Genomic DNA, 55,367 nt, shown 5'->3' with positions numbered 1-55,367 from the left:
CGGTTGGCGGTGATGCCGATCATGCCGCCCCACTGGTAGTCCAGGCGCACCTCGGCCAGTTGCGGGAACACCTTGAGCACCTTGGGCCGCATGTAGGCGCCGATGTCCTTGGGGTCGCGCCCGGAGTAGTGACAGGCGCCGCCAAACAGCAGGCGGCGATCGGCAGTCAGCCGGTAGTAGTCCAGCCCCACCTTCTGGTCGCACAGCGCCATGTTCCTTGGGATCAGCGTACGCGCCAGGGCCTCGGGCAAGGGCTCGGTGGCCACCACGTAGCTGCCGGCCGGCAGCACCTTGCCGCACAGGCGCGGTTCCAGTTCGTCGAGATGGGCGTTGCAACCCAGGATCAGGCTCTGGGCGCGCACCTTGCCCCGGGCAGTGTGCAGCGTCACCGTTCGGCCATGCTCGATGCGCAGCACCGGGCTTTGCTCGAAGATCCGTACGCCAAGGCCGAGGGCGGCGCGGGCCTCGCCCTGGACCAGGTCGAGCGGGTGCAGGTGGCCCGAGCCCATGTCCACCAGGCCGCCGGCGTACAGGTCGCTGGCGACGATCTCGTGCATGCGTTCGGGATTGACCAGGCGGGTCTCGTGGCGATAGCCCAGTTCAGCCAGGTCGCGCTGCTCGTCTTCGAAGGCGGCGAACTGGGCGGGGGTGTTGGCCAGCTCGCAGAAGCCCCAGCGCAGGTCGCATTCGATACCGTACTGCGCGATGCGATTGGCCACCAGGGCCACCGAATCGATGCCGGCCTGCTTGAGGTAGCGCACGCCGTCCTGGCCGACGTGGCGGGCGAAACCGGAGACGTCATGGCCGATGCCGCGGATCAGTTGGCCGCCGTTGCGCCCGCTGGCGCCCCAGCCGATGCGGCGCGCTTCCAGCAGGATCACCGAGAGGCCGCGCTCGGCCAGTTCCAGGGCGGCGTTGACCCCGGTCAGGCCACCGCCGACCACGCAGACATCGGCCTGCAGGTCCTGGTCGAGCGCCGGGTAGGTGGCCGTCTGGCGTGCCGAGGCGGCGTAGTAGGAGGCGGTGTGTTCGTTCATCTGTGGCATGGGTGGGCTCGGCTCAGCGGTTGGACTTGATCTTGCTCCAGGAGCGGGTCATCTGCCGCAGGATCGCGGGGCTCTGCATGGTCGAGACATACAGGTTGTCCAGCACTTCCTGGGGCGGATAGATCTCGGGGTTGTTCACCAGCGCCGGGTCCATGTCGGCCTTGGCATCCGGGTTGGCGTTGGCATAGCCGACCGTGGCGCTGACCTTGGCGATCACCTTGGGGTCGAGCAGGTAGTTGATGAAGGCCAGGGCCTGCTCGGGGTTCTTGGCGTCCTTGGGGATGGCCAGCAGGTCGAACCACAGGTTGCTGCCTTCCTTGGGAATGCTGTAGGCAACCTTGACGCCATTGCCGGCCTCTTCGGCGCGGTGGGCGGCCTGCAGCACGTCGCCGGAATAGCCGAAGGCGATGCAGACATCACCATTGGCCAGGTCCGAGACGTACTTGGAGGAGTGGAAGTAGGTGATATAGGGGCGTAGCTCCAGCAGGCGGGCCTCGGCCTTGCGGTAGTCGTCGGCCTTCTCGCTGCGCGGGTTCATGCCCAGGTAGTTGAGCATGGCCGGGAACAGTTCGTCCGGCGAGTCCATGAACGCCACGCCGCACTGCTTGAGCTTTTTCAGGTTCTCGGCTTCGAACAGCACCGCCCAGGAATCGATCTTGTCGATGCCCAGCACCGCCTTGACCTTGTCGACGTTATAGCCGATGCCGTTTGTGCCCCAGAGGTACGGTACGGCGTACTGGTTGCCCGGGTCGTTCTGCTCCAGCTGCTTGAGCAGCTGCGGGTCCAGGTGTCGCCAGTTCGGCAGCTTGCTGCGGTCCAGCGGCAGGAACGCGCCGGCCTGGGCCTGGCGCGCAAGGAAATGGTTGGAGGGCACGACCACGTCGTAGCCGGTGCGCCCGGCCAGCAGCTTGCCCTCCAGGGTTTCGTTGGAATCGAACACGTCATAGACCACCTTGATCCCGCTGCTGGCCTGGAAATCGGCCAGGGTGGTGTCACCGATGTAGTCGGTCCAGTTGTATACGCTCACCGTCGGCTGGGCCTGGACGGCGGCGCCGAACAGCAGGGCGAAGGTTGCGGGGATCAAAGCTTGCGGATGACGCATGTCGACACCTCGTTGGTCTTGTTCTTCGAATTCGGTGGTGTGGGGGCTGCTTTGCAGCCCATCGCCGGCAAGCCGGCTCCCCCAGCAATGGTGTTGCTGGTGTGGGAGCGGGCTTGTCAGTGAAGGGGGCACGGTACCCCCAAGGCGGATCACACGCTGAGCAGCAGGAACTCCCGCTCCCACGAGCTGATGACGCGCTTGAAGTTCTCATGCTCGGCACGCTTGACCGCGACATAGCCCTGGACGAACTGCTGCCCCAGGTACTGCTGGACCTTTTCGCAGTCTTCCATGTGCTGCAGCGCATCTTCGATGGTGATCGGCAGGCGCAGGTTGCGTCGCTCGTAGGCGCGGCCCTGCACCGGGGCGCTGGGCTCGAGTTTTTCGACCATGCCGATATAGCCGCACAACAGGCTCGCGGCGATGGCCAGGTAGGGGTTGGCGTCGGCGCCCGGCAGGCGGTTCTCCACGCGCATCGCTTCGGGGCTGGAGGTCGGCACGCGCAGTCCGGCGGTGCGGTTTTCCTCGCCCCACTCGACGTTCACCGGCGCCGAGGTGTCGGGCAGGAAGCGGCGGAACGAGTTGACGTTCGGCGCGAACATCGGCAGCAGCTTGGGAATGTATTTTTGCAGGCCGCCGATATGGTGCAGGAACAGCTCGCTCATGCTGCCGTCGTCATTGGCGAAGATCGGCTTGCCGGTGGCGATGTCGACCACGCTCTGGTGCAGGTGCATGGCGCTGCCCGGCTCGTCAGTGATCGGCTTGGCCATGAAGGTGGCGGTGACGTTGTGCTTGAGCGCCGCCTCGCGCATCGTGCGTTTGAACACGGTGATCTGGTCGGCCAGGTCCAGGGCGTCGCCGTGTCGGAAGTTGATCTCCATTTGCGCCGGGCCGTCCTCGTGGATCAGCGTGTCCAGGTCCAGGCCCTGGATTTCGCACCAGTCGTAGACGTCCTCGAACAACGGGTCGAATTCGTTGGCGGCATCGATGGAGAATGACTGGCGGCCACTCTCGGCGCGACCCGAGCGGCCCAGCGGCACCTGCAAGGGCAAGTCCGGGTCTTCGCAGCGCTGGGTCAGGTAGAACTCCATCTCCGGCGCGACGATCGGTTGCCAGCCCTTGTCGGCATACAGCTTGAGGACCTTCTTCAGCACGTTGCGCGGCGACAGCTCGATGGGGTTGCCCTGCTTGTCGAAGGTATCGTGGATGACGATCGCGGTCGGTTCGATGGCCCAGGGGATCTGGTATACCGCCGTGGGGTCGGGGCGGCAGACCATGTCGATGTCGGCGGCGTCGAGCAGGCTGTAGTAGATGTCGTCGTCGACGTAGTCGCCGGTGACGGTCTGCAGCAGCACGCTCTCCGGCAGGCGCATGCCGCGCTCGTGGAGAAACTTGGCGGTCGGGGCGATCTTGCCGCGGGCGATGCCGGTCAGGTCGCTGATCACGCATTCGACTTCGGTGATCCGGTGTTCTTTCAGCCAGGTGGACAGCTGATCGAAGGGGGCGTTCATACAAACCTCTTGGTTGGGTAGTTGTGGTGGGACGCAAGGCGTTCATCGCCGCAGGGCACTTCCCACAGGTGACGCTGAGGACTATCTTGGTCGCAGCCTCCGCGGCGATCTATCCACTTTTTTCGACAAGCAATGCACCAAAAGAGTGCATCTAGGACAGCGCGTGACAACGCCAACCGCCTTGCAGGTCCAGGATTACCGCACCACCGATGTGACCGAACAGACCCGCGCCACCCCGGGCTGGCAGCAGCAATACCGGCAGATGTCCCCCGGGCATTTCAACGGTCAGTTGCGCTGGCTTGGCCTCGATGGCGTGGAGGTGTACGAGGAGCGCCTGAATACCCGGGTCGAGCAGTTCTTTCGCGCGCCCAGCGGCGCCCTGGCGTTCTGCTTCGACCGTAGCGAGAACAGCCTCTATCTACTCAACGAAGACAGTCGCAATATCTGGATCACCCCGGAGAACTACCAGGAGGTGGCGGTGGTGTTCGAGCAGCCGTTTTTGGCCAGCCATGGCCTCGACCTGGAACGCCTGCGCGGCTTGTTCATGGTGCCACTGAGCTGCCAGCAAAATGCTTTGTTCGGCAACTGGCTGAGCGCCACGCTGACCCGCTTGGGCCAGGCCGATTGCCCGCTGGAAGGCGGGGCGTTGGGCGAGCAGTTGCTGGAGGACTGCCTGTTCATCCTCGACAACGCCGGGCAGCATCTGCAGGGGGATGCGTTGGGGCGGCGCGACGAGGAACGGGCGATCATGCGCCGGGTCAGCGAGTGGGCCGCCGACTGCCCCGACGAAACCCTCAATCTGCTGCAGCTGGCCAAGGTTGCCGGTGTTTCCGTGCGTCAGTTGCAGCAAGCCTTCAAGGGTTTCACCAACCTGCCACCGGCGCAGTGGTTGCGCCTGCGTCGTCTGAACGGCGCGCGGCGTGACCTGCTGGTGGGGGACGCGACCGTTGCCGAGGTGGCGATGCGTTGGTCGTTCTGGCACCTGGGGCGGTTTTCCGAAAGCTACCGGCAGCTGTTTCACGAACTGCCCAGTGAGACGCTTCGGCGTGGCAGGGGCTGACCGGCCGGCAGCGCGCTCGCGGTTTCGAAGTTTCTTGCCCCCGCTCGGCAGCGGGGGCAAGCCGCCAGATCAGTTGCGATCCAGCCACACCGTCTGGGCATTGGTGAACTCGCGCACGCCGAAGTGCGACAGCTCGCGGCCAAAGCCACTTTTCTTCACGCCACCGAACGCCACACGGGGGTCGGATGCGCAGTAGCCGTTGATGAACACGCCGCCGGTGTCCAGCGTAGCGGTCATGCGCTCGGCCAAGGCGTAGTCGGCGGTGTAGATGGTCGCGGCCAGGCCGAACTCGCTGTCGTTGGCCAGCGCCACCGCGTGCTCGGCGTCACGAGCGCTTATGATCGCCGCCACCGGGCCGAACAGCTCCTGTTTGAACGCGGTCATGTCCGGGGTGACGTTGGCGAACACGGTCGGCTCGTAGAAGTTGGCCGCGCCTTCGACCTTCTTGCCCCCCAGCAGCAGGGTGGCGCCTTCGGCAAGGGTTGCCTGGACCTGGCCATCGAGTTCATCGCGCAGGTCGTAGCGTGCCATCGGGCCGATGTAGGTGGCGTCGTCCAGCGGATTGCCGATGGTCAGCGCACGGGTGGCCTCGACGAACTTGTGGGTGAACGCCTCGACAATGCTTTCTTCGACGATCAGGCGCTTGGCGGCGGCGCAGACCTGGCCGGTGTTCTGGTAGCGGCCAATCACGGCGGCCTTCACGGCAGCATCGAGGTCGGCATCGGCCAGTACGATGAACGGATCGGAGCCGCCCAGCTCCAGCACGCACTTCTTAAGCGCCGCACCGGCCTGCGCGCCAATGGCCATGCCGGCGCGCACGCTGCCGGTAAGGGTGATGGCGGCGATGCGCGGGTCGTTGATGGCGCGGGTGACGCCTTCGGGGGTGACATTGATCACCTCGAATACGCCTTCAGGCAGGCCGGCGCGCTTGAACAGGTCGGCCAGCAGGTAGGCGCTGCCCATTACGTTGGGCGCGTGCTTGAGCACATAGGTATTGCCCGCCAGCAGCGCCGGTACCGCGCCGCGCAGCACCTGCCAGACCGGGAAGTTCCATGGCATCACGGCGAGGATCGGGCCCAGCGGGCGGTATTCGATGCGGGCTTTTTCGATCTGGGTCGGCTCCGGCGCCAGCATGGCCGGACCGTGCTCGGCGTACCACTGGCACAGGCCGACACATTTGCTGACTTCGCCACGTGCCTGGCTGATCGGCTTGCCGATCTCGCGGGCGATCATCTGGGCGAAGACTTCGGCGTTGGCCTGCAGGGCCCGCCCGAGCTCGACCAGGTACTCGCTGCGCTGACCCAGCGACACGTTGCGCCACTGGTTGTAGCCGGCCTTGGCGCGTTGCAGCGCCGCGTCCAGCGCGGCGTCGGTGTCGAAGGCGTAGTGGCCGATCCGTTCGCCGCTGTAGGGATCGACGGAAATGGCGTGGGTCAGGCTGCTGATCTCGCTCATGGCAGGACTCTCGTTGTTTTGATCGGATGAGCCCAGACTAGGGGTGGCGCGCTTTAATGAAAACTGAATAATAATGAGCGAAACATTCACGTTTGGAGAATGATCGTGGACCTGGTGCAACTCGAGATGTTCAAGGCCGTGGCCGAGCACGGCAGCATCAGCGCCGCCGCCCAGCAGATCCATCGGGTACCGTCGAACCTGACCACCCGCATCAAGCAGTTGGAGGAAGACCTGGGCGTCGAGCTGTTCATTCGCGAGAAAAGCCGCCTGCGCCTGTCGCCGGCCGGCTGGAACTTCCTTGAATACACCCGGCGCATCCTCGACCTGGTGCACGAGGCGCGGTTGACCGTGGCGGGCGAGGATCCCCAGGGCACCTTCGCCCTGGGCTCGCTGGAAAGCACGGCGGCGGTACGCATCCCGGCCTTGCTGGCGGCGTACAACCAGCGCTACCCCAAGGTCGACCTGGACCTCTCCACCGGCCCGTCGGGGACCATGCTCGAAGGCGTGCTGTCCGGGCGCCTGGTGGCGGCCTTCGTCGATGGCCCGGTGCTGCACCCGACGCTCGAGGGCATGCCGGTGTTCGAGGAAGAGATGATGGTCATCGCGCCCCTGAACCACCCGCCGGTCAGCCGCGCCCGTGATGTCAACGGTTCGAGCATCTACGCGTTCCGCGCCAACTGCTCGTACCGCCACCATTTCGAGAGCTGGTTCGTCCACGACCAGGCGGTGCCGGGCAAGATCCACGAAATGGAGTCGTACCACGGCATGCTCGCCTGCGTCAGTGCTGGCGCGGGTCTGGCGATGATGCCGCGCAGCATGCTCGACAACATGCCGGGATGCAGCACGGTCAGCGCCTGGCCGATGGCCGAGGACTTCCGCTACCTGAAGACCTGGCTGGTGTGGCGGCGGGGCACGGTGTCGCGCAGTTTGAGCATGTTCATCAAGCTGCTCGAAGAGCGTCGTGAGCTGCCCACGCCCTGATGGACTAACGGTGCGCGGCGATGTGAACCACGGCCTCGGAAAATCCTCCAAATTGTGTAGACCACCCCAAGTGGGAGGAATGCACCATGCGTACCCATCATTACGGCTGGTGTGCGGCGCTGTTGCTGGTACTGGCCATGCCCTGGAACCTGGCGGCGGCCGCCGACCTGAACGCGCCGATCGATCCCCAGGGCGTGCAGCTGCAACCCCAGGAGCAGAACGGCATCCGCTACCTACAAGGCGGTATTGGCCAGGACGAGGCCAATGCCCTGCGCCGCACGCCCGGCTATGACCTGCATATCGCCCTCTCGACGGGAGCAGACGGCAAGTTCCAGACCGGTGCTGCGCTGGATATCCAGTCGGCCCAGGGGCAATCGGTGCTGGCGCTGCAAGATGTGGGGCCGCTGATCTTCGTGCAGTTGCCTGCGGGGCACTACCGGGTGATCGGTAATGCCGATGGCCGGACCGTGCAGCAGCAGGTGACGGTGGACGGCAAGGCGCCGGCGCGGGTGGATTTGAACTGGCGCTGAGGGCTAGCCCTTTCAAGGTGTTTTGGACGCTAGGCGATTGACCGAGTGAGGGCTACCACGTATCCGCCGTCAGGCTTGCACCGCCTGTGAGATCGAGCGCAGGAGCCTTCGCGGCGAACACGAAGAGGCGCAAAACGAATGAACCCTTGAATGGAACGCAGTGTCCTTAAACAATAGTGGCAAATCACTTTCCACTTTCTGTTCATTCGGACAATAATCGAAGAAGTATTACCACTTGTAACCCGGTTGGATGTGCCGGGTCGCCGGTGCACAACGAGGGGCGCAGCCCCCACTTGCCCGCAGGTACGCGCAAGATCGTGGGCCTGCCCGTGAAGACCATCAGGAGAAGTCATTTAATGAAGACCCGTCTCGCCACAGCGTTGGTTGTCGCCGTATTGGCATGCGCCGGCGCCAACCTGGCCCAGGCCGCCCAAGTATCCGGTGCCGTGGGCGCCACTAGCCAGGGTGACATGACCTACCGTATCGGGTTGTCGTTCGACTGGGACAAGAAATGGCTGGAAAGCAGCACTGGTCACCTGACCGGTTACTGGGACGCGGCCTACACCTACTGGGAAGGCGGGGAGGCCAGCGGCGCCCACTCGCTGTCGTTCAGCCCGGTGTTCGTCTATGAGTTCAGTGGCTTCACCTACACCCCGTTCATCGAGGCCGGGATCGGCCTGGCGGCATTCTCCAAGACGGATGTGGGCGACCAGCGCCTGGGTTCGTCGGTGAACTTCGAGGACCGGATCGGTTTTGGCCTGAAACTGCCGGCAGAGCAGAAGATCGGTATTCGCGCGATGCACTATTCCAACGCCGGGCTGAAACAGCCTAACGATGGGATCGAGTCGTACTCGCTGTTCTACAGCAAAGCCTTCTGAACCGGACAAGCCCGCTCCCGCAGCGAGGGAGCGGGCTTTAGTCGTTAACGCACGGCCTTGATCGCCAGCACATTGCACAGCGGGTGCTCGAGCACATGCGCCGTGGTACCGCCGAGAAACGCCTGCAAGGCATCGTGCCGGTGGTTGCCCATGACGATCACATCCACCCGGTGGGCCGCAATGTACTGGGTAATTGCCGTGACCGCCGGCCCTTCGAGGAAGTGGCGGCGCTCCAGGTCGATCTGGTAGTGGTCGCCCAGGCGGTTGAAGGCCGTCCGTTGTGCCGTGCGCACGCTGGTGTCGAAACCTGGCATGGTCACGGTCCCGGCGCCGAAATCGGCGATATGGGTCCTGGCCGCATCGCATACGTGCAACAGGTGCAGCTCGGCGTTGCACTGCAGGGCCAGGGCATGGGCGCTGCGGATCACCTGGTCGTCCAGGTGCTCGCCGGTGCCATGGCTGTTGAGGTCGACCGCCGCGGCGATCTGCCGGGGCAGGGGCAGGCGGATGTCGCTGACCAGGTGCACCGCCACCGGGCTGTCCTTGAGCAGTTGCCAGTCCAGCGGCGTGACCAGCAGGCGCTTGAGGATGGGTTCGTGCTGCACGTCCTTGACCAGCAGGTCGCAGCCCAGGCGCTCGACCTGTTCCAGCACGCTGCCCAGCGGGTCGCGGGTCAGCAGCAGTTCGGTGGAGACATCCAGGCCGGCATTGCGCAGTTGCTCGGCCTCGTCGGCCAGCCACTGGCGGTTGTCCTCGAGCAGGCGTTCGCGCTCGCGGCCGTCGCTCATCAGGCCGAAGGTGTCGACATCGTCGACGAAGACATTGAGGTCCAGCAGGGCACCGCTGGATTCGGCCAGCGCCGCGGCGCGCTGCAGGGCAGGCGTATGGCGCATCTGCGGGCCGAGCATGACCAACAATCGCTTGAACTGGCTCATCTCACACCTCCACGTGTGGCAGCCCCCTGTTCAGTCTAGACCCGCCGCCGGTGAAATCCCGTGGAGCGACGGCGGGTCGTCTTTCAGTGCGGCGCGCGTGGGATGGTCTTGAGCAGGTCTTCCGGGCTGATGTGTCCAACCACCTGGGCCACTGCGCTGCCCGGGGTCGGCAGGTCGATGATGTGGCTCTTCATCTTGCCGATCACGTGCATCTCGCAAGGCTTGCAGTCGAACTTCAGGGTCAGCACCTCGTCACCCTGGATCAGCTGCATCGGCGCCACCTTGGTGCGCACGCCAGTCACGCCCTTGGCCTGCTTGGGGCACAGGTTGAAGGAGAAACGCAGGCAGTGCTTGGTGATCATCACCGGCACTTCGCCGTGCTCTTCATGGGCCTCGTAGGCGGCGTCGATCAGTTGCACGCCGTGGCGGTGGTAGAAGTCGCGGGCCTTCTGGTTGTAGACGTTGGCCAGGAACGACAGGTGCGACTCGGGATACACCGGCGGTGGCGTGGTCTCGGCCTTGCGTCCGCCACGCGGGTGCGCCTTGACCCGGGCTTCGGTCAGCGCCTCGATGGCTTCGCGGCGCAGGGCCTTGAGCTGCGAGTTGGGGATGAAGTACGCCTGCGGTGCATCGAGGTCGATGGCCGTGGCGTGGTACATCGTGGTCCCCAGCTGGCCGAGCAGGTCGTGCAGTTGGTCCAGGGCCTGCTGTGGCTTGTTGGCTGCACCGAACGGCCCGTCCAGGGCCACCTGCACACTGACACCCTCTTCACTGCTGAGGGTGAGCATCAGGCGCTGTTCGCGCAGTACCGCATGCCACTCGACACCCACCCGACGCTCGGCGGAGGTGCGCTGCAGCGCCTGCTGCCAGTTGTGGTCGAGGTTGCGCGACAGCGGGTGGTTGGGGCGTAGCTTGTACAGGCCCTCGGGCATCTCGTTGGGCTCGACACGGTAGCGGTAGCGCTTCTGGCCGTCTTCCTCGGATTCGCTCTTGAGTTCGGCGATGTTGGCGCGAAAGCCCACGACTTCACGCTTGACCAGCACATTGAGGCCGTCGCCGTTTGTCAGCGGCACATCGGTGGCCACCAGCAGGTCGCGTTTGCCGACTTTCTCCACCACGCCGACCGGCAGGCCGGTGAAGGTCGGCGAGTCGAAGGCGCCGATGTCGATCTTGCGATCACTGACGAAGTAGTCGGTGCTGCCGCGGTGGAAGGTCTTGTCCGGGTCCGGCACGAAGAAGTGTTCGGTACGCCCACTCGAGGCGCGGGCCAGCTCGGGGCGGTCCTCGAGGATGGCGTCGAGCTCCTTGCGGTAGTGGGCGGTGATGTTCTTCACGTAGGCCACGTCCTTGTAGCGGCCCTCGATCTTGAACGAGCGCACGCCGGCATCGACCAGGTCGCGCAGGTTGGCGGTCTGGTTGTTGTCCTTCATCGACAGCAGGTGCTTCTCGAAGGCCACCACGCGGCCCTGGTCGTCCTTGAGGGTATACGGCAGGCGGCAGGCCTGGGAGCAGTCGCCACGGTTGGCGCTGCGACCGGTCTGGGCGTGGGAGATGTTGCACTGGCCGGAGAAGGCCACGCACAGCGCGCCGTGGATGAAGAACTCGATGGCCGCGTCGGTCTCGGCGGCGATGGCGCGGATCTGCTGCAGGTTCAGCTCGCGGGCCAGCACCAGCTGGGAGAAGCCGGCCTGGTCGAGGAATTTGGCCCGTTCCAGGGTGCGGATGTCGGTCTGGGTGCTGGCGTGCAGCTCGATCGGCGGGATATCCAGCTCCATCACCCCCAGGTCCTGCACGATCAGCGCGTCGACACCGGCGTCGTACAGCTGGTGGATCAGCTTGCGGGCAGGTTCGAGCTCGTTGTCGTGGAGGATGGTGTTGATGGTGGTGAATACGCGGGCATGGTAGCGCCGGGCGAACTCCACCAGTTCGGCGATATCACTGACTTCGTTGCAGGCGTTGTGGCGCGCGCCGAAGCTCGGGCCGCCGATGTAGATGGCGTCGGCGCCGTGCAGGATCGCCTCGCGGGCGATGCTCACGTCACGGGCAGGGCTGAGCAGTTCCAGGTGGTGCTTTGGAAGGGACATGTCGTTATAGGTTCGGGCTGTCACGGTAAGGCGGGCATTGTAACGGTGAATCGGGGCGGGGGCATCCATAACTGATGAACTTGCCCAAACGGTGGTAGTGGGCCTGGCATTTTTGTCAGTTATGCGTGCGGCGCGGTGGTGATAGCGTTGGGCCCAAAATCTTTCTGCGAAAGGTTATGCGATGACTTCCAACCGTTTGGCTGTGATCGACCAGCAGCGATCAGTGTTGGGGAGCTCCAGCCTGCCTAGGGCTTACACGCCGTATGGGGCGGTTTCTGATAAGCGTGGAGCAGTTTTGGCCTATTGCGGCCAGGCCCGTGATTCACTGACAGGCCATTACCACCTGGGCAATGGGCATCGGACCTTTAATCCTTTGCTGATGCGGTTTAGCTCGCCCGATCGATTGAGTCCGTTTGCGGTGGGGGGCTTGAATGTCTACGCGTACTGCATGGGTGACCCTATTAACCGGAACGATCCAACGGGGCGTGTCGCGACGTTGAACGTGGCGTTGTACACGGCTGGCGGGTATGCGTCAGGGAAGTTGCATGAGCACTTGCTGACCCTTTGGAACATGTTCAGTTACAACGTGGACAGAGCAAAGGCACTGACGCTAGATCCAGCAGCGGCCAGGGATCTCCCGGCGCTTTCCAAAAGGGATGTAGGACAAGCTGTACTCGGCGCTGTGACCAGTACTGTTGCATTTGCTGTTGCGGCAGGCGGTACGTACAACGAGCTTCAGATGAGTGCCAAGGCTGTCGACATCATTCCAGCTGCTCCTGGCGTATCTGATCCGGTTGGGGAAATCGTTCTACCGGTGCTCAATCTTCTGACCGCTGGTGCCTCCAAAATGAGCGATGCCATGGCTGGGGACTTGAGTGGGAAGTATAAAGAACTTGCTCGCAAGGGGTCAGAGAAAGTCGAGGAGTTGAACGCTAGAAGGGCGTCTATAAGACAACCTGATGGTGCCCCACAAGGAGGACGAGGTAGTCGGGCGAGCGCCCTGACTACTAGTTCGGTTTGAGGGGCGCGCCGCCTGACAAGCAGATGCAGTTGGCAGGCGGCGTAGTGCAAGAAAAGTCGACTTGAGGCGGTCAGCCCTTGGCCGCCATCGCCGTCACCTCCACACGCATCCCTTCGAACGCCAGCGCAGCCACGCCCACCGCCGCGCGCACCGGCCATGGCTTCTTGAAGAACCGCTGGTACACCTCGTTGAACGCCGCCCGGTCGGCCATGTCGGTCAGGTAGATGGTCAGGTGCAGTACCCGGTCCATCGAGCTGCCGGCGCGTTCCAGGGCGACCTTGAGCGCCTGCAGGGTGCATTCGCACTGGGCGGTAATGTCGCCCAGCTCGAGGCTGCCGTCGGCCTGCACGGGGATCTGGGTGCTGACCAGGATGCCGTTGTACTCGGCAACGTCCGAGGAGATCGAGTCGGCGTCCGGGTCGGGGGTGTAGATGATGTCGGTGTTTACCATGGGGTTTCGCCTTGCAACGGAAGGAAACCGCCAAGCCTACGCGAGCGGGTCGGGCAGGTCGAGGCGGGCGGCCGGTCGCGGGCATTTGAAATGCGCGGCGCGGGCGGTCAGAATCGCGCCCCGACCCGGCCACTGGCGCCGGGCCCAGGTTGTCAGAAGAGGCTTGCGTTGAACGAACACACATTGTCCATGCGCCTGGAGCGCGTGGCCGCCCATGTGCCGGCCGGGGCGCGCCTGGCCGATATCGGCTCGGACCATGGCTACCTGCCGGTGGCGCTGGTGCGTCGTGGAGCGATTGTCGCGGCGGTGGCCGGTGAAGTGGCGCTCACGCCTTATGAGGCTGCACGGCGCACCGTGCGCGAGAACGGCCTGGAGGATCGCATCACGGTGCGTCATGCCAGTGGCCTGGCGGCCATCGAGCCGGGCGATGGCATCACCGCGATCAGTATCTGTGGCATGGGCGGCGAGACCATCCGCGATATTCTCGAGGCCGGCAAGCAGCACCTGGGCGGCCATGAGCGCCTGGTCCTGCAACCCAACGGCGGTGAGCCCGCGCTGCGCCAGTGGTTGATGGGCAGCGGCTACCGGATCGTCGGCGAGGAAGTGCTGCGGGAAAACCGCTTCGACTACGAGATCATCGTCGCCGAACGTGCCGAGGCGGTCGCCTACACGGCCGAGCAGCTGTACTTCGGCCCGCTGCTGATGCAGGCACGCAGCCCGGCTTTTCTGTTCAAGTGGCAGCGCATGCTGCGCCAGAAGCAGCAGAGCCTGGACAACTTCGCCCGGGCACGCCAGCCGGTGCCCGAGGACAAGGTGCGCGACATCACCCGCCAGGCCGGTTGGATCCGCGAGCTGCTGGCCTGAGCCCATTCATTTCGGGTTGACCACGCTGGCGGGCACCTTCAGCACGAGCATGCCACCGAGCACGATGGCCACCGCCAGTACCTGCAGGGCCAGGCCCGGGTTGGCGGTGCTGTCGCGCATCCAGCCGATCAGGTAGGGCGCGGCGAACGAGGCGATGCTGCCGAACGAGCTGATCATGGCGATACCGGCGGCCTGGGCGCCACCTGCCAGGAACGCCGGCGGCAGTTGCCAGAACATCGGCAGGGCAGCGCTGGCGCCCATGCCGGCAACCACCAGCCCGGTCATCACCAGCAAGGCATTGCCCGGTGCCGAGCCGGCCAGGGCAATACCGGCGGCGGCCATCAGCAGCGGCACGCACAGGTGCCAGCGGCGTTCGCGCTGGCGGTCCGAGGAGCGCCCGCAACCGAGCATGAACAGGCATCCGGCCAGATAGGGAATGGCGCTGAGCAGGCCGACCTGGCCATCGCTGCCGATGCCGGCGCCATGGATCAGGCTGGGCATCCAGAAGGCCAGGGTGTTGACCGCCAGCATCACCGCGAAATACACCGCCACCAGCAGCCAGACCTGCGCGTTGCCGAGTAGGCCACGCAGCGAGCTGATCGGCTTGTGCCGCTCCTCGCCGGCCATTTCCTCGCGCAGCGCCCGCTTCTGCCCGGCATCGAGCCAGGCGACCTGCTCGAAGCTGTCCGGCAGGCACTTGAGCACTACCAGCCCGAGCAGCACCACTGGCAGACCCTCGATCAGGAACATCCATTGCCAGCCGCGCAGGCCGCCCTGGTCATGGAAGGCCTGGAGAATGCCACCGGACAACGGCCCGCCGACCACGCCGGCCAAAGGCACGGCAATGGCGAACAGCGCGGTGATCTGGGCACGGCGCCGCGCCGGGTACCAGCGGTTGAGCACCACGAGGATGCCGGGGAAGAAGCCCGCTTCGGCCACCCCCAGCAGAAACCGCAGGACATAGAAGCCGGCGGCGTCCTGCACCCACATCATGCCGGTGGACAGCAGCCCCCAGACCACCATCAGGGTGGCGATCCAGCGCCGCGGCCCGACCCGGTCCAGGGCCAGGTTGCTGGGCACGCCGAACAGCGCGTAGGCGATGAAGAACAGGCCGGCGCCCAGGCCGTAGACCGTGTCGGAAAAGCCCAGGTCGGCGCTCATCTGCATCTTGGCAAAGCCGATGTTGATGCGGTCCAGATGGGCGAACAGGTAGCACACCAGCAGCAGCGGCATCAGCCGCCAGCTGATGCGGGCATGGGTGGCGTCGCAGGCGCGCACGGACGTGGCCGTGGAGGTTTCTATCGTATTCATGGTCCGGGACGTTCTTGTTGTTGTCCCGGCAGATCATGCGGCGGTGTCGCGGGCGGGCAAATGCACTTTCAGCAAGATGGCTGGTATTTTTCCCAGGGTTTAGAGCTGCGAGCAATTGCCCATCTGGCGGTAGTCGATTTCACGGGTCTGGCCCTGGTGGTCGACGTAGACCATGTGCGCTGTGCCCACCTGGCAGTCGGCGTCGTTGCTGGCCGGAGTGATCGAGATGACTTTGGCGATGTCCAGCGGCATGCCGTATTCGTAGGTGCTGGCGGTGGTGTCGGCCAATGCGCCAAACGAGGCGAGGGTGGCGCTCAGGGCGAGCAGGGCAATGGAACGTTTCATGACAGGCTCCTCATTCAGTGCGGATGACCTAATGATCCATTCATTTGTGTTTCACAATAAATGGGCTATCCCGTGATAGATTGCTGCCTTTCATGTATGAATGAGGGTGTCGGCCCATGGACATGCTGCATGCGATGCGAACCTTCGCCCGGGTAGTGGAGTGCGGCAGCTTCGCCGCGGCAGCCCAGGCCCTGGACATTTCGGCGGCGCAGGTGTCGCGGATCGTCGCGGAGCTTGAGAATCAGCTGCAGACCCGCCTGCTGCACCGCACCACCCGGCGCTTGCGCATGAGCGAGGCGGGGGAGCGGTTTCTCGAGCGTACCCGCCAGATCATGCTGCTCACCGAGGAGGCGGTGGACGAGGCCCGTGGCGCCCACCTCACGCCTCGCGGCCACCTGCGTTTTCATTGCACCCATGGCCTGGGGTTGCTGATGATGCCGCTGGTGGCGCGCTACAACGCCACTTGCCCGGAAGTGGTGATGGAACTGACCCTGTCGCAGCGCAACCCCGACCCGCTGGCCGAGGGGCATGATGTGGTGATCACCATCGGCCAGGGTTTGCCTGATTCGCAACTGATCGCCATCCCGCTGGGCAGCATCCACAGCATTCTCTGCGCCTCCCCCGAGTACCTGGCCCGCCACGGCGTGCCCGAGCGGCCTGAGGACCTGCATGAGCATGTCTGCCTGCGCACGGTCGACCCGCTGTTCGAGGAGGACTGGTCGTTCGAGGGGCATTCCGACAGCTGTGTGATCGTGCCCCAGGACACCTTCCTCACCAACGTCGCCGACGCCATGCTCAAGGCCACCGAGTTGGGCATGGGGGTGGGGCTGCTGCCTTACTGTTCGGCCAGCCAGGCCATGGAGGAGGGGCGCCTGTGCCGGTTGCTGGCGCCGCACCGGCTGCGCCAACGGGAGATCTACGCGATCTACCCGTCGCGGCATTTTCTGGACGCCAAGGTGCGCACCTGGCTGGATTTTCTCAAGGAACAACTGCCGCTGCTGTTTGCCGAGCACCAGCGGGTGGCGGATGAGCCCCGCTACTGGCGTTGACAGACAGTCGGGTCAACGGCTGTCCTGATCCTCGGCGCTGCCACCCGACGCTCCAGCCCCGGAGCCTGTAGCTTCACCGGTGCTGTTGGAGCCACCGGCAGCGCCGTCGGCAGCATCGGAATCGGTGCCGGTGTCACTGCTGTCGTTGTCCTTGCTGCCACCGGGGCTGTTGACGCTACTGCCGTCACCGGCAGTCTTGCCCTGGTCGGTTGAGTGTTCGGTGTGGCTGCCGCCACCGTTCATGTCGGTTGCCGCAAGGCTCAGGGTGGCGCCGCTGCCAAGCAGCAGGGCCAGCAACAAGGCGAGGGGACGTGGATTGGCCATGATGAATCTCCTTTCGGATGACGTGTCATGGTTGGGTCGCCACAGCCGCGACAAGGTGCCCGTCAAGCGACGGGCGGTCCTTGGTATGAGCGGTCAGTGCGCCTCGGGACGCGGCGCCTGCTGGCCGTGCGTGGTGTCCATCGCCTCCAGCGTCGGGTGCTCCTGGGCCGCGTGCATCAAGTCCTCGGTCACCCGCAGCTCCGCGCCGGTCGGCGAGAAGGTCGCGGTCGGCGCGAACGGCGCCGGGTGCTCCGGGGCCGGGCGCTTGCCGCGGCGCCAGAGGAAGAAACCGACCATGGCCAGGTTGATCGCAGCAAAGGCCCAGAACAGACCGGCCTCGCCGTAGGCGGTCATCATCGGTGAAATGGCCAGCGGCGCCATGGCCGAGCCCAGCGAGTTGATCAGCAGCAGCCCCTGGATCATCGGCACCAGCGCGTCGGCCGGGGCCCGGTCGGCGGCGCTGCTGACGGCCACTGGGTACAGCGCGAACACGCCGCCGCCGAGCAGGAACAGCAGCGCCGGCAACAGCACGGTGTCGGCCGGCAGCAGCACGATCAGCACCGACAGCACGGTGCACAGGGCGGCCAGGGCGATCAGCACGTCCTGGCGGTCCTTGCGGTCCGACCAGCGCCCGACCGGATACTGCAGCAGCATGGCGCCAAGGATCACCCAGGCCATCATGTCACCGACCTTGCCCACATCCAGGCCGATGCGTTGCAGGTACAGCGGCAGCAGGGCATAGATGCCAGCGATGGCGACCCCCGAACCGAAGCAGCCGACCAGCCCGGTCGGCGCCACGCCCAGCAGTTGCCGCGGCTTGAGCGGCTCGACCTGGTCCAGCAGCGGCGATACCCGCGGCAGGATCACGATCGGCAGCACCGACAGCGTGGCGAGCATGCCGGCAACCATGAACGGCGCGGTCTCGCCCCAGCCGGTGACTTCGCCCAGGCCGGCCTGGGCGATCACCCCGGCGCCATAGAAGGCGATCATGTACAGCGCCAGCAGGCGCCCACGGATCTTGGCGTCGCCGGCCAGCAGCAGCCAGCTCTCGATCACCAGGAACACCCCGACCGCGGCCCAACCGTTGATCAGGCGCAGGGCGAACCACCAGGTGGTGTCGTAGAACAGGCCCTGCAGCAGGATGGTCGCGCCGATCAGGGCGGCGAAGCTGCTGTAGGCGCGGATGTGGCCGATGCGCAGGATCAGGCGGTCGTTGAAGATCGCCCCCAGGGTCAGGCCGATGAAGTAGGCCGAGGAGACTACGCCGATGGTGGTCGCCGATTCGCCGGCGGCGCCCAGGCGCAGGGTGGTCAGGGAAGACAGCACGCCATTGCCCAGGGCAATGATGAACAGGCCGAGCAGGGGTGCCAGCGCCATCGCCAGCAAACGCACAGACATAGTTACCTCAAGGTTGAAAAGAGCTCAGATGCGCCTTTTCGGCTGCACGGGCCGGGTCGTGGCGCAGTGCAGTGCGACCTGGGCGGGCTGCGACCTTGGCAAGATTCAACCGCAGACCTGATAGAGGCAGGCCAGGCGGGGGCGGTTGAGCCTGTTGCACATGCGCGATGTGATGAGGCGTGAACGCTGTCTTTGCGGGCGGTTGCCACCGGCTGGGGCGACGGGCGAAAAGGAGGCGGGATTTTAAGGCCTGTGCAGGATTTGCCAAGTAGGATAAGGCTGCGACGAGTAGCCGCAGGGGCGTCAGCCCAGCCGCTGCGCCGTCAACAGCAGGGATTGCGGTACCTGGCTCTGCGGATGCTGCGGTTCCTGCAACTCCAGCAGGCCGAACCCGGCCAGTTCCAGCGCTTTCAGCCAGCTGCCCAAGGTGCGGAAGTACCAGGGCATGGGGCACCAGTCACCGGCGAAACCGGCGAACGACTCCTCGCGCCAGCCATCCTGGTAGTGGCCGGCGGCGGCCGTCCACGGGTGCAGGGTCTGGATCAGCAGCGTGCCGCCGGGCAGCAGCAAGGCCCGCATGGCGCAGAGCAGGGGGATGATGTCCTGTTGCAGGAGGGCGAAATTGGCGCACACCAGGTCATAGCCGTGGCCGATGTCCACCGTGCCTTCGGCCAGTTGCCGGTAGCTGGCCAGGTGAACCTGTGGTGAGCCCGCCGAGTGCGCGGCGGCAACCAGCGTCCCATCGCCATCCACACCGACCGCGTCGATGCCTCTCGCCGCCAGGGCCCGCAGCAACCAGCCCTCGCCGCAGCCGAGGTCGAGCACCCGGGCAGGCTGACGTGCGAGCACGGCGAGCAGTATCGCCTGGTCGGTGACCTCGCGGCGGGAGGCGATGGTGCCGGAGCGTACGGCCTCGATCCAGGCCTGGGCGTTGTGCCGCCAGCTGTCCAGCAGGGGATCGGTGGTGGTGGGCATGGTCAGGTTCGATGAAGGTGGGTGGCTTCAGCATAGGACAGCCTTGTATCCGAGGTCCTTTGCTCTGCACACTGGCGCACCTGCGAAGGAGCATGGCATGGCACTTGCGAAAGCGGATTTCACCACGCGCCTGCTGGTCGATGCCGGTGTCGGCCCTGGCATGCGCGTGCTCGACGTTGGATGCGGCAGCGGCGATGTGAGCTGGCTGCTGGCTCGCCTGGTGGACGGAGATGGTGCGGTGGTCGGCGTTGACCTGGCGGTGGGCGCCCTGGAAATCGCACGCCAGCGCGAGACACCCAAGGGCGCGGTGGTACCTGAGTTCGTGCAGGCTGACCTGCAGGCACTGCCCGAGTCCCTGGGGTTGTTCGACGCCATCGTCGGGCGTCGGGTGTTGATGTACCAGGCGGAGCCGGTCAAGGCCCTGCGCCTGTTGGCCCGGCACCTGCTGCCCGGTGGGCTGATGGTGTTCCAGGAGCATGACGGCAGTCTCACCCCGGCCAGCCTGGAGCCCTTCCCGCTGCATCGCAAGGCCCAGCAATGGCTGCAACGGATGCTGGCCCACGAGGGGGCGGACCTGCATATCGGCTTCAACCTGCATCGGCTGTTCAGCGAGGCGGGGCTGGCGGTCGAGGACCTGCGTGCCGAGTGCCTGGTGCAGACACCCGACAGTGCCTACCCCTTGGCCGATATCGTTCGCGCCTGCCTGCCGCGGATCATCGCCCATGGCGTGGCTACGGCCAGGCAGGTCGGGATCGATACGCTGCACGCGCGACTGGAGGCCGAGCGGCTTCAGTCACGGGGTATCTACATCGGCGACATGGCCTTTGGCATCTGTGCGCGCAAGCGCTGAACAATGTGTTTATTTGATCAAGGAGATATCGGATGGCGCAGTACACCGCACAAGTGACCTGGACCCGTGATGGGCAGGATTTTCTCGGTAACCGCTACAGCCGGCGGCATGTGTGGCGTTTCGATGGTGGGGTGGAAGTGCCGGGCTCTTCCTCGCCCCATGTGGTGCCGTTGCCGATGTCGGATGCCTCGGCGGTGGATCCTGAGGAGGCGTTTGTCGCGGCGTTGTCGAGTTGCCACATGCTGTGGTTCCTGTCCCTGGCGGCCAAGCAGCGGTTTTGTGTCGAGCGGTATGTTGATGATGCCTTGGGGGTAATGGGGATTGATGGGGCTGGGCGCATGGCCATGACCGTGGTGACCTTGCGGCCGGTGGTCGAATTTTCCGGGGAGCGGCGGCCTGGGGTTGAGGAGTTGGAGCGGTTGCATCATATGGCGCATGAGGCGTGCTTTATTGCCAACTCGGTGAAGACTGAGGTTCGGTGTGAGCCGGTGGTTTCTGGGTGAGATAGTGATTGTTGATTGTTTTGAGAGTTGTATGCGCATTCATTTATGATGTCGACGCTTATTCACCTTTCCGCCCTTACGGTGGGTTACTTTGGTCGTGGCCAAAGTAACCAAAGCCGTGGCGCTCCATTCATCCGGCCCTGCGCTTCGCTCCGGGTTCCCTCACTCCGGCCTTGCTCCCGGGAGGACCGCGCTGCAGGGCCCATCCTGGGCCCCAGCGCTTGACGGGCATCCATGCCCGTCACCTCCCTCCGCAATGCCTGCGTTCGGCCTCCTGAAGTCGCGCAAGTTACGGGCGGCGCCTGAACTAACGCAGCTGTCGCTAGTTGAAAGTTTAATTAATCTCTCGAATATCGCCAGTCGCGGTTATATACAGCCCTGTAGGAACGGGCTTGCCCCGCGAAGAGGTTGAAACATTCAAGGAATAACAAACTACAGAACAAATGATCTCTTGCTCTTGCTCTTGCTCTTGCTCTTGCTCTTGCTTCTAAGCGCGCGATAGTTCAGGCAACACCAATTGCGACTTCAGGAGGCCGAGCGCAGGACTTGCGGAGGGAGGTGACGGGCATGGATGCCCGTCAAGCGCTGCGCCCCAGGATGGGGCGTTCAGCGCGGTCCTCCCGGGAGCAAGAACGGAGCGAGGGAACCCCGGAGCGAAGCGCAGGGGCCGGATGAACGGAGCGGAACGGTTTTGCCTACTTTTCCCACGAGAAAAGTAGGCCGCCGTAAAGGCGGAAAGGTGACTAAATGTCGCTATCTTCTATGAATGCGCATAAAAATATCAAAAACAATAATCCCATAACCAGAACAGAACCAGAACCAAACCTTTCAGGCAATAAACTCCGACTCCACAACCTCCCGCCCCTCACCCTCATCCTGCCGAACACTGAGCACCACAGCCCCCCCACACAACCCGACCAACCCTACACTGGCCACCACGATATCCCCCATCCCCATACCAGCAAGCATCAAAAACAGACTGATCCGAAACAGTGCGGTCATGGCCAACTCCAAGGTGGGGTTAACGAACTCCAGAAAACCACCATAAACCTGAAGCCCCCCATCGACACCGCCAGGACAAGCGTTTGGCACTGAATCCCCCCGCTTTGGCAGAAAGCCCGTCACTTGACGCCACCCCCCATCCCTGATTTGATTGAAACCGTTTTCATCAACCCTGCAAAAGCGCAAACAAGAAGGAAACAGGGTGAACAAAGAGCCAGCTCCCGCCCGCGGGCGGGTCACCATCAGCGAGGTCGCCAAGGCCGCCGGCGTTTCCAAGGCAACGGTCTCGCGCTACATGGGCGAAGACAGGCAACTGCTCGCCGAAGCCACCGCGCAACGTATCGAGGCCGTCGTCGAACGCCTCGGCTACCGCCCCAACCGCATGGCCAGCGCCCTCAAGCGCGGCCGCACCGGGCTGATCGGCATGCTCCTGGCGGATATCCGCAACCCCTACTCGGTGGCGGTGATGCACGGCGTCGAGACCGCCTGCCGCCAGCACGGCTACAGCCTGGTGGTGTGCAACACCGACTACGATGACGACCAGGAACGCAATCACCTGCAGGCCCTGCAGTCGTACAACGTCGACGGCCTGATCGTGAACACCCTTGGCCACCGCGCCGATGAATTGGCGAAGCTGGCCCGCGACCTGCCGATGGTGCTGGTCGACCGGCAACTGGCTGGTTTGTCGGTCGACCTGGTAGGGCTGGACAACTCCGACGCCGTCGAACAGGCCCTCGATCACCTGCAGCGTTGCGGTTATCGCGACATCCTCGCCGTGACCGAGCCGCTCGATGGCACCAGCTCCCGCGAGGAGCGGGTCGATGCCTTCCAGGCTTCCATCGCCCGGCGCCCTGGCCTGCGTGGGCAGGTGCTGGAGGTGGGTGTGGACCTGCCGGAGCAACTGGGCAGCTTCATCGCCGGGGCAGGGCACGGCCCGCAGGCGCTGTTCACCTGCAACGGCGTTGCCACCCTGGCAGTGGTAGGCGTGCTGCACGCCCGCGGCGGGACGCTGTTCCAGGATCTGGGCCTGCTGGCGCTGGACGAACTGGACTGGTACCCGCTGGTAGGCAGCGGCATCACCGCCCTGGCCCAGCCCACCGGGCGGATCGGTGCCGCAGCGTTCCAGTGCCTGCTGGAGCGCCTGCAAGGCAGCGGTTCGCCGGCGCGGCGCCTGGATTTGCAAGCCGAACTGATCCCGCGAGGCTCCACCCGATCACAAGCATGACGGCGTCCTTGACGCCGTTGCTGCTGACGAAAAATGAAACCGGTTTCATCTACAAGAACAAGGACCACACACATGCAAACGCCCATTGTCTCCATCAGCTTGTCGAGTTTCGGTGCCGATGCCGTGCGGCGCCTGGGCCAGGCCAGCTATCTGCCGCTGCTGGCCGCCGCCGGTGCGCGACGGGTGGAATGGCGCGAGGAACTGTTCGATGCCGCGCCCGATACCGCTACCCTGGCCAGCCTGGCCGCCGAGCATGGCCTGCAGAGTCTTTACTCCACGCCACTGGAGCTGTGGCGCGAGGATGGCAGCCTGGAGCCGGCCATCGCCCAACGTTTGCAACGGGCAAGCGAGATCGGCGCGGTGGCGCTGAAGGTGTCGCTGGGGCATTACCAGGCGGGTTGCGACCTGCAGGCCCTGGCGCCATTGCTGGGGCACAAGACGGCGCTGTACGTGGAAAACGACCAGACGCCCTACGGCGGACGGCTGCAAACCCTGGAAAGATTCTTCCGCGAAGCGCAGGCACAGGGCGTGGCGCCGGGCATGACCTTCGATATCGGCAACTGGTACTGGCACGACGAATCGCCGCTGCTGGCGGCGCAACTGCTGGGCCGCTGGGTGCGCTACGTACACTGCAAGGCTGTGGCCCGGCGAGCCGACGGGCGCCTGGTCGCGGTCGTGCCCCAGGCGCTCGACCTGGTGCAGTGGCGCGAACTGATGACGCATTTCGCCCCGGACCTGCCGCGGGCCATCGAGTACCCCCTGGCCGGTGACGACCTGTTGGCGCTGACCGCGCGGCAGGTCGCGCAACTGGCGCAGCTGGAAGGGCAGGTGTGCCATGGCTGAGCACGACGTCCTGTGTTTCGGTGAAACCATGGCCATGTTCGTGGCCGCGCAGGCTGGAGAGCTGGCCCACGTCGAGGGGTTCGGCAAGCGCATTGCCGGCGCCGACAGCAACGTGGCCATCGGCCTGGCGCGTCTGGGGCTGGGGGTGCGCTGGCTGAGCCGGGTCGGCAATGATTCGCTCGGTGCCTTCGTGCTCGACACCCTGCGCCAGGAAGGGCTGGACTGCTCGAGCGTCGAGATCGATGACGAGCACCCCACCGGGTTCCAGCTCAAGGAACGCTGCGACGATGGCAGCGATCCGAAAGTCGAGTATTTCCGCCGTGGCTCGGCGGCCAGCCGGCTGTCGCCGACCCAGCTGCAACCGGCGTTGCTGGAGGCCCGGCATCTGCATGCCACCGGAATCCCGCCGGCCCTGTCCGGCAGCTGCCGCGCGCTCTGCCACCAGTTGTTGGACGACATGCGCGCCCATGGCCGCAGCATTTCCTTCGACCCCAACCTGCGCCCTTCGCTGTGGCCGGACCGCCAGACCATGGTGCGCGAGATCAATGCACTTGCGTTCAAGGCCGACTGGGTCCTGCCGGGGCTTGAGGAGGGGCGCCTGCTGAGCGGTCGCCAGTCGCCGCAGGGCATCGCCGAGTTCTACCTGGAGCAGGGCGTGCAATGCGTGGCCATCAAGCTCGGCGCCGAAGGCGCCTACTGGCGCGACGCCAAGGGTGAACATGGGGTGGTCCCGGGTTTTCCGGTGGCCCGGGTGGTCGACACCGTGGGTGCGGGCGACGCCTTCGCCGTCGGCGTGATCAGCGCCTTGCTCGAGGGCCTGCCGCTGCGCCGGGCAGTGGCCCGGGGCAACTGGTGCGGCAGCCGGGCGGTGCAGAGCCGGGGCGACATGGAAGGCCTGCCGCAACGCCACGAACTGGACCTGCACGAAAACGCTTCGATCCAACCACGCTGAATCGCCGGACCGTCCGGCACCTGATGTGACAAGAACAACAAGACCAGGAGAATTCCCCATGCAGCTTGATCGACTCGCTCCCAGACGCTGGTGGTACATCATGCCCATCGTCTTCATCACCTACAGCCTGGCCTACCTCGACCGGGCCAACTACGGCTTTGCCGCGGCCTCGGGCATGGCCGACGACCTGAAGATCACCCCCGCGCTGTCGTCACTGCTTGGCGCGCTGTTCTTCCTCGGCTACTTCTTCTTCCAGGTGCCGGGCGCCCTTTACGCGCAAAAACGCAGCGTGAAGAAGCTGATCTTCGCCAGCCTGATCCTCTGGGGCGGCCTGGCGACCCTGACCGGCGTAGTCCACGACGTCTATCTGCTGATCGTCATCCGCTTCCTGCTGGGTGTGGTGGAGGCGGCGGTGATGCCGGCCATGCTCATCTATCTCTGCCACTGGTTCACCCGCGCCGAGCGCTCACGGGCCAACACCTTCCTGATCCTCGGCAATCCGGTGACCATCTTGTGGATGTCGGTGGTTTCGGGCTACCTGGTGCAGCAGTTCGACTGGCGCTGGATGTTCATCATCGAAGGCGCGCCGGCGATTCTCTGGGCCTTCATCTGGTGGCGCCTGGTGGATGACCGCCCGGAGCAGGCCAAGTGGCTGGACGTCCGCGAGAAGGCGGCGCTGCGCCAGGCGCTGGACGCCGAGCAGCAGGGCATCAAGCCGGTGAAGAACTACCGCGAGGCGTTCCGCTCGCCCACGGTGCTGATCCTGTCGCTGCAGTACTTCTGCTGGAGCATCGGCGTATACGGTTTCGTCCTCTGGCTGCCGTCGATCCTCAAACAGGCGGCGGCGCTGGACATCGTCACCGCCGGCTGGCTGTCGGCGGTGCCGTACCTGGGGGCGGTGGTGGCCATGCTCGGCGTGTCCTGGGCCTCGGACCGCCTGCAGAAGCGCAAGCGATTCGTCTGGCCGCCGCTGCTGATCGCCGCCCTGGCATTCTATGGCTCGTACAGCCTGGGCACTGAACATTTCTGGTGGTCCTACACCTTGCTGGTGATTGCCGGGGCCTGCATGTATGCGCCGTATGGGCCGTTCTTCGCCATCGTGCCCGAGCTGCTGCCGGCCAACGTCGCCGGGGGCGCCATGGCGCTGATCAACAGCATGGGTGCGCTGGGCTCGTTTTCCGGCTCGTGGCTGGTGGGCTACCTCAATGGCGCCACCGGCGGCCCCGGCGCCTCCTACCTGTTCATGTGCGCGGCGCTGCTGCTGGCCGTGGCCCTGACCGCCGTTCTCAATCCCTTGCAACAGACACGCCGGCAAAGCCTGGCGCCCAGCCGATAGGTACCGTGCAATGAAGAAACGCATCGTCCTCTACAAACGCCTGTCCGACGCGCTCATGGCCCGTCTGCAGGCGCACGCCGAGGTCACCCTGGTCGAATCGCCCAGTGCTGACGGCCTCGCCCGGTTGCGTGCGGCGCTGCCGGGCGCCCACGGGCTGCTTGGCGCCAGTTTGCGCCTGGACGCCCCCTTGCTCGACCTGGCGCCGCAGCTGGAGGTGGTCTCCAGCGTCTCGGTCGGCGTCGACAACTACGACATCGACGCTTTCAATCAGCGCGGCGTGCTGCTGACCAACACCCCCGATGTGCTCACCGAAACTACCGCCGACACCGGCTTCGCCCTGATCCTGGCCTGTGCCCGGCGGGTCGTCGAGCTCGACGGCTGGATCCGCGCCGGTCATTGGCAGGCGGGCATCGGGCCGGCGCAGTTCGGTTGCGACGTGCAGGGCAAGACCCTGGGCATCGTCGGCATGGGCCGCATCGGCGAAGCCCTGGCCCGGCGCGCGCATGCCGGTTTTGGCATGCGCGTGCTGTACCACACCCGCCAGCCGCGGCCCGAGGTGGAGGCGCGGTTCGCCGCCGCGCATCGCAGCCTGGAGGCATTGCTGGCCGAGTCCGATTTCGTCTGCCTGTGCCTGCCGTTGACCGCCGCGACCGAGAACCTGATTGGCGCGCCACAGCTGGCGCTGATGAAACCGTCGGCGATCCTGGTGAACATCTCCCGTGGCCGGGTGCTCGACGAGACGGCGTTGCTCCAGGCCCTGGCCGAGCGACGCATTCGCGGCGCCGGCCTGGACGTGTTCGTGCGCGAACCGTTGCCGGCTGATTCACCGTTGCTGCAACTGGACAACCTGGTGGTGACGCCGCACATCGGCTCGGCCACCGAGGAGACCCGCGAGGCCATGGCCCGCTGCGCGGTGGACAACCTGCTGGCCGCCCTGGCCGGCGAGCGGCCGCAGAATCTGGTCAACCCACTTGCCTGGGCGCGGCGAAACCCATGAGCGGGGCGAGCACTGCGCTCGCCCCGTGTTTGCCATAACAACAGCCCTTGCCCGATTCGATATCCCGGGGTCGCGCCGCGGCCCTTTTGGCAAAACAAGGCCGCTTCGCCGAGACAGCGCTGTCTCGGTCTGCGGCCCCGGGAACTTCATCGGTGAAAAGGGCGACGATTTCCGTATGACCTGATCAACAGAGAGACATCCTCATGTCCAAGGACCAACCCGCCTCCGTGCATCCGGCGCGCCGGGCGTTCCTGCGCCAATCCCTGACCCTGATCCCGGTGGCGACTCTCGCCGGCACGGGGCTGGGCGGCGCAGTGCTCGCCGACAGCGCCACCCAGGCACCCGCCGAACCGGCCCGAGCGGCCCCGGCGCGTGCCTACCAGCCGCGCTTCTTCACCCAGGAAGAGTGGGCTTTCGTCAGCGCCGCCGTGGCCGTGCTCATCCCCACCGACGCCCTTGGCCCCGGTGCGGCCGATGCCGGCGTGCCCGAGTTCATCGACCGTCAGCTCAACACCCGCTACGGTAGCGGCGGGCTGTGGTACATGCAGGGGCCATTCCGCCCCGACGCGCCCAGCGAATTGGGCTACCAGCTCAAGCTCAGCCCCCAGGAGATCTACCGGCTGGGCATCGCCGAAACCGACGCCTGGTGCCAGGCACAGTTCGGCAAGGCGTTCGCCCGGCTCGGCCTTGAACAACAGCAGCAGGTGCTCGAGGCCCTGGACGGCGGCAAGCCGGCCTTTGCCTCGGTGCCGGCCCCCACCTTCCTCGGCATGCTCTGGCTCAACACCCGCGAGGGCTTTTTCAGCGACCCCCTGCACGGCGGCAACCAGGGCCTTGCCGGCTGGAAGCTGGTCGGCTTCCCCGGCGCCCGCGCCGATTTCATGGACTGGGTGGAGCGCGACGAGCGCTATCCCTTCCCGTCGGTGTCCATCAGCGGCGAGCGAGGTTGAGCCATGAGCCAAGTGATGAAGAAAGTCGATGTGGTCATCGTCGGGTTCGGCTGGGCCGGTGCGATCATGGCCAAGGAACTGACCGAGGCCGGCCTGCAGGTGCTGGCCCTGGAACGCGGCCCGGCCCGTGACACCTACCCGGACGGCGTCTATCCGCAGACCATGGACGAGTTGACCTACAACTCGCGCAAGAAGCTGTTCATGGACATTTCCCGCGAGACCGTGACCCTGCGCCACAGCGTCAACGACGTGGCCGTGCCGTACCGCCAGTTCGGCGCCTTCCTGCCCGGCACCGGTACCGGCGGAGCGGGGCTGCACTGGTCCGGCGTGCATTTTCGCGTCGACCCGGTGGAACTGCGCCTGCGTAGCCACTATGAGGAGCGCTACGGCAAGCGGTTCATTCCCGAGGGCATGACCATCCAGGATTTCGGCGTCAGCTATGAAGAGCTGGAGCCTTACTTCGATTTTGCCGAGAAGGTGTTCGGGACCTCCGGCACCGCCTGGTCGATCAAAGGTCAGGTGGTGGGCCGCGACAAGGGTGGCAACCCGTTCGCCGCCGACCGCTCCAGCGATTTTCCGCTGGCAGCGCAGAAGAACACTGTGTCGGCGCAGCTGTTCGAGAAGGCCGCCCGCGAGATCGGCTACCACCCCTACAACCTGCCGTCGGCCAACACTTCCGGGCCGTACACCAACCCCTACGGCGCGCAGATGGGGCCGTGCAACTTCTGCGGTTACTGCAGCGGCTATGCCTGCTACATGTACTCCAAGGCCTCGCCCAACGTGAACATCCTCCCGGCCCTGCGCCAGGTGCCGAACTTCGAGCTGCGCAACAACGCCCATGTGCTGCGGGTCAACCTGACCGCCGACAAGCGCCTGGCCACCGGCGTGACCTACGTCGACAGCCAGGGACGCGAGGTGGAACAGCCCGCCGACCTGGTGATCCTCGGCGCGTTCCAGTACAACAACGTGCGCCTGATGCTGCTCTCGGGTATCGGCAAGCCCTACGACCCAGTGAGTAATGAAGGGGTGGTGGGGCGCAACTTCGCCTACCAGAACATCTCCACCGTGACCGCGTTCTTCGACCGCGACAGCCACCACACCAACCCCTTCATCGGCGCCGGCGGCAACGGCGTGGCGGTGGATGACTTCAACGCCGACAACTTTGACCATGGCCCGCACGGCTTCGTCGGCGGTTCTCCGTTCTGGGTCAACCAGGCCGGCGCCAAGCCGATCTCCGGCACCAAGGTGCCGCCGGGCACGCCGAAGTGGGGCAGTGCCTGGAAGGCCGCGGTGGCCGACAGCTACCAGCACATGCTGTCGATGGACGCCCATGGCGCGCACCAGTCCTACCGCGACAACTACCTTGACCTGGACCCGGTGTACAAGGATGCCTACGGCTTGCCTCTGCTGCGCATGACCTTCGACTGGAAGGACAACGACGTGAAGATGAACCGTTTCATGGTCGAACGCATGGGCAAGATCGCCGAGGCGATGGGGCCCAAGGCAATCAGCGCGGGCAAGAAAGCGTTCGGCCAGCACTTCGACGCCTCCACCTACCAGACCACCCACCTCAACGGTGGCGCGATCATGGGCACCGATCCCAAGACCAGCGCGCTCAATCGCTACCTGCAGTGCTGGGACGTGCACAACGTGTTCGTGCCCGGCGCCTCGGCCTTCCCCCAGGGCCTGGGCTACAACCCCACCGGCCTGGTGGCGGCACTGACCTACTGGTCGGCGCGGGCGATCCGCGAGCGCTACCTGAAGAACCCCGGTCCATTGGTGCAGGCATGAGGAAGGCCAACATGAAGACATTGTTCATCGCCATGCTGGGCCTGGGCGCCAGTACCTTGCTGCAGGCCGCCGACGCGGTGGACCCGGCGCAGGTCAGGCAAGGCGAATACCTGGCCCGCGCAGGCGACTGCGTGGCTTGCCACACCGCCAAGGGCGGCAAGCCGTTCGCCGGCGGGTTGCCCATGGAAACGCCCATCGGCACCCTGTACTCGACCAATATCACACCCCACGCCAGCGGTATTGGCCAGTACAGCTACGAGGACTTCGAACGCGCCGTGCGCCAGGGCATCGGCAAGGACGGCAGCACGCTGTACCCGGCCATGCCGTACCCGTCCTACGCCCGGGTCAGCGACCCGGACATGCAGGCGCTCTACGCCTACTTCATGCATGGCGTGCAGCCAGTGGAGCAGCAGAACAAGGGCAGCGACATCCCCTGGCCGCTGAGCATGCGCTGGCCGCTGGCGCTCTGGCGCGGGTTGTTCGCGCCGCCGGTCAAGCCGTTCGAAGCCGCTGGGCGCGATGCGGTGGTGGCGCGCGGCGCCTACCTGGTCGAAGGGCTGGGGCATTGTGGCGCGTGCCACACGCCGCGGGCGCTGACCATGCAGGAAAAAGCCCTGGATGCCGGTGACGGCGCGGCGTTCCTGTCCGGCAGCGCGCCCCTCGAGGGCTGGATCGCCAAGAGCCTGCGCGGTGACCACAAGGATGGCCTGGGCAGTTGGGACGAGGCGCAGATCGTCGCCTTCCTCAAGACCGGGCGCAACGAACGCACCGCGGTGTTCGGCGGCATGAGCGATGTGGTCGAGCACAGCATGCAGTACATGAGCGACGCCGACCTGACCGCCATCGCCCGCTACCTCAAGACCTTGCCGCCGGCGAACCCGGACGACAAACCGTTTCGCGAGGACCGTACCGTCGCCCAGGCGCTGTGGCAGGGCAATGACGGCAAGACCGGCGCGGCGCGCTACGTCGACAACTGCGCCGCTTGCCACCGCACCGACGGCAAGGGCTACGCCCGGGTGTTCCCGGCGCTGGCCGGCAACCCGGTGGTGCAGGGCGAGGACGCCACCTCGCTGATCCACATCGTGCTCGAGGGCGCGACCTTGCCGGCCACTGCAACGGCGCCTTCTACCTTCAGCATGCCAGGCTTCGGCTGGCGGCTGTCGGACCAGCAGGTGGCCGATGTGGTCAACTTCATCCGCAGCAGCTGGGGCAACCAGGCGGCGGGGGTGAGTGCAGGGCAGGTGGCGCAGTTGCGCAAGGCGCCCCCTGTGCCGCTCAAGGCGGAATCGTTAGTGGGTGACACGACGGGCACCGTGGAGCCCTGATGGTCCGACGGGGGACGCCTGGCGTCCCCTTTGGGCTTGACTCATCGAGTTAGCGGGACGCTGGCGCACGACAACACAATCTCGAAATGACATTAACTAGGCCTCACAAACTGGTTTAGTTAATTGATGTAAATAATTGATCTATAAGGTTTTATCTTTTTGCTACAGCATGCTGCACGCACTGCTCGTAGTACGTCTGCTTGATTGCCGTGGGCTTGAGCCGCGACCGGCTGTTGTAGGTCTGCTCGGTAATGCCGAACGCCGTCATGCGCATCCATGGCTTGGCAAATTTGCGCACCTGCAGCTTCTTGCGCGTGGCGTAAAGGGTGACCCCGGATAGCTTGGCCTGCTGCGCCTCGGCGGCAATCTGCGCACCCCAGCCGCACACCTGGCGATCGTTCTGGCTCAATGCCCGGGCCTGGGCGCCGAAGGCGGCGGTGGCCAGCAGGCAGCCGGCCACGGTTGCTAGAATCACTCGCATGTTGCTGTCCTAAGCATCTGAAGGAAAACAAAGTTTGCCTTCGCTCGCGACGCCTGGGGGCCAGCAGTTTGCCGTCAGGCGATGGCCATTTGCAGGCCGTCGTGCTGGCGCGTGCGCAGCGACAGCAGGGCCAGGGCCGCGATCCACAGCACACCGACGCCGTAGTTCAGGCGCTGGTAGAGACCGAACAATTCACCGCTGTGCACAGACTTGGCCATCAATACGACAGTGAGCACCGCCAGCAGCGCGCTCAGCAGCGACCCCCAGGCCAGCCCCGGGGATCGGGCCAGACGCGTGCCCAGGCCGATCCACAGCATGCTGGCGAGGGTCAGCGAGAGGAACATCAGCAGGCCGCCGAGGTTATGCATCTGTTGCGAGAACGATGGCTGCAGCGGCGCACAGCCCTGGTCACAGGCGAACCCGCCGGTCGCCAGGCTGCCCAGGCCATGCAAGAGCACCAGCAAGGCGCTCAGTCGCGCCAGCTTCGAGCGCCGCCAGCGCCGCGCCAGGCCCCAGGCGAACAGCGCGAACAACAGGGCCAGCGGGAAATTGTTGACCCACGGCGACAGCCCGTGGGTGGGCGCGCCGACCGCGCCGAGCTGGCTCATGGCTTGCTGCAGGTGGTCGTAGCCGGGGTAGGCCAGCGCCGTCAGGGTAACGCCCAGCAATAGCCAGAGGGGGATGAGCAAGCCGCTGGCGAGCAGCAGGCGATCGAACGTCTTCATGCAGTGCCTTCCTTGGTGAATGCTGGACGCAGCCTACCGCTTCGCCGTGGCCATTCGCCAGTCTTAGCGGCCGTTGACCAGCATCACCAGCAGCACGCAGGCCAGCAGCGCCAGGTAGGCCCGGGCGTGCACGCTGTCGGAGATGCGCCCGAGCAGGGGCGCGGCCAGGTGCATGCCGAACCAGGCGCCGACAGTCATCACCAGGGCCGCGCGCAGGTCGATGAAACCCAGCAGGCCCGGGCCCAGGTCGGGCTGGCCGGCCGGCAGCAGCGCATAGACCAGCGTGGCCGCCAGGGCCATGGGCAGCGACAGCGGGTTGGCCATGGCCGTGGCGGTGCGCATGCTGGCGCCGCGGCGGCGCATCAGCGGTACGGTCATCACGCTGCCGCCCACTCCGAGCAGCGCTGCCAGGGCGCCGATGGGCACGCCGACCAAGCTGGCGTCGGTCTTGCCCAAGGGCGTCAGGCGATGTTCGCCAGCGCACACGAAACCCGGACGCAGCCAGGCGTCCAGCAGGCTCAGCGTCAGGTAGGCGATGAACAGCCAGCGCAGCCAGGCACTGGTCATGGACAGCGCCGCCCAGGCCCCGAACAGCGCGCCCAGGGCGATAGCCGGCGCCAGGGGCCGAACCAGGTCCCAGCGCAGGCTGCCCGCGCGGTGGTGGCGCCAGGTGGCCAGGGCGCTGCTGAAGATCATCACGGTGGCCGAGGTGGCTACGGCAATCTGCATGGCGTGCTGGGCCACGGCCGTCCCCGCGCCATGGCTGGCCAGCAGCAGGGCATAGAACAGCGGCACGGCGAAGAAGCCGCCGCCAAAGCCGAACAGCAAGGTGGTGATGCCGGCGCACAGGCCGAACAGGCCAAGCAGGGGATAGAGCATGGGGTGGGCCTCGGGCCAGGGTTGAGGCGGTCAGGGTAGGCGGCTGTCTCTTGGCTGGCTTGCGCAACTTGGCCAATAATCGTCGTGTTTCGGCCAGAGCCTCCTTTCATGCGCAATGTTCCCCTGTCCCAGGTCGATGCCATCCCCCGTGCAGTGCTGGCCATTGCCACCGACTATCCGCCCGACACCTTGCTGCCCAGGCATGTCCATCGCCGGGCGCAGTTCCTGTATGGCATGAGCGGACTGATGGAGGTGCTGACCGATGACGGTGCCTGGGTCATTCCGCCCGGCAGCGGGGTGTGGATTCCGCCCGGCAAGCCGCATCAGGTGCGCATGCGCGAGGTGAGTACCCGCAGCCTGTACATCGAGCCAACCGCGCTGCCAAGGCCGGGCAGCGTGTGTGAGGCACTGCGGGTCGGGCCGCTGCTGCACCAGCTGTTGCTGGCCAGCGCCGAGGTGCCGGCCCTGCATGACGAGGCGGGACGCGATGGCCTGCTGCTGCGTCTGGTGCTGCATGAGCTGGGCCAGGCCGAACGTCTGCCGCTGTTCGCGCCGCTGCCGGCCGAGCCACGCCTGGCGGCCCTGTGCCAGGCATTCCTGGCGCAGCCGTCGGTCCACACCCGTGGCGAAACCTGGGCAGCGCAGCTCAACTGGAGCCCGCGTACCTTCAGCCGACGCTTTCGCGAACAGACCGGACTGTCATTCGGTCAGTGGCGCCAGCAGGCCTGTCTGATGGCTGCGGTGACGCGGCTTGCTACCGGCGATGCAGTGACCACCATCGCCTTGGACCTGGGCTATGAAAGCCCCAGCGCGTTTTCCAGCCTGTACCGGCGAGTCATGGGCCAGCCGCCGTCGACGGCACGCCAGGGTCTATGAAAACCCCGTATGACTAGCGGGGGGAGGAAAAAAAGATCGCGGAGACAGGCACAAGCCCGCCGCCCGCTTCCACGGGAGGTGTTCTGGGACCAGCAGAGGGTGACCGGGGAAACGGGGGCGGTATTGCACCGCCCCGCGATCAAAGCTAACGAAGCTTCGGTGGGTCAGGCAGCCTGGTGGTGCTTGACCTGGGACTTGCGGACCTGGGCGCGGCAGGCGTCGCCGAAGGCCTGGAACATCTTGATCGAGTCGGGGTTCTTCGCCGCCTGCCACTCCGGGTGCCACTGCACCGCGAACAGGAAGGGCGAGAGGCTCGGGGCGTGGATCGCCTCGACCAGGCCGTCTTCGGCATGGGCGATCGGCTCGATGCCGGCACCCAGGTTGCGCAGGCCCTGGCCGTGCAGCGAGTTGACGCGGATCTCGTCAGTGCCGAGGGTCTCGCGCAGCCAGCTGCCTGGCTTGATCTTCACGCTGTGCACCGGGGCGTACTGGACTTCGACCGGATCTTCCGGGTTTTCCCGGTGGTCGTTGAAGCCGGGTTCGGCATAGACCTTCTGGTAGATGTCGCCGCCCAGGGCCACGTTGATTTCCTGCATGCCGCGGCAGATGCCGAAGATCGGCAGGCCGCGCTTGATCGCCGCCTTGACCAGCGGCATGTCGAACAGGTCGCGGTCCTTGTCCTGGCCCTTGCCGGGGGTCTGGTTTTCCTGGCCGTAGAGGGTCGGGTCGATGTTGCTGCCGGCACCGGTCAGGTAGACGCCGTCGGCCATGTCCAGGTAGGTCTCGAGGTCTTCGACGCCGCAGCAGGTGGGCACCAGGACCGGGACGCAACCGGCGAACTCGACCAGCGGGGTGATGTATTTATGGGTCATGACCTGATAGTCATGGCCTTTGCGCTCTTGACTGCCCATGGTCATCAGGACGACGGGTTTGCGCAGGGAGGGTTGCTTGTTGCCAATGTTGCTGTTGGACATATGTCACCTTGAGACAGGTCATGCCTGTCGTTGTTGTGCAGGCGCACGGCCGGGGCCTTGAGTGCTGCCTGGAGCCCCGAGCACTGCCGGCTCGCCTTGCAGGCGATGTCGGTCGGGGCCTGACGCATAGCTTGCCAGAGGCGTTCGATATGTCAAACGAGTGGCGGAGCGTTCAGGCGCCGTTTTGCGGGGGCTTGGGGCCGCCGGGGCCTTTGGTGACAAGGGTTTGGCGGGGGTGTTGGTCAATAATATTTAACGACGCAGTTGGGTCTTTGCGTCGGTGCAATGATTGTGTTTGGCTGGGGCGGAGTTTTGGCCTCATGCCGGATCTTGATCTTGCTTCTAAGTGCGCAATAGTTCAGGCGCCGCCAATTGCGGCGTCAGGAGGCCTGCGTTTGGCCTCCTGACGTCGCGAAGTTACGGGCGGCGCCTGGGCTGGCGCAGCTGCCGCTAGCTGCCAATGAGGTTGAACATGCGGCTGCCAAGATCAAGATCCGCATCAGTATGAACGGTGACGCAGCCTTGCAAGAGGGGGCGGACAGGGTGGCGCTTATTGCACCCAGAACCGCGAATCGCTAATGCAGTATCTGCTTCAGGAACGCCTGTGCCCGTGCCGTACTGGGCTGCCCGAAGAACACCTCCGGCGGGCTGTCCTCGATAATTTTCCCGCCCTCGAGGAACAGCACCCGCTCGGCCACTTGCCGGGCGAAACCCATTTCGTGGGTGACGCAGAGCATGGTCATGCCGGTGCCGGCCAATTGCACCAACACATCCAGCACCTCGGCCACCATTTCCGGGTCAAGCGCCGAGGTCGGCTCGTCGAACAGCATGATCCTCGGCTTCATGCACAGCGCCCGGGCGATCGCCACACGCTGCTGCTGGCCGCCGGACAGCTGGCCGGGGTACTTGTGCGCCTGGCTCTCGATGCCGACCTTGCTCAAGTACAACCGCGCCCGCTCCTCGGCCTCCCGGCGCGACAGGCCGCGCACGCTCATCGGCGCCAGCAGGCAGTTGTCGAGCACGCTCATGTGCGGGAACAGGTTGAAGTGCTGGAAGACCATGCCGATCTCGCTGCGCACCTGGTCGGCCTGGCGGCCTTTGCTCGCCAGATCGGTGCCGGCCACGCGGATGCTGCCCTGCTGGGCGATTTCCAGACGGTTGATGCAGCGGATCAGCGTCGACTTGCCCGAGCCTGACGGGCCGCAGAGCACGATGCGTTCGCCCTCGCGTACCGACAGGTCGATGTCGTGCAGCACATGGAAGGCGCCGTAGTGCTTGTTCAGGCCCTCGATGCGGATCAGCTCCGGGCGTGGATCGGGGGCAGGGTGCAGGCTGGCAAGGCTCAGGGGGGCGGTCATCTTGTTGTTCTCCCGCTCAAGGTTCAGTTGAAACGTGCGGCGCTGTAGGGCGCAGGGTCGGTGAAGGGGCGCTCGCCTGTCATCAGCTCGGCCAGCAGGCGGCCGCTGACCGGGCCCAGGGTCAGGCCGTGGTGGGCATGGCCGAAGTTGAACCACAGGTGCTTGTGCAGGGGCGCCGGGCCGATCACCGGGCGCATGTCCGGCAGGCAGGGGCGGCGGCCCAGCCAGGGCTTGTCGTCCAGGCGCTCGCCCAGGGCCGGGAACAGCCGGCGTGCCAGGGCCTCGCAGCGGCGTAGCTGGATCTCGTTGGCGGCCTCGTCGCTCGCCGCGAACTCGATGCCGGTGGTCAGGCGCACGCCACGGGCCATTGGCGCCAGGACGTAGCCGCCCTGGGTGTCGCAGATCGAATGACCCAGCTCGGCGCCGTCGCGGGTGGCGTAGTGCATGTGGTAGCCGCGCTTGATGCCAAGTGGAAAGCGGTAGCCCAGCCGCTCGTAGAGGTCGGCCGACTGCGGGCCGAGACAGGCCACCACGTCGTCGGCGGTCACGCTGCCGCGGCGCGTGTCCAACTGCCAGCCGTTCTCGACCTGGCGCAGGCTACGGGCATCGCCGTGGAGGAACTGCCCGCCGCGCTGGACGAACAGCGCGGCGTAGCCACGGGTCAGGCCTCCCGGGTTGCTCACCGTCTTCGGGTCGAGCCAGTGGATGCCGCCGATCACGCCACCGTCCAGCTGCTGCTCGCGGGCCAGCAGTTGTTCGCGTTCGAGGATCTCGTACCGAAGGCCGTAACGGGCCAGCCCCTTCAGATCGCGTTTGGCCTGTTTGAACAGCGCGGCATCACGGTATACCTCGATCCAGCCCTTGGCCTGTACCAGTCCTTGCAGGCCGGCAGCCTCGATCAGCGCATCGTGCTCCTCAACGCTGCGTTGCACCAGCGGCAGCATGTCGGCGGCGGCCTTGGCCAGTTGCCCAGGCGCCGACTGGCGCCAGTAGCTGAGCAGCCAGGGCGCTGCCTTGGGCAGGTGGGTCAGGCTGTAGCGCACATCGGGCTGGCGGTTCAGGCCGTAGCGCAGCAAGGCACTCCACTGGCGCGGGAAGGCGTAGGGGATCACACTGGAGCGCTCGATCAGCCCGGCGTTGCCATGGCTGGTGCCGCTGCCCGGTTCGTCACGGTCGACGAGGAGCACCTGGCGTCCGCGGGCCTGCAGGTGCAGGGCGGTGCTGACGCCGACGATACCGGCGCCGAGGACGATGGTCTGGCAATGCATGGAAGGATTCCTTCAATCAGTTCAGGTGGCGGCCCAGGCGGGCCTCCAGGTGTTTCAGGGTGCGCCGGACCACCTCGACGATCAGCAGGTAGAGCACCGCCGCCCACAGGTAGATCTGGAAGTCGAAGCTGCGCGAGAAGGCCAGCTTGGTCACCCCCATCAGGTCGTAGATGGTCACCAGCGAGGCGATGGCGCTGGCCTTGATCATCATGATCAGCTCATTGCCCAATGGGCCGATGGCGACCAGCAGCGACTGCGGCAGCACCACCTTGAAGAATGTGGTCGAGCGCTTGAGGTTGAGGGCCTTGGCGGCCTCGTACTGGCCTGGCGCGACAGCCATCAGGCTGGCGCGGAAGATCTCGGCCTGGTACGCGGCGGTGTTGAGGGTGAAGGCGAGCAGGGCGCAGTACCAGGCCTCGCGGAAGAACCACCACAGCCCCAGGTCCTGCCAGAACCCCTTGAGCGAACCAAGCCCGTAGTACAGCAAAAACAGCTGCGCCAGCAGCGGCGAGCCGCGGAAGAAGTACACGTAGCCGGCGGCCAGGCGTTGCAGCACGAGGCTCCGCGACATCCGCGCCAGGGCCAGGAGCATGCCCAGCAGCGCGCCGAGGGTGAAGGAGATCGCCACCAGCTTGGCGGTGACCAGCAGGCCATCGACGAAGCGCGCGCCGTAGCGCTCCAGCAGGTCGGGATCGAGCACGTAGGCCAGCAGTTGCTCCGGGCTCATGGGCGGGCTCCTTGCAGATGGCGGTTGCTGCGCCGCTCCAGCAGGGCGAAGACCCTGCCCGACAGCGCCGAGAACAGCAGGTAGACCAGGCAGGCGACGCCGTAGAACAGCATCGGTTCCTTGGTCACGCTGACCGCCAGGTTGGTCTGGCGCATCAGGTCGATCAGCGAGATGGTCGAGACCAGCGAGGTGTCCTTGAGCAGGCTCAACCAGTTGTTCGACAGGCCCGGCAGGGCGATGCGCGTCAGTTGCGGCAGCACCACCTTGAAGAATCCGGTGCGCTTGCCCAGGCCAAGGGCCGCGCAGGCCTCCAGCTGGCCCTTGGGCAGGGTCTTGAAGGCCATCAGCCAGATTTCGCTGGAGAACGCGGCGAACACCAGGCTGAAGGCAACCATGGCGGCGAGGAAGGTGTTGATCAGCACCTCGCCCTGGTAGCCCATCGCGGCGAGGATCTTCTGCGCGGCGATCTGGCAGCCGTAGTAGATGATCAGCAGGGTGAGCAGTTCGGGCAGGCCGCGGAACACCGTGGAGAACGTGGTGGCCCAGGCCCGCGGCAGGCGTTTGCGCGAGCGCGCGGCCAGCGCCACCAGCAGGCCCAGCGGCAGGCCGATGGGCAGGCAGGCCAGGGCCAGCGACACGGTCACCAGCGCGCCGGCCAGCAGCGCCTGGCCCCAGCCACCGCTGGCGAAGGAGAGCAGGGAAAGTTGATCGAGCATGGATGCATCCTCGAGGTCGGCGGGTCGCATAGCGCCCTGATCGCGATGCAAGGCCGCTCCCAGGGGGATGGCGGCCTGGTGTCGCGAAAGGGCTGCGGGCAGCCCCAGGATTCGTATCAGTTATAGATATCGAAGGCGAAATACTTGCTCGCGATCTTCTGGTAGGTGCCATTGGCCACGATCGCTGCCAGCGCTTCGTTCAGCCGCACGCGCAGGGCTTCGTCATCCTTGCGCACGGCAATCGCCGCGTCGGCCTTGGTGCCGTTGACGTCGCCGAGGATCTTGCAGCAGTCCTTGCCATTCTTGTTCAGCCATTCGTGCAGCGGGAACTTGTCGGCGATCACCCCGTCCAGGCGTCCGGCGGCAAGGTCGGCGTTGGCCTCGTCCAGGGTCGGGTACAGCTTCACATCCGCGCCGGCCTTGCCATACACGTCCTCGGCGTAGATCGCCTGGGTCGAGGCGGACTGGGCGCCGACCGTGTAGCCCTTGAAGTCGGTCTGCGCGTCGCTGATCTTGCTGTCCTTGGCGACCGCCACGGTCAGCGGGGTGCGGTAGTAGCGGTCGGTGAAGGCGATCTTGCGGCGCCGTTCCTCGGTGTCGATCATCGAGGCCACCACGGCATCGTACTTGCGCGCCATCAGCGCCGGGATGATGCCTTCCCAGTCCTGGGCCACCAGGGTGCACTCGACTTTCATCTGCTCGCACAGGGCATGGGTGATGTCGATGTCGAAGCCGTGCAGCTGGTTGTCGGCATCGACGTAGTTGAACGGCGGGTAAGCGCCTTCAGTGGCAAAACGCAGGGTCTCGGCACTGGCGCCGGCCGCCAGCAGCAGGGCGCACGCACCCACCACAGCCATGGTTCCTTTCATCTCGCACCTCGGTAGTTGCACTCTTGCTATTGTTGTTTGCCCGCCGGCCACGAGGTGTAGCCGACGAACTCGTTATGTAGAGCGGCAGTTGCTTCCAAGCGTCTTTCAACATCCGGCCCGAGCTTCTTGCAGACCTCGTTGACCATCAGGTGCACCCACGACAGCATGGTCGCGGTGGATTCCCAGAACAGGTTGAATTCGGTGGGGATGCGGAACACCTCGTCGGCGTTGGCATCGGCCCATTCACAGAAGGTATCGGTGACCAGGGTCACCGGGATGCCCAGCTCGCGGGCCTTGTGGCACAGCTGCAGGGCATGGCGGGAATAGCGGCGCGCCTCGAACACCACCAGCGCGCAGTCCTGGGGGCGCCCCAGCAGCACCTCGGCGAAGTGCCCGGCACTGCCGTCGACCAGTTGCACGCCGTCGCGCAGGTACTGCAGCAGGTGGCTCATGCACATGGCCACGCCGCGTTCGGTCTGAAAGCCGGCGACGAACACCCGCGGTTTTTCCGCCAGGCGCCGGGCGACTTGCTGCCATGCTTCGCCGCGGCTGTATTCGTGTACGCGCACCAGCGCGGCCATTTCCAGCTCCAGGCTGCCCGAGCGCTGGTCGTCCTCGGGTTGCTGGCGGAACGCCTGCAGGCGGTCGCCCACCAGCCAGGGGCCGTCGCCCAGGTCGTTCTGCAGGTCCTGCTTGAGCGCCTTGAGGTGCGCGTAGCCCAGCGAGCGGCAGAAGCGGCCGACGCTCGACTCGCTCACGCCCAGCTTGGCGGCGATGCTGGCCGAGGTCTGGAACGGCAGTTCATGGAGGTTGGCGAGCATGTAGCTGGCGATCTGGCGGCCCGAGGCGGCAGCGGTGTGCAGGCTGCTTTCCAGGCGTTGCTTGATCGATTGGCTCATGGTCGGTTCCGGTTGATTTCTGGCGTGGAAGCCAAAATGGCTGTTTTCTGTCTTCAAGTCAATATTTGACAGATAGCTGTCATTGGCGGGAAAGTCTGTGCAGTTGCGCTGTAGCGAATCCAATTCCAAGAAAGGAGCTCCAGATGTCTTCACCTTCCACCGGCCCTGTCGTGCGCGTGCCTTTTAACGAACTGCGGGCGTTGCTGCAGTCGATCTTCGAGCGTCATGGCTGCAGCGCGGCGGTGGCCGCCGTGCTTGCCCACAACTGCGCCAGTGCCCAGCGCGACGGTGCCCACAGCCATGGGGTGTTCCGTATTCCCGGTTATGTCTCGACCCTGGCCAGCGGCTGGGTCGATGGCCGCGCCGAGCCGCAGGTGAGTGATCTTGCGCCGGCCTATGTGCGAGTCGATGCCAAGGGCGGCTTTGCCCAGCCGGCGCTGGCCGCGGCCCGCCCGCTGCTGGTGGAGAAGGCGCGCACGGCAGGCATCGCGGTGCTGGCGATCCACAACTCGCATCATTTCGCCGCGCTGTGGCCGGATGTCGAGCCGTTCGCCGACGACGGCCTGGTGGCCCTGAGCGTGGTCAACAGCATGAGCTGCGTGGTGCCACACGGTGCGCGCAAGCCGCTGTTCGGCACCAACCCCATTGCTTTTGCCGCGCCTTGCGCCGGGCATGATCCGATCGTCTTCGACATGGCCACCAGCGCCATGGCCCATGGCGACGTGCAGATCGCCGCACGGGCGGGCGAGCAGCTGCCGCCGGGCATGGGCGTGGATGCCGAGGGCCAGCCGACCACCGACCCCAAGGCGATTCTCGAGGGCGGCGCCTTGCTGCCGTTCGGCGGGCACAAGGGCTCGGCGCTGTCGATGATGGTCGAGCTGATGGCGGCGGCGCTGACGGGCGGCAATTTCTCCTGGGAGTTCGATTGGTCGGGCCACCCTGGAGCCAAGACCCCCTGGACCGGGCAGTTGATCATTGTGATCGACCCGCGCAAGGCTGAAGGCGAGCAGTTTGCCCAGCGCAGCCGGGCGTTGGTGGATCAGATGCAGATGGCGGGGTTGACGCGCATGCCAGGGGAGCGGCGCTATCGGGAGCGCGAGGTGGCTGGGCGGGAAGGGGTGAGAATTGGTTGTGAAGAGTTGGGCGGTTTAAAGGCTCTGCTTTAACTCAAGAAGACGTGCGCCCGGTGTATTGGGCGCACGACACGCCGGTTCACCCAGGTACTATTTCAACGACTCGAGGGTGATGGGTTCGATATTAGTATTTTGATAAAGCGTTGATACAACAGCGTCCACCAGTGCTTGGACTTCATTGTGGTTGCCGATTTCAGAAATGCCCTTCCAAAACCGTTTTTGGAAAATGATATCAGGGGCGTGTGCTTTCAGCGGTTCCTTGGCAATTTCCTCGTCTAATGCCTTCAATTTATCTTTGCCCCAGTTTTGAATGTTTGCTTTGGTATGAACAGCTACATTTTTTACAGTAGACATGTTGGGAATTCCCTATTTCTGGATGAGAATTAAAAATATTGTCTATTCGTCAAGGTGAAAACTGTCAAAATTAACAGTTGACGTCGAATCATTGCATTGCTGCCATCTGCGATTTCCGAGAGGGGGGTGTAACCGGCGCCAGCAGGCGGTATTCTCGGTGGATTACTCTTTCGACCAATCCGTACCAAGGAGCTGCACGCTGTGTTCAAACATGTCGATGCCTATGCCGGCGACCCGATCCTCTCGTTGATGGAGACCTTCAAGGCCGACCCGCGCGCCGACAAGGTCAACCTGAGTATCGGCCTGTACTACGACGAAGCCGGCGTGGTGCCGCAGCTGGCGGCGGTGGGCGAGGTGGAGAAGCGCCTGGCCGGCCAGCCCCACGAAGCCTCGCTGTACCTGCCGATGGAAGGCCTGGCTGCCTACCGCCAGGCGATCCAGGCGCTGCTGTTCGGCGCCGATCACCCGGCCGTGAGCGATGGCCGCGTGGCCACCGTGCAGACCGTCGGCGGCTCCGGCGCGCTGAAAGTCGGCGCCGACTTCCTCAAGCGCTACTTCCCGGGTTCCGAGGTATGGGTGAGCAACCCCACCTGGGACAACCACCGGGCGATCTTCGAAGGCGCGGGCTTCAAGGTGCACAGCTATCCGTACTTCGACAGCGCCAGCCGCGGCGTCGACTTCGCCGGCATGCTGGCGACCCTGCAGACCTTGCCGGCCAACAGCATCGTCCTGCTGCACCCGTGCTGCCACAACCCCACCGGCGTCGACCTGGACCAGAACCAGTGGCAGCAGGTGGTCGAAGTGGTCAAGGCGCGCCAGCTGATTCCGTTCCTCGACATCGCCTACCAGGGCTTCGGTGAAGGCCTGGTGGAAGACGCCTACGCCATCCGCGAGATGGCCCGTGCCGGCGTGCCGTGCCTGGTCAGCAACTCGTTCTCGAAGATCTTCTCGCTGTACGGCGAGCGGGTAGGGGGGCTGTCGGTGGTCTGCGACGATGCCGCCACCGCCTCCAGTGTGCTCGGCCAGCTCAAGGCCACCGTGCGCCGCAACTACTCCAGCCCGCCTGCGTTCGGCGCCCAGCTGGTGGCCGGGGTGCTTGGCGATGCCGTGCTCAACGCTCAGTGGGCGGCGGAAGTGGAGGTGATGCGCAAGCGTATCCTCGACATGCGCCAGGGCCTGGTCGACTTGCTCGGTGAGCTGCTGCCGGGCCAGGACTTCCAGTTCTTCCTGCGCCAGCGCGGCATGTTCAGCTACACCGGCTTCAGCGTCGAGCAGGTGCGTCGGCTGCGTGACGAGTTCGGCGTTTACCTGATCGACAGCGGCCGGGTTTGCATGTCCGGCCTGCGTCCGGCCAACCTGCGCCAGGTGGCCGAGGCGTTTGCCGCCGTTCAGCGGTAATCTGCCAAGGGGCTGCCAAGCAGCCCCCTCCAGCACAACCCGCTTGTAAAGACAAGTGCAACCGTCCCTCGGGCGGGGCTTCCCCAAGTGCAACCTTTGCATGCACAATCGCGCCCCTCTTCCCCGGTTGAGTTGGGCGAATCGTCTATTTCGCCATTCTCAGCCTGTTGCAGTCTTGCGAGTGGAGCTTCACCCGGAATGAATGAGCAGGCCCCAAGCGTTGAACAACGCTTTGTAGAATCGCCCCCCGCCACCCTTGGCAGTTGGTCGCGTCAAGACACCACCTGGATGCTGGGCCTATTCGGCACGGCCATCGGCGCCGGAACCCTGTTCCTGCCCATCAACGCCGGCCTTGGCGGTTTCTGGCCGCTGCTGGTACTGGCCTTGCTGGCCTTCCCCATGACCTACTTCGCCCACCGCGGGCTGACCCGCTTCGTGCTTTCCGGCAGCAAGGGCGGCGACATCACCGAGGTGGTAGAGGAGCATTTCGGCATCACCGCCGGCGCGCTGATCACCGTCCTGTACTTCTTCGCCATCTTCCCGATCCTGCTGATCTACAGCGTGGCGCTGACCAACACCGTCAGCAGCTTCATGGAGCACCAGCTGCACATCGCGCCGCCACCGCGGGCTATCCTGTCGTTCGTGCTGATCCTTGGCCTCTTGGCCATCGTGCGCTGCGGCGAGCAGGCCACGGTCAAGGTCATGAGCCTGCTGGTCTACCCGTTCATCGTCGCCCTGGCGCTGCTGGCCCTGTACCTGGTGCCGCACTGGACCGGCGGCATCCTCGACACCGCCACCCAGGTGCCTTCGGGCTCTGCCTTCCTGCATACCGTGTGGCTGGCGATTCCGGTGATGGTGTTCTCGTTCAACCACTCGCCGATCATCTCTGCCTTCGCCGTCGACCAGAAGCGCCGCTACGGCGAGAATGCCGATGAGCGCAGCGGCCAGATCCTGCGTCGCGCGCACCTGCTGATGGTGCTGATGGTGCTGTTCTTCGTGTTCAGCTGCGTGCTGACCCTGAGCAGCGCCCAGTTGGCCGAGGCCAAGGCACAGAACCTGTCGATCCTGTCGTACCTGGCCAACCACTTCGAGCAGCCGGCCATCGCCTTCGCCGCGCCCTTGATCGCCTTCATTGCCATTGCCAAGTCCTTCCTGGGCCACTACATCGGCGCCAGCGAGGGCCTCAAGGGCATGATCGTCAAGGCCGGCATGCGCCCGGGCGCCAAGGCCCTGGACCGCATCGTCGCCGCGCTGATGCTGGTGGTGTGCTGGATCGTCGCCACCCTCAACCCGAGCATCCTCGGCATGATCGAATCCCTCGGCGGCCCGATCATCGCCGTGCTGCTGTTCCTGATGCCGATGTACGCCATCCGCCGCGTGCCATCGATGCGCAAGTACAGCGGCGCGCTGTCCAACCTGTTCGTGGTGGTCGTCGGGCTGGTGGCCCTGACCTCGGTGGTGTACGGCCTGCTGGCCTGAGCTCCCGTCCCGTAGGAAAAACGCCCGGGTCGACGCCAGTCACCCGGGCGTTTGTCTACAGGAATTGCCCGAACGTAGGACAATTTCATCTTTGCCCATAGGCACTTGCGTCCCTTCGTGGTTAACTCTGAAGCCTTTTCCAACCCCGTATAAGGATTTTTGCCATGGCTCAAGTGACTCTCAAAGGCAACCCGGTTCAGGTCAGCGGTGAACTGCCGAAGCAAGGCGCCGCGGCACCTGCCTTCTCCCTGGTCGCTGGCGATCTGTCGAACAAGTCGCTGGCCGACTTCGCCGGCAAGCGCAAGGTGCTGAACATCTTCCCGAGCGTCGACACCCCGACCTGCGCCACCTCGGTGCGCAAGTTCAACGCCCAGGCCAATGACGTGGCCAACACCGTGGTGCTGTGCATCTCTGCCGACCTGCCGTTCGCCCAGGCGCGCTTCTGCGGCGCCGAAGGCCTGGAGAACGTGAAGAACCTGTCGACCCTGCGTGGCCGCGAGTTCCTGGAAAACTACGGCGTCGCCATCGCCGACGGCCCGCTGGCCGGCCTGGCCGCCCGTGCCGTGGTGGTGCTGGATGAAAACGACAAGGTGCTGCACAGCGAGCTGGTGGGCGAGATCGCCGACGAGCCGAACTACGAGGCGGCGCTGGCTGTCTTGAAGTAAGTGTTCGCCGGCTTGCCGGCGAACCAGGTAACACCCGGTAACGGCCTGGACCCTGTTCCAGGCCGTTTTCATTTAAAGTTCACCCCTTTGCCAACGTCAGCCGAAGGTAAAGCACTGGTAAAGCTCCTTTGCTAAAGCGATGCCAGTGCTTATCGTTCACGCTCTCCACGCCGTCTTTCTCTGAACAAGGTTCGTTCGACCCATGCAAGCCTCCAATTCCCGTTCCCCTCGTCGCTGGCTGTTCGGCCTGCTGATCCTGCTGCTGGTGGCCCTGCTGGCCTGGTGGCTGTGGCCCGCGGCGACCGTCCACAAGGAAGGCGGCGGGCAACGTCCGGGCAAGGGCCTGGGCATGGGCGGGCGGCCGGGCTTCGGCGCCTCCACCGAAGCCGTTCCGGTGCGGGTCGAGCCGGTGCGGGTCGGAGACTTCCCGCTTTATTACAAGGCCCTCGGCACCGTGACGGCGACCAACACGGTCAACGTGCGCAGCCGGGTGGCCGGCGAGCTGGTCAAGGTCCACTTCAAGGAGGGCCAGCAGGTCAAGGCCGGCGATCTGCTCGCCGAGATCGACCCACGTTCCTATCGCATCGCCTTGCAGCAGGCCGAGGGCACCCTGGCGCAGAACCAGGCGCAGTTGAAGAATGCCCAGGTCGACCTGGCCCGCTATAAAGGCCTGTACGCCGAGGACAGCATCGCCAAGCAGACCCTGGACACCGCCGAAGCCCAGGTCGGTCAGTTCCAGGGGCTGGTCAAGACCAACCAGGCCCAGGTCAACGACGCACGCCTGAACCTCGAGTTCACCCAGATCCGCGCACCGATCAGCGGCCGCGTGGGCCTGCGCCAGCTGGACCTGGGCAACCTGGTGGCGGCCAACGACACCACGGCGCTGGTGGTCATCACCCAGACCCAGCCGATCAGTGTTGCCTTCACCCTGCCGGAAACCCAGCTCGACACCGTGCTGGCCCGCTACCGCAGCGGCGCCAGCCTGCCGGTCGAGGCCTGGGACCGGGGCGACCAGAAGCTGCTGTCCACCGGTGTGCTGGGCAGCCTCGACAACCAGATCGACGTCGCCACCGGCACCCTGAAGTTCAAGGGCACCTTCCAGAACACCGACCACGCGCTGTTCCCCAACCAGTTCGTCAACGTGCGCTTGCTGGCCGACACCCTCAGGCAGGTGGTGTTGGCCCCGGCAGCGGCGATCCAGTTCGGCAACGACGGCACCTTCGCCTATGTGGTCAACGCCGAGAACACCATCAACGTGCGCAAGCTCAAGGTCGGCGCCAGCGATGGCGAGAACACGGTGATCGTCGAGGGCCTGGCCGCCGGCGAGCGCCTGGTGCTGGAAGGCACCGACCGCCTGCGCGAAGGCACCAAGGTCGATGTGGTCGAGGACAGCTCCCAGGTTCCGACCACCCCCGGCCAGCACCTGCAGGGGCAGGGCGCCAAGGGCTCGGCCCAGACCGCTGAACCAGGCACCAAGGCGGGCGCATGAACCTCTCGCGCCTGTTCATCCTGCGGCCGGTCGCCACCACGCTGAGCATGCTGGCCATCGTCCTGGCCGGCCTGATCGCCTACAAGCTGCTACCGGTGGCGGCCTTGCCCCAGGTCGACTACCCGACCATCCGCGTCATGACCCTGTACCCTGGCGCCAGCCCGCAGGTCATGACCAGCGCCGTCACCGCGCCGCTGGAACGCCAGTTCGGGCAGATGCCGGGCCTGGAGCAGATGGCCTCCACCAGCTCCGGCGGCGCCTCGGTGCTGACCCTGCGCTTCAACCTCGACATGAACATGGATGTCGCCGAGCAGCAGGTGCAGGCCGCGATCAACGCCGCCAGCAACCTGCTGCCCAACGACCTGCCGGCGCCGCCGGTGTACAACAAGGTCAACCCGGCCGACACGCCGGTGCTGACCCTGGCCATTTCCTCGAAGACCATGCCGCTGCCCAAGCTCAACGACCTGGTCGACACCCGCGTGGCGCAGAAGATCGCCCAGATCAGCGGCGTCGGCATGGTCAGCATCGCCGGCGGTCAGCGCCAGGCCGTGCGGATCAAGGTCAACGTCGACGCCCTGGCGGCCAACGGCCTCAACCTGGACGACGTGCGCACCCTGATCGGCGCCTCCAATGTCAACCAGCCCAAGGGCAACTTCGACGGCCCGACCCGGGTGTCGATGCTCGACGCCAACGACCAGCTGCGCTCGCCCGAGGAATACGCCAACCTCATCCTCAAATACAGCAATGGCGCGCCACTGCGCCTGAAGGACGTCGCCGAGATCGTCGACGGCGCCGAGAACGAACGCCTGGCCGCCTGGGCCAACCAGAACGAGGCGGTGCTGCTGAATATCCAGCGCCAGCCCGGCGCCAACGTCATCGAGGTGGTCGACCGGATCAAGGAACTGCTGCCGTCGATCACCGACAACCTGCCGGCGGGCCTGGATGTCAGCGTGCTCACCGACCGCACCCAGACCATCCGCGCCGCCGTGCGCGATGTGCAGCACGAGCTGCTGTTCGCCATCGCCCTGGTGGTGATGGTCACCTTCGTTTTCCTGCGCCGTTTCAGCGCCACCATCATTCCCTCCATCGCCGTGCCGCTGTCGCTGATCGGCACCTTCGGGGTGATGTACCTGGCCGGTTTCTCGGTCAACAACCTGACCTTGATGGCCCTGACCATCGCCACCGGTTTCGTGGTGGACGATGCCATCGTCATGCTGGAGAACATCTCCCGGCACATCGAGGAGGGCGAAACGCCTCTGCAGGCCGCCCTCAAGGGCGCCAAGCAGATCGGCTTCACCCTGATCTCGCTGACCTTCTCGCTGATCGCCGTGCTGATTCCGCTGCTGTTCATGGCCGATGTGGTCGGGCGGCTGTTCCGCGAGTTCGCCATCACCCTGGCGGTGGCCATCCTGATTTCCCTGGTGGTGTCGCTGACCCTGACGCCGATGATGTGCGCGCGCCTGCTCAAGCGCGAACCCAAGGAAGAGGAACAGGGCCGCTTCTACCGCGCCAGCGGTGCCTGGATCGACTGGCTTATCAAGCACTACGGCACCACCCTGACCTGGGTGCTCGAGCGCCAGCCGCTGACCCTGCTGGTGGCCGTGGCCACCCTGGCATTGACCGTGGTGCTGTACCTGATGGTGCCCAAGGGCTTCTTCCCGGCCCAGGACACCGGGGTCATCCAAGGTATCTCCGAGGCGCCGCAGTCGACCTCGTTCGCCGCCATGAGCGAGCGCCAGCAATCCCTGGCCAAGGTGATCCTGCAGGATCCGGCGGTACAGAGCCTGTCCTCCTACATCGGCGTGGACGGCGACAACGCCACCCTTAACAGCGGCCGTCTGCTGATCAACCTCAAGCCCCACGGCGAGCGCGACGTCACTGCCTCCGAGGTGATCAACCGCCTGCAGCCACAGCTCGACAAGCTGGTCGGCATCCGCCTGTTCATGCAGCCGGTGCAGGACCTGAGCATCGAGGACCGAGTTAGCCGCACCCAGTACCAGTTCAGCCTCAGCTCGCCAGATGCCGACATGCTCGCCGAGTGGAGCGGCAAGCTGGCGCAGGCGCTCAAGGACCGCCCCGAGTTGCAGGACGTGGCCAGCGACCTGCAGGACCAGGGCCTGCAGGTATTCCTGGTGATCGACCGGGACATGGCCAGCCGTCTGGGCATCACCGTGGCGCAGATCACCAACGCGCTGTATGACGCCTTCGGCCAGCGGCAGATCTCGACCATCTACACCCAGGCCAGCCAGTACCGCGTGGTGCTGCAGTCGCAGACCGCAGCCAGCCTCGGCCCGCAGGCCCTGGAATCGATCCACGTCAAGGCCACCGATGGCGGCCAGGTGCGCCTGTCGGCCCTGGCGCGCATCGAGCAGCGCCAGGCCCAGCTGGCCATCTCGCACATCGGCCAGTTCCCCGCGGTGATGATGTCGTTCAACCTGGCCCATGGCGCGTCGCTGGGCGAGGCGGTCAAGGTGATCGAGCAGGTGCAGCAGGATATCGGCATGCCGATCGGCGTGCAGACCCGCTTCCAGGGCGCCGCCGAGGCGTTCCAGGCCTCGCTGTCGAGCACCTTGCTGCTGATCCTGGCCGCGGTGGTGACCATGTACATCGTGCTGGGCGTGCTCTACGAGAGCTACATCCACCCGGTGACCATCCTTTCCACGCTGCCGTCGGCGGCGGTGGGGGCCTTGTTGGCGCTGCTGCTGAGCGGCAACGACCTGGGCATGATCGCCATCATCGGCATCATCCTGCTGATCGGCATCGTCAAGAAGAACGCGATCATGATGATCGACTTCGCCCTGGAGGCCGAGCGCCACCAGGGCATGAGTCCGCGTGACGCGATCTACCAGGCGGCGCTGCTGCGCTTCCGGCCGATCCTGATGACCACCCTGGCGGCGCTGTTCGGCGCCGTGCCGCTGATGCTCGCCACCGGTTCCGGCGCCGAGCTGCGCCAGCCGCTGGGCCTGGTGATGGTCGGCGGCCTGCTGGTCAGCCAGGTGCTGACCTTGTTCACCACGCCGGTCATCTACCTGTACTTCGACCGCCTGGCGCGCCGCTGGCGCCCGGCTGACGATGCGCGGCAGGCCGAAGCATGAACCTGTCCGGACCTTTCATCCGCCGGCCGGTAGCCACCATGCTGCTGAGCCTGGCGATCATGCTGCTGGGTGGTGTGAGTTTCGGCCTGCTGCCGGTGTCGCCGCTGCCGCAGATGGACTTCCCGGTAATTGTGGTGCAGGCCAGCCTGCCCGGCGCCAGCCCTGAGGTCATGGCCTCCACCGTGGCCACGCCGCTGGAGCGTAAGCTGGGCGCCATTGCCGGCGTCACCACGCTGACCAGCAGCTCCAACCAGGGCTCGACCCGGGTGATCATCGGCTTCGAGCTGGGCCGCGACATAGACGGCGCGGCGCGTGAGGTGCAGGCGGCGATCAACGCCACCCGCAACCTGCTGCCCAGCGGCATGCGCAGCATGCCCACCTACAAGAAGATCAACCCGTCCCAGGCGCCGATCATGGTGCTGTCGCTGACCTCGGACGTATTGTCCAAGGGCAAGCTCTACGACCTGGCTGACACCATCCTGTCCCAGAGCCTGGCGCAGGTCAGCGGAGTAGGGGAGGTGCAGATCGGCGGCAGCTCGCTGCCGGCGGTGCGTATCGAGCTCGAACCGCAGTTGCTCAACCAGTACGGCCTGTCGCTGGACGACGTGCGCAATGCTGTGGCCAACGCCAACCAGCGCCGGCCCATGGGCTTCGTCGAAGACCGCGAACGCAACTGGCAGGTGCGCGCCAATGACCAGTTGGAAACCGCCGAGGACTACAAGCCGCTGGTGATCCGCCAGCAGAACGGCGCGATCCTGCGCCTGTCCGATGTGGCCAAGGTCAGCGATGGCGTGGAGAACCGCTACAACAGCGGATTCTTCAACGACGAGAGCGCGGTGCTGCTGGTGGTCAACCGCCAGACCAACGCCAACATCATCCAGACCGTCGAGCAGATCAAGGCCGAGTTGCCGGCCTTGCAGTCGCTGCTGCCGGCCAGCGTCAAGCTCAATGTGGCCATGGACCGCTCGCCGGTGATCAAGGCCACCCTGAAGGAGGCCGAGCACACCTTGCTGATCGCCGTGGTGCTGGTGATCCTGGTGGTCTACCTGTTCCTCGGCAACCTGCGTGCCTCGCTGATCCCGAGCTTGGCGGTGCCGGTTTCGCTGGTGGGCACCTTCGCGGTCATGTACCTGTGCGGGTTCTCGCTGAACAACCTGTCGCTGATGGCGCTGATCCTCGCCACCGGCCTGGTGGTGGACGACGCCATCGTGGTGCTGGAGAACATCTCGCGGCATATCGAGAACGGCGAAAACCCCATGCGCGCCGCCTACAAGGGCGCGCAGGAGGTTGGGTTCACCTTGCTGTCGATGAACGTCTCGCTGGTGGCGGTGTTCGTCTCGATCCTGTTCATGGGCGGGATCGTCCGTGGGCTGTTCAAGGAGTTCTCGATCACCCTGGCCGCGGCGATTGTCGTGTCGCTGGTGGTGTCGCTGACACTGACGCCGATGCTCTGCTCGCGCTGGCTCAAGGTCCATGGCCCGCAGCAGCAGACCCGCCTGCAGCGCTGGAGCGACCACATTCACCAGCGCATGGTCGCCGGCTACGACAAGAGCCTGGGCTGGGCGCTGCGGCACAAGCGCCTGACCCTGCTCAGCCTGCTGGCCACCATCGGCCTGAACATCGCCCTGTACGTGGTGGTGCCCAAGACCCTGATGCCGCAGCAGGACACCGGCCAGTTGCAAGGCTTCATCCGTGGCGACGACGGCCTGTCGTTCACCGTGATGCAGCCGAAGATGGAGATCTACCGCCGCGCCCTGCTCAAGGACCCGGCGGTGGAGAGCGTCGCCGGTTTCATCGGCGGCAACAGCGGCACCAACAACGCCTTCGTGCTGGTGCGCCTGAAGCCGATCGCCGAGCGCAAGGAGAACGCGCAGAAGGTGATCGACCGCCTGCGCAAGGACCTGCCGAAGATCCCCGGCGGGCGCCTGTACCTGATGGCCGACCAGGACCTGCAACTGGGCGGCGGCGGCCGCGACCAGAGCACGTCGCAGTACCTCTACACCCTGCAGAGCGGCGACTTGGCCGCCCTGCGCGAGTGGTTCCCGAAGGTGGCCGCCGAGCTGCGCAAGTTGCCCGAGCTGACCGCCATCGACGCCCGCGACGGCGCCGGCACCCAGCAGGTGACCCTGGTGGTCGACCGTGACCAGGCCAAGCGCCTGGGCATCGACATGGACATGGTCACTGCGGTGCTGAACAACGCCTACAGCCAGCGGCAGATCTCGACCATCTACGACAGTCTCAACCAGTACCAGGTGGTGTTGGAGATCAACCCGAAATACGCCTGGGACCCAAGCACCCTGGAGCAGGTGCAGGTGATCACTGCCGACGGCGCCCGGGTGCCGCTGTCCACCTTCGCCCGCTACGAGAACAGCCTGGCCAACGATCGCGTCAGTCACGAAGGGCAGTTCGCCTCCGAGGACATCTCGTTCGACGTCGCCGAAGGCTACAGCCCCGACCAGGCCATGGCCGCGCTGGAGCGCGCGGTGGCCAAGCTCGGCCTGCCCGAGTCGGTGATCGCCAAGCTCGGCGGCGACGCCGACGCCTTCACCAAGACCACCGAAGGCCAGCCGCTGATGATCCTTGGCGCCCTGGTGCTGGTGTACCTGGTGCTGGGCATTCTGTACGAGAGCTACATCCACCCACTGACGATCCTTTCCACGCTGCCCTCGGCCGGGGTCGGCGCGTTGCTGGCGCTGTACCTGACCGGTGGCGAGTTCAGCCTGATCTCGCTGCTGGGGCTGTTCCTGCTGATCGGCGTGGTGAAAAAGAACGCCATCTTGATGATCGACCTGGCCCTGCAACTGGAGCGCCATGAAGGCCTGTCGCCGGAGGAGTCGATCCGCCGCGCCTGCCTGCTGCGCCTGCGGCCGATCCTGATGACCACCTTGGCCGCGATCCTCGGCGCGCTGCCGCTGCTGCTCAGTCGCGCCGAGGGCGCGGAGATGCGCCAGCCACTGGGCCTGACCATCATCGGCGGCCTGGTGTTCAGCCAGATCCTCACCCTTTACACCACTCCTGTGGTCTACCTGTACCTTGATCGCCTGCGCCACCGGTTCAACCGTTGGCGCGGCGTGCGCACCGACGCTGCCCTGGATAACCCGCTATGAACTTTGCCCACACCCGAATCCACCGTGCCCTCAAGCTGCTGACCCAGGGACGCGGTTCGCGCCTGGTCAGCGCCGGGTTGTGCGTGGCCATGCTCAGCGCCTGTACCCTGAGCCCGGACTACCACCGCCCCGAGGTCAGTACCCCAGCGCAGTTCAAGCAGGCCGAAGGCTGGACCCAGGCCAATCCGTCCGATGCCATCGCTCGTGGGGCGTGGTGGGAGATCTATGGCGACAAGCAGCTCGACGCCCTGGTTGAGGAGCTCAACCGCAGCAACCAGACGGTGGCACAGTACGAGGCGCAGTACCGCCAGGCCCAGGCGTTGGTGCGCAGTAGCCGTGCCTCGCTGTTCCCTTCGCTGAACCTGACCACCAGCAAGAACCGTTCGGCCCAGGGCACCGGTAGTTCCAGCTCCAGCCTGTCGAACAACAGCAGCGGCATCCGCGACACCTACAACGCGCAGCTCGGGGTGAGCTGGGAGATCGACCTGTGGGGCAAGTTGCGTGAAACCATGAACGCCAACGAATCCAGCGCCGAGGCCAGTCTGGCCGACATGGCGGCCATTCGCCTGAGCCAGCAGTCGGAACTGGTACAGAACTACCTGCAACTGCGGGTGATCGACGCGCAGAAGCGCCTGCTCGAAGCCACGGTGGCGGCCTATGAGCGGTCGCTGAAGATGAACGAAAACCAGTACCGCGCCGGGGTTGCCGGGCCGGATGCCGTGGCCCAGGCGCGTACCCAGCTCAAGAGTACCCAGGCCGACCTGATCGACCTGGCCTGGCAGCGGGCGCAGTATGAGAACGCCATCGCCGTGCTGATGGGCAAGGCGCCTGCCGACTTTGCCCTGGCTGCGAGCGATGATATTCCGGCATTGCCGCAGGTGCCGCTGTCGCTGCCGTCGCAGCTGCTCGAGCGGCGTCCCGACATCGCTTCGGCCGAGCGCAAGGTCATGGCGGCCAACTCGAACATCGGTGTGTCGCGGGCGGCGTATTTCCCGGATCTGTCCTTGAGCATGAATGGGGGGTATTCCAGCAGCAGTTTCAACAACTGGATCGAGTTGCCCAACCGTTACTGGTCGGTCGGGCCGCAACTGGCGCTGACGCTGTTCGACGCCGGCAAGCGCAGTGCCGAGGTTGACCGGACGGTGGCGGTGTACGACCAGACCGTGGCGCAGTATCGGCAGACGGTGCTCGACGGGTTCAAGGAGGTCGAGAACTATCTGGTGCAGCTCAAGGTGTACGGGGACGAGGCGGTGGTGCGGCAGGAGGCGCTGGACGCGGCGCGGGAGTCGTTGCGGTTGACCGAGAACCAGTACAAGGCGGGGTTGATCGGGTATCTGGATGTGGTCAATGTGCAGACGACGGCGCTTAGCAACGAGCGGAGTGTGTTGACGTTGTTGCAGGGGCGGTTGGTGGCGAGTGTGCAGTTGATTGCGGCGCTTGGCGGGGGGTGGGATGTTGGACGGGACTTGGTGGTGGAGTAAGGTTGTTAGTTGTTAGTTGTTAGTTGTTGGTTGTTGGTTGTTGGTTGTTGGTTGTTGGTTGTTAGTTGTTGGTTCGTGGTTGTTTTGGGAGTTGTATGCGCATTCATTTGTGATGTCGACGCTTATTCACCTTTCCGCCCTTACGGCGGGTTACTTTGGTCTTGGCCAAAGTAACCAAAGCCGCTGCGCTCCATTCATCCGGCCCCTGCGCTTCGCTCCGGGGTTCCCTCACTCCGGCCTTGCTCCCGGGAGGACCGCGCTGCAGGGCCCATCCTGGGCCCCAGCGCTTGACGGGCATCCATG

At 65.3% G+C, this 55,367-nt stretch carries 50 protein-coding genes (1 of these 50 running past the window's edge); 26 read left to right on the top strand and 24 right to left on the bottom strand.

Annotated features, from left to right (window positions below; all coding sequences use genetic code 11):
- The 3 genes from ACVWZ5_RS00250 to ACVWZ5_RS00240 form a co-directional block, all read right to left on the bottom strand.
- On the bottom strand, positions 1 to 1,046 hold the 5' portion of the coding sequence (locus ACVWZ5_RS00250; protein WP_457340272.1) for an NAD(P)/FAD-dependent oxidoreductase. Its footprint begins 250 nt before the window's first position; the window shows 1,046 of its 1,296 coding nt (coding positions 1–1,046); its start codon is at positions 1,044 to 1,046; the stop codon falls past the left edge of the window.
- 13 nt (positions 1,047 to 1,059) lie between these two features.
- The gene (locus ACVWZ5_RS00245; RefSeq protein ID WP_096047932.1) at positions 1,060 to 2,148 is read right to left on the bottom strand and encodes a polyamine ABC transporter substrate-binding protein; all 1,089 of its coding nucleotides are present in this window, start codon (positions 2,146 to 2,148) and stop codon (positions 1,060 to 1,062) included.
- Positions 2,149 to 2,297: 149 nt separating this feature from the next.
- Positions 2,298 to 3,656 carry a glutamine synthetase family protein gene (locus tag ACVWZ5_RS00240; protein ID WP_028689491.1) on the bottom strand — a complete coding sequence of 453 codons (1,359 nt, stop codon included), beginning with the start codon at positions 3,654 to 3,656 and terminating at the stop codon, positions 2,298 to 2,300.
- Positions 3,657 to 3,819: 163 nt separating this feature from the next.
- Here ACVWZ5_RS00240 and ACVWZ5_RS00235 point away from each other — a divergent pair, with 163 nt between their 5' ends.
- Positions 3,820 to 4,716: a helix-turn-helix domain-containing protein gene (locus ACVWZ5_RS00235; protein ID WP_028689492.1), complete on the top strand. Its 897-nt coding sequence runs from the start codon at positions 3,820 to 3,822 to the stop codon at positions 4,714 to 4,716.
- Positions 4,717 to 4,785: 69 nt separating this feature from the next.
- On the opposite strand, the gene ACVWZ5_RS00230 is transcribed toward ACVWZ5_RS00235, so the two are convergent.
- On the bottom strand, positions 4,786 to 6,171 hold the full coding sequence (locus ACVWZ5_RS00230; RefSeq protein WP_028689493.1) for an aldehyde dehydrogenase family protein: 1,386 nt from the start codon (positions 6,169 to 6,171) through the stop codon (positions 4,786 to 4,788).
- Between the two features lie 105 nt (positions 6,172 to 6,276).
- Here ACVWZ5_RS00230 and ptrR point away from each other — a divergent pair, with 105 nt between their 5' ends.
- From ptrR to ACVWZ5_RS00215, 3 genes are all read left to right on the top strand, one after another.
- Positions 6,277 to 7,152, top strand: coding sequence for a putrescine utilization regulator PtrR (gene ptrR / locus ACVWZ5_RS00225; RefSeq protein ID WP_198405111.1), 876 nt, complete (start codon positions 6,277 to 6,279; stop codon positions 7,150 to 7,152).
- A gap of 86 nt (positions 7,153 to 7,238) precedes the next feature.
- On the top strand, positions 7,239 to 7,682 hold the full coding sequence (locus tag ACVWZ5_RS00220; protein WP_457340271.1) for a carboxypeptidase regulatory-like domain-containing protein: 444 nt from the start codon (positions 7,239 to 7,241) through the stop codon (positions 7,680 to 7,682).
- A 356-nt stretch (positions 7,683 to 8,038) separates the two neighbouring features.
- Positions 8,039 to 8,560, top strand: a complete 522-nt coding sequence (locus ACVWZ5_RS00215) for an acyloxyacyl hydrolase (RefSeq protein WP_028689495.1) — start codon at positions 8,039 to 8,041, stop codon at positions 8,558 to 8,560.
- Between the two features lie 44 nt (positions 8,561 to 8,604).
- Here the strand turns inward: ACVWZ5_RS00215 and ACVWZ5_RS00210 are convergent, their stop codons facing one another.
- Both ACVWZ5_RS00210 and ACVWZ5_RS00205 read right to left on the bottom strand, forming a co-directional pair.
- Complete coding sequence (locus tag ACVWZ5_RS00210; RefSeq protein ID WP_336198027.1) at positions 8,605 to 9,495, bottom strand: universal stress protein; 891 nt, start codon at positions 9,493 to 9,495, stop codon at positions 8,605 to 8,607.
- An 83-nt stretch (positions 9,496 to 9,578) separates the two neighbouring features.
- Positions 9,579 to 11,579, bottom strand: a complete 2,001-nt coding sequence (locus tag ACVWZ5_RS00205) for a peptidase U32 family protein (RefSeq protein WP_084942401.1) — start codon at positions 11,577 to 11,579, stop codon at positions 9,579 to 9,581.
- Between the two features lie 181 nt (positions 11,580 to 11,760).
- Here ACVWZ5_RS00205 and ACVWZ5_RS00200 point away from each other — a divergent pair, with 181 nt between their 5' ends.
- Positions 11,761 to 12,600 carry an RHS repeat-associated core domain-containing protein gene (locus tag ACVWZ5_RS00200; RefSeq protein ID WP_084942402.1) on the top strand — a complete coding sequence of 280 codons (840 nt, stop codon included), beginning with the start codon at positions 11,761 to 11,763 and terminating at the stop codon, positions 12,598 to 12,600.
- Between the two features lie 70 nt (positions 12,601 to 12,670).
- On the opposite strand, the gene ACVWZ5_RS00195 is transcribed toward ACVWZ5_RS00200, so the two are convergent.
- The gene (locus tag ACVWZ5_RS00195; protein ID WP_457340270.1) at positions 12,671 to 13,051 is read right to left on the bottom strand and encodes a RidA family protein; all 381 of its coding nucleotides are present in this window, start codon (positions 13,049 to 13,051) and stop codon (positions 12,671 to 12,673) included.
- Between the two features lie 168 nt (positions 13,052 to 13,219).
- Here ACVWZ5_RS00195 and ACVWZ5_RS00190 point away from each other — a divergent pair, with 168 nt between their 5' ends.
- Positions 13,220 to 13,915, top strand: coding sequence for a tRNA (adenine(22)-N(1))-methyltransferase (locus tag ACVWZ5_RS00190; RefSeq protein WP_062573872.1), 696 nt, complete (start codon positions 13,220 to 13,222; stop codon positions 13,913 to 13,915).
- Positions 13,916 to 13,921: 6 nt separating this feature from the next.
- Here ACVWZ5_RS00190 and ACVWZ5_RS00185 read toward each other — a convergent pair whose 3' ends face one another.
- Both ACVWZ5_RS00185 and ACVWZ5_RS00180 read right to left on the bottom strand, forming a co-directional pair.
- Positions 13,922 to 15,226, bottom strand: a complete 1,305-nt coding sequence (locus ACVWZ5_RS00185) for an MFS transporter (RefSeq protein ID WP_062573873.1) — start codon at positions 15,224 to 15,226, stop codon at positions 13,922 to 13,924.
- 99 nt (positions 15,227 to 15,325) lie between these two features.
- The gene (locus tag ACVWZ5_RS00180; RefSeq protein ID WP_062573874.1) at positions 15,326 to 15,571 is read right to left on the bottom strand and encodes a DUF2790 domain-containing protein; all 246 of its coding nucleotides are present in this window, start codon (positions 15,569 to 15,571) and stop codon (positions 15,326 to 15,328) included.
- 116 nt (positions 15,572 to 15,687) lie between these two features.
- Between ACVWZ5_RS00180 and ACVWZ5_RS00175 the strand changes: the two genes are divergently transcribed.
- Complete coding sequence (locus ACVWZ5_RS00175) at positions 15,688 to 16,620, top strand: LysR family transcriptional regulator (RefSeq protein WP_457340269.1); 933 nt, start codon at positions 15,688 to 15,690, stop codon at positions 16,618 to 16,620.
- 12 nt (positions 16,621 to 16,632) lie between these two features.
- On the opposite strand, the gene ACVWZ5_RS00170 is transcribed toward ACVWZ5_RS00175, so the two are convergent.
- The 3 genes from ACVWZ5_RS00170 to ACVWZ5_RS00160 all read right to left on the bottom strand — a co-directional run bounded on the left by ACVWZ5_RS00170 (position 16,633) and on the right by ACVWZ5_RS00160 (position 19,317).
- Positions 16,633 to 16,944, bottom strand: coding sequence for a hypothetical protein (locus ACVWZ5_RS00170; protein ID WP_062573875.1), 312 nt, complete (start codon positions 16,942 to 16,944; stop codon positions 16,633 to 16,635).
- 93 nt (positions 16,945 to 17,037) lie between these two features.
- The gene (locus tag ACVWZ5_RS00165; protein WP_084942403.1) at positions 17,038 to 18,342 is read right to left on the bottom strand and encodes an MFS transporter; all 1,305 of its coding nucleotides are present in this window, start codon (positions 18,340 to 18,342) and stop codon (positions 17,038 to 17,040) included.
- A gap of 303 nt (positions 18,343 to 18,645) precedes the next feature.
- Positions 18,646 to 19,317 carry a class I SAM-dependent methyltransferase gene (locus tag ACVWZ5_RS00160; protein WP_062573877.1) on the bottom strand — a complete coding sequence of 224 codons (672 nt, stop codon included), beginning with the start codon at positions 19,315 to 19,317 and terminating at the stop codon, positions 18,646 to 18,648.
- A gap of 97 nt (positions 19,318 to 19,414) precedes the next feature.
- Between ACVWZ5_RS00160 and ACVWZ5_RS00155 the strand changes: the two genes are divergently transcribed.
- A complete protein-coding gene (locus ACVWZ5_RS00155) occupies positions 19,415 to 20,167 on the top strand; it encodes a methyltransferase domain-containing protein (protein ID WP_457340268.1) in 753 nt (250 codons plus the stop codon).
- A 32-nt stretch (positions 20,168 to 20,199) separates the two neighbouring features.
- Positions 20,200 to 20,670 carry an OsmC family protein gene (locus ACVWZ5_RS00150; protein ID WP_062573879.1) on the top strand — a complete coding sequence of 157 codons (471 nt, stop codon included), beginning with the start codon at positions 20,200 to 20,202 and terminating at the stop codon, positions 20,668 to 20,670.
- Between the two features lie 828 nt (positions 20,671 to 21,498).
- Here the strand turns inward: ACVWZ5_RS00150 and ACVWZ5_RS00145 are convergent.
- A complete protein-coding gene (locus ACVWZ5_RS00145; protein WP_143514940.1) occupies positions 21,499 to 21,882 on the bottom strand; it encodes a hypothetical protein in 384 nt (127 codons plus the stop codon).
- Between ACVWZ5_RS00145 and ACVWZ5_RS00140 the strand changes: the two genes are divergently transcribed.
- The 8 genes from ACVWZ5_RS00140 (at position 21,875) to ACVWZ5_RS00105 (ending at position 31,091) form a co-directional block, all read left to right on the top strand.
- Entirely contained in the window at positions 21,875 to 22,897 is a 1,023-nt protein-coding gene (locus ACVWZ5_RS00140; protein WP_457340267.1) for a LacI family DNA-binding transcriptional regulator, read from the top strand. The genes ACVWZ5_RS00145 and ACVWZ5_RS00140 overlap by 8 nt on opposite strands.
- A 72-nt stretch (positions 22,898 to 22,969) precedes the next feature.
- Positions 22,970 to 23,740, top strand: coding sequence for a sugar phosphate isomerase/epimerase family protein (locus ACVWZ5_RS00135; protein WP_457340266.1), 771 nt, complete (start codon positions 22,970 to 22,972; stop codon positions 23,738 to 23,740).
- Positions 23,733 to 24,692, top strand: coding sequence for a PfkB family carbohydrate kinase (locus ACVWZ5_RS00130; RefSeq protein WP_435768071.1), 960 nt, complete (start codon positions 23,733 to 23,735; stop codon positions 24,690 to 24,692). Before ACVWZ5_RS00135 ends, ACVWZ5_RS00130 begins: the two co-directional genes overlap by 8 nt.
- A gap of 58 nt (positions 24,693 to 24,750) precedes the next feature.
- The gene (locus tag ACVWZ5_RS00125; protein ID WP_062573883.1) at positions 24,751 to 26,028 is read left to right on the top strand and encodes an MFS transporter; all 1,278 of its coding nucleotides are present in this window, start codon (positions 24,751 to 24,753) and stop codon (positions 26,026 to 26,028) included.
- Between the two features lie 10 nt (positions 26,029 to 26,038).
- Positions 26,039 to 27,025, top strand: a complete 987-nt coding sequence (locus ACVWZ5_RS00120) for a 2-hydroxyacid dehydrogenase (protein ID WP_062573884.1) — start codon at positions 26,039 to 26,041, stop codon at positions 27,023 to 27,025.
- Positions 27,026 to 27,228: 203 nt separating this feature from the next.
- Positions 27,229 to 27,975, top strand: a complete 747-nt coding sequence (locus ACVWZ5_RS00115; protein WP_457340265.1) for a gluconate 2-dehydrogenase subunit 3 family protein — start codon at positions 27,229 to 27,231, stop codon at positions 27,973 to 27,975.
- Between the two features lie 3 nt (positions 27,976 to 27,978).
- Positions 27,979 to 29,766 (top strand): GMC family oxidoreductase, encoded by a 1,788-nt coding sequence (locus ACVWZ5_RS00110; RefSeq protein ID WP_457340264.1) that lies wholly within the window; start codon positions 27,979 to 27,981, stop codon positions 29,764 to 29,766.
- A gap of 11 nt (positions 29,767 to 29,777) precedes the next feature.
- Positions 29,778 to 31,091, top strand: a complete 1,314-nt coding sequence (locus ACVWZ5_RS00105) for a cytochrome c (RefSeq protein WP_062573887.1) — start codon at positions 29,778 to 29,780, stop codon at positions 31,089 to 31,091.
- A 151-nt stretch (positions 31,092 to 31,242) separates the two neighbouring features.
- On the opposite strand, the gene ACVWZ5_RS00100 is transcribed toward ACVWZ5_RS00105, so the two are convergent.
- The 3 genes from ACVWZ5_RS00100 to ACVWZ5_RS00090 form a co-directional block, all read right to left on the bottom strand.
- Entirely contained in the window at positions 31,243 to 31,572 is a 330-nt protein-coding gene (locus ACVWZ5_RS00100; RefSeq protein ID WP_062573888.1) for a hypothetical protein, read from the bottom strand.
- A gap of 74 nt (positions 31,573 to 31,646) precedes the next feature.
- A complete protein-coding gene (locus ACVWZ5_RS00095) occupies positions 31,647 to 32,297 on the bottom strand; it encodes a DUF998 domain-containing protein (RefSeq protein ID WP_084942412.1) in 651 nt (216 codons plus the stop codon).
- A gap of 63 nt (positions 32,298 to 32,360) precedes the next feature.
- The gene (locus ACVWZ5_RS00090; RefSeq protein ID WP_062573890.1) at positions 32,361 to 33,176 is read right to left on the bottom strand and encodes a sulfite exporter TauE/SafE family protein; all 816 of its coding nucleotides are present in this window, start codon (positions 33,174 to 33,176) and stop codon (positions 32,361 to 32,363) included.
- Positions 33,177 to 33,284: 108 nt separating this feature from the next.
- Here ACVWZ5_RS00090 and ACVWZ5_RS00085 point away from each other — a divergent pair, with 108 nt between their 5' ends.
- Positions 33,285 to 34,052 carry an AraC family transcriptional regulator gene (locus ACVWZ5_RS00085; RefSeq protein WP_457340263.1) on the top strand — a complete coding sequence of 256 codons (768 nt, stop codon included), beginning with the start codon at positions 33,285 to 33,287 and terminating at the stop codon, positions 34,050 to 34,052.
- Between the two features lie 164 nt (positions 34,053 to 34,216).
- Here the strand turns inward: ACVWZ5_RS00085 and ACVWZ5_RS00080 are convergent, their stop codons facing one another.
- The 7 genes from ACVWZ5_RS00080 to ACVWZ5_RS00050 form a co-directional block, all read right to left on the bottom strand.
- Positions 34,217 to 35,026 carry a gamma-glutamyl-gamma-aminobutyrate hydrolase family protein gene (locus ACVWZ5_RS00080; RefSeq protein ID WP_062573892.1) on the bottom strand — a complete coding sequence of 270 codons (810 nt, stop codon included), beginning with the start codon at positions 35,024 to 35,026 and terminating at the stop codon, positions 34,217 to 34,219.
- Between the two features lie 575 nt (positions 35,027 to 35,601).
- Positions 35,602 to 36,384, bottom strand: coding sequence for an amino acid ABC transporter ATP-binding protein (locus ACVWZ5_RS00075; protein WP_084942414.1), 783 nt, complete (start codon positions 36,382 to 36,384; stop codon positions 35,602 to 35,604).
- A gap of 23 nt (positions 36,385 to 36,407) precedes the next feature.
- On the bottom strand, positions 36,408 to 37,652 hold the full coding sequence (locus ACVWZ5_RS00070) for an NAD(P)/FAD-dependent oxidoreductase (RefSeq protein WP_084942415.1): 1,245 nt from the start codon (positions 37,650 to 37,652) through the stop codon (positions 36,408 to 36,410).
- A 16-nt stretch (positions 37,653 to 37,668) separates the two neighbouring features.
- The gene (locus tag ACVWZ5_RS00065) at positions 37,669 to 38,379 is read right to left on the bottom strand and encodes an ABC transporter permease (RefSeq protein ID WP_062573896.1); all 711 of its coding nucleotides are present in this window, start codon (positions 38,377 to 38,379) and stop codon (positions 37,669 to 37,671) included.
- Complete coding sequence (locus ACVWZ5_RS00060) at positions 38,376 to 39,095, bottom strand: ABC transporter permease (protein WP_028692148.1); 720 nt, start codon at positions 39,093 to 39,095, stop codon at positions 38,376 to 38,378. The genes ACVWZ5_RS00065 and ACVWZ5_RS00060 overlap by 4 nt, the downstream gene beginning before the upstream one ends.
- Before the next feature lie 116 nt (positions 39,096 to 39,211).
- Positions 39,212 to 39,964, bottom strand: a complete 753-nt coding sequence (locus tag ACVWZ5_RS00055; protein WP_062573897.1) for a transporter substrate-binding domain-containing protein — start codon at positions 39,962 to 39,964, stop codon at positions 39,212 to 39,214.
- Positions 39,965 to 39,990: 26 nt separating this feature from the next.
- Complete coding sequence (locus ACVWZ5_RS00050; protein ID WP_028692150.1) at positions 39,991 to 40,863, bottom strand: MurR/RpiR family transcriptional regulator; 873 nt, start codon at positions 40,861 to 40,863, stop codon at positions 39,991 to 39,993.
- A 143-nt stretch (positions 40,864 to 41,006) separates the two neighbouring features.
- On the opposite strand from ACVWZ5_RS00050, the gene ACVWZ5_RS00045 reads away from it, so the two are divergent.
- Entirely contained in the window at positions 41,007 to 42,029 is a 1,023-nt protein-coding gene (locus ACVWZ5_RS00045) for an Ldh family oxidoreductase (protein ID WP_457340262.1), read from the top strand.
- A gap of 57 nt (positions 42,030 to 42,086) precedes the next feature.
- On the opposite strand, the gene ACVWZ5_RS00040 is transcribed toward ACVWZ5_RS00045, so the two are convergent.
- Positions 42,087 to 42,350: a hypothetical protein gene (locus ACVWZ5_RS00040; protein WP_155721653.1), complete on the bottom strand. Its 264-nt coding sequence runs from the start codon at positions 42,348 to 42,350 to the stop codon at positions 42,087 to 42,089.
- A 201-nt stretch (positions 42,351 to 42,551) separates the two neighbouring features.
- On the opposite strand from ACVWZ5_RS00040, the gene ACVWZ5_RS00035 reads away from it, so the two are divergent.
- From ACVWZ5_RS00035 to ACVWZ5_RS00005, 7 genes are all read left to right on the top strand, one after another.
- Positions 42,552 to 43,748 (top strand): amino acid aminotransferase, encoded by a 1,197-nt coding sequence (locus tag ACVWZ5_RS00035; RefSeq protein WP_457340261.1) that lies wholly within the window; start codon positions 42,552 to 42,554, stop codon positions 43,746 to 43,748.
- Between the two features lie 198 nt (positions 43,749 to 43,946).
- Entirely contained in the window at positions 43,947 to 45,227 is a 1,281-nt protein-coding gene (locus ACVWZ5_RS00030; protein WP_062573900.1) for a serine/threonine transporter, read from the top strand.
- A 164-nt stretch (positions 45,228 to 45,391) separates the two neighbouring features.
- Positions 45,392 to 45,892, top strand: a complete 501-nt coding sequence (tpx, locus tag ACVWZ5_RS00025; protein ID WP_028692156.1) for a thiol peroxidase — start codon at positions 45,392 to 45,394, stop codon at positions 45,890 to 45,892.
- 202 nt (positions 45,893 to 46,094) lie between these two features.
- Positions 46,095 to 47,381 carry an MdtA/MuxA family multidrug efflux RND transporter periplasmic adaptor subunit gene (locus ACVWZ5_RS00020; RefSeq protein WP_062573901.1) on the top strand — a complete coding sequence of 429 codons (1,287 nt, stop codon included), beginning with the start codon at positions 46,095 to 46,097 and terminating at the stop codon, positions 47,379 to 47,381.
- Complete coding sequence (locus ACVWZ5_RS00015) at positions 47,378 to 50,476, top strand: MdtB/MuxB family multidrug efflux RND transporter permease subunit (RefSeq protein ID WP_062573902.1); 3,099 nt, start codon at positions 47,378 to 47,380, stop codon at positions 50,474 to 50,476. Before ACVWZ5_RS00020 ends, ACVWZ5_RS00015 begins: the two co-directional genes overlap by 4 nt.
- Positions 50,473 to 53,583: a multidrug efflux RND transporter permease subunit gene (locus ACVWZ5_RS00010; protein ID WP_028692159.1), complete on the top strand. Its 3,111-nt coding sequence runs from the start codon at positions 50,473 to 50,475 to the stop codon at positions 53,581 to 53,583. The genes ACVWZ5_RS00015 and ACVWZ5_RS00010 overlap by 4 nt, the downstream gene beginning before the upstream one ends.
- Positions 53,580 to 55,064 carry an efflux transporter outer membrane subunit gene (locus ACVWZ5_RS00005; RefSeq protein ID WP_062573904.1) on the top strand — a complete coding sequence of 495 codons (1,485 nt, stop codon included), beginning with the start codon at positions 53,580 to 53,582 and terminating at the stop codon, positions 55,062 to 55,064. The genes ACVWZ5_RS00010 and ACVWZ5_RS00005 overlap by 4 nt, the downstream gene beginning before the upstream one ends.
- The last annotated feature ends 303 nt before the right edge of the window (positions 55,065 to 55,367 follow it).

This window comes from Pseudomonas sp. TE6283 (assembly GCF_054060555.1).
The sequence above is the reverse complement of the archived record's forward strand: the minus strand, read 5'-3'. Positions and strand labels throughout refer to the sequence as shown.

Excerpts from the sequence above, each read along its gene's own strand:
- ACVWZ5_RS00245 (WP_096047932.1), bottom strand. The coding sequence starts at position 2,148 with ATGCGTCATCCGCAAGCTTTGATCCCCGCAACCTTCGCCCTGCTGTTC.
- ACVWZ5_RS00240 (WP_028689491.1), bottom strand. The coding sequence starts at position 3,656 with ATGAACGCCCCCTTCGATCAGCTGTCCACCTGGCTGAAAGAACACCGG.
- ACVWZ5_RS00230 (WP_028689493.1), bottom strand. The coding sequence starts at position 6,171 with ATGAGCGAGATCAGCAGCCTGACCCACGCCATTTCCGTCGATCCCTAC.
- ACVWZ5_RS00220 (WP_457340271.1), top strand. The coding sequence starts at position 7,239 with ATGCGTACCCATCATTACGGCTGGTGTGCGGCGCTGTTGCTGGTACTG.
- ACVWZ5_RS00215 (WP_028689495.1), top strand. The coding sequence starts at position 8,039 with ATGAAGACCCGTCTCGCCACAGCGTTGGTTGTCGCCGTATTGGCATGC.
- ACVWZ5_RS00210 (WP_336198027.1), bottom strand. The coding sequence starts at position 9,495 with ATGAGCCAGTTCAAGCGATTGTTGGTCATGCTCGGCCCGCAGATGCGC.
- ACVWZ5_RS00205 (WP_084942401.1), bottom strand. The coding sequence starts at position 11,579 with ATGTCCCTTCCAAAGCACCACCTGGAACTGCTCAGCCCTGCCCGTGAC.
- ACVWZ5_RS00200 (WP_084942402.1), top strand. The coding sequence starts at position 11,761 with ATGACTTCCAACCGTTTGGCTGTGATCGACCAGCAGCGATCAGTGTTG.
- ACVWZ5_RS00195 (WP_457340270.1), bottom strand. The coding sequence starts at position 13,051 with ATGGTAAACACCGACATCATCTACACCCCCGACCCGGACGCCGACTCG.
- ACVWZ5_RS00185 (WP_062573873.1), bottom strand. The coding sequence starts at position 15,226 with ATGAATACGATAGAAACCTCCACGGCCACGTCCGTGCGCGCCTGCGAC.
- ACVWZ5_RS00180 (WP_062573874.1), bottom strand. The coding sequence starts at position 15,571 with ATGAAACGTTCCATTGCCCTGCTCGCCCTGAGCGCCACCCTCGCCTCG.
- ACVWZ5_RS00175 (WP_457340269.1), top strand. The coding sequence starts at position 15,688 with ATGGACATGCTGCATGCGATGCGAACCTTCGCCCGGGTAGTGGAGTGC.
- ACVWZ5_RS00170 (WP_062573875.1), bottom strand. The coding sequence starts at position 16,944 with ATGGCCAATCCACGTCCCCTCGCCTTGTTGCTGGCCCTGCTGCTTGGC.
- ACVWZ5_RS00165 (WP_084942403.1), bottom strand. The coding sequence starts at position 18,342 with ATGTCTGTGCGTTTGCTGGCGATGGCGCTGGCACCCCTGCTCGGCCTG.
- ACVWZ5_RS00160 (WP_062573877.1), bottom strand. The coding sequence starts at position 19,317 with ATGCCCACCACCACCGATCCCCTGCTGGACAGCTGGCGGCACAACGCC.
- ACVWZ5_RS00155 (WP_457340268.1), top strand. The coding sequence starts at position 19,415 with ATGGCACTTGCGAAAGCGGATTTCACCACGCGCCTGCTGGTCGATGCC.
- ACVWZ5_RS00150 (WP_062573879.1), top strand. The coding sequence starts at position 20,200 with ATGGCGCAGTACACCGCACAAGTGACCTGGACCCGTGATGGGCAGGAT.
- ACVWZ5_RS00135 (WP_457340266.1), top strand. The coding sequence starts at position 22,970 with ATGCAAACGCCCATTGTCTCCATCAGCTTGTCGAGTTTCGGTGCCGAT.
- ACVWZ5_RS00130 (WP_435768071.1), top strand. The coding sequence starts at position 23,733 with ATGGCTGAGCACGACGTCCTGTGTTTCGGTGAAACCATGGCCATGTTC.
- ACVWZ5_RS00125 (WP_062573883.1), top strand. The coding sequence starts at position 24,751 with ATGCAGCTTGATCGACTCGCTCCCAGACGCTGGTGGTACATCATGCCC.
- ACVWZ5_RS00120 (WP_062573884.1), top strand. The coding sequence starts at position 26,039 with ATGAAGAAACGCATCGTCCTCTACAAACGCCTGTCCGACGCGCTCATG.
- ACVWZ5_RS00115 (WP_457340265.1), top strand. The coding sequence starts at position 27,229 with ATGTCCAAGGACCAACCCGCCTCCGTGCATCCGGCGCGCCGGGCGTTC.
- ACVWZ5_RS00110 (WP_457340264.1), top strand. The coding sequence starts at position 27,979 with ATGAGCCAAGTGATGAAGAAAGTCGATGTGGTCATCGTCGGGTTCGGC.
- ACVWZ5_RS00105 (WP_062573887.1), top strand. The coding sequence starts at position 29,778 with ATGAAGACATTGTTCATCGCCATGCTGGGCCTGGGCGCCAGTACCTTG.
- ACVWZ5_RS00100 (WP_062573888.1), bottom strand. The coding sequence starts at position 31,572 with ATGCGAGTGATTCTAGCAACCGTGGCCGGCTGCCTGCTGGCCACCGCC.
- ACVWZ5_RS00095 (WP_084942412.1), bottom strand. The coding sequence starts at position 32,297 with ATGAAGACGTTCGATCGCCTGCTGCTCGCCAGCGGCTTGCTCATCCCC.
- ACVWZ5_RS00090 (WP_062573890.1), bottom strand. The coding sequence starts at position 33,176 with ATGCTCTATCCCCTGCTTGGCCTGTTCGGCCTGTGCGCCGGCATCACC.
- ACVWZ5_RS00085 (WP_457340263.1), top strand. The coding sequence starts at position 33,285 with ATGCGCAATGTTCCCCTGTCCCAGGTCGATGCCATCCCCCGTGCAGTG.
- ACVWZ5_RS00080 (WP_062573892.1), bottom strand. The coding sequence starts at position 35,026 with ATGTCCAACAGCAACATTGGCAACAAGCAACCCTCCCTGCGCAAACCC.
- ACVWZ5_RS00075 (WP_084942414.1), bottom strand. The coding sequence starts at position 36,384 with ATGACCGCCCCCCTGAGCCTTGCCAGCCTGCACCCTGCCCCCGATCCA.
- ACVWZ5_RS00070 (WP_084942415.1), bottom strand. The coding sequence starts at position 37,652 with ATGCATTGCCAGACCATCGTCCTCGGCGCCGGTATCGTCGGCGTCAGC.
- ACVWZ5_RS00065 (WP_062573896.1), bottom strand. The coding sequence starts at position 38,379 with ATGAGCCCGGAGCAACTGCTGGCCTACGTGCTCGATCCCGACCTGCTG.
- ACVWZ5_RS00060 (WP_028692148.1), bottom strand. The coding sequence starts at position 39,095 with ATGCTCGATCAACTTTCCCTGCTCTCCTTCGCCAGCGGTGGCTGGGGC.
- ACVWZ5_RS00055 (WP_062573897.1), bottom strand. The coding sequence starts at position 39,964 with ATGAAAGGAACCATGGCTGTGGTGGGTGCGTGCGCCCTGCTGCTGGCG.
- ACVWZ5_RS00050 (WP_028692150.1), bottom strand. The coding sequence starts at position 40,863 with ATGAGCCAATCGATCAAGCAACGCCTGGAAAGCAGCCTGCACACCGCT.
- ACVWZ5_RS00045 (WP_457340262.1), top strand. The coding sequence starts at position 41,007 with ATGTCTTCACCTTCCACCGGCCCTGTCGTGCGCGTGCCTTTTAACGAA.
- ACVWZ5_RS00040 (WP_155721653.1), bottom strand. The coding sequence starts at position 42,350 with ATGTCTACTGTAAAAAATGTAGCTGTTCATACCAAAGCAAACATTCAA.
- ACVWZ5_RS00030 (WP_062573900.1), top strand. The coding sequence starts at position 43,947 with ATGAATGAGCAGGCCCCAAGCGTTGAACAACGCTTTGTAGAATCGCCC.
- tpx (WP_028692156.1), top strand. The coding sequence starts at position 45,392 with ATGGCTCAAGTGACTCTCAAAGGCAACCCGGTTCAGGTCAGCGGTGAA.
- ACVWZ5_RS00020 (WP_062573901.1), top strand. The coding sequence starts at position 46,095 with ATGCAAGCCTCCAATTCCCGTTCCCCTCGTCGCTGGCTGTTCGGCCTG.
- ACVWZ5_RS00015 (WP_062573902.1), top strand. The coding sequence starts at position 47,378 with ATGAACCTCTCGCGCCTGTTCATCCTGCGGCCGGTCGCCACCACGCTG.
- ACVWZ5_RS00010 (WP_028692159.1), top strand. The coding sequence starts at position 50,473 with ATGAACCTGTCCGGACCTTTCATCCGCCGGCCGGTAGCCACCATGCTG.
- ACVWZ5_RS00005 (WP_062573904.1), top strand. The coding sequence starts at position 53,580 with ATGAACTTTGCCCACACCCGAATCCACCGTGCCCTCAAGCTGCTGACC.